The sequence below is a fragment of the Pseudacidovorax sp. DMC4 genome (genome assembly GCF_056314265.1).
Window position 1 is genome coordinate 1 of record NZ_JBQUYR010000019.1, and the last position, 55,549, is coordinate 55,549.

The 55,549-nt window shown below is 71.0% G+C and carries 52 protein-coding genes (1 of these 52 cut by a window edge); 37 read left to right on the forward strand and 15 right to left on the reverse strand.

Annotation, left to right across the window (positions count from 1 at the left end; genetic code table 11):
• Positions 1-353 precede the first annotated feature (353 nt).
• The 7 genes from ACT54X_RS26400 to ACT54X_RS26430 all read right to left on the reverse strand — a co-directional run bounded on the left by ACT54X_RS26400 (position 354) and on the right by ACT54X_RS26430 (position 8,078).
• A complete protein-coding gene (locus ACT54X_RS26400) occupies positions 354-1,523 on the reverse strand; it encodes an ABC transporter substrate-binding protein (protein WP_294377995.1) in 1,170 nt (389 codons plus the stop codon).
• A gap of 33 nt (positions 1,524-1,556) precedes the next feature.
• Complete coding sequence (locus ACT54X_RS26405; protein WP_294378005.1) at positions 1,557-3,389, reverse strand: AMP-dependent synthetase/ligase; 1,833 nt, start codon at positions 3,387-3,389, stop codon at positions 1,557-1,559.
• Positions 3,390-3,548: 159 nt separating this feature from the next.
• On the reverse strand, positions 3,549-4,340 hold the full coding sequence (locus ACT54X_RS26410) for an ABC transporter ATP-binding protein (RefSeq protein WP_294378003.1): 792 nt from the start codon (positions 4,338-4,340) through the stop codon (positions 3,549-3,551).
• 112 nt (positions 4,341-4,452) lie between these two features.
• Positions 4,453-5,271: an ABC transporter ATP-binding protein gene (locus ACT54X_RS26415; protein WP_294377991.1), complete on the reverse strand. Its 819-nt coding sequence runs from the start codon at positions 5,269-5,271 to the stop codon at positions 4,453-4,455.
• Complete coding sequence (locus ACT54X_RS26420) at positions 5,268-6,344, reverse strand: branched-chain amino acid ABC transporter permease (RefSeq protein ID WP_294377988.1); 1,077 nt, start codon at positions 6,342-6,344, stop codon at positions 5,268-5,270. Before ACT54X_RS26420 ends, ACT54X_RS26415 begins: the two co-directional genes overlap by 4 nt.
• Before the next feature lie 3 nt (positions 6,345-6,347).
• Entirely contained in the window at positions 6,348-7,223 is an 876-nt protein-coding gene (locus ACT54X_RS26425) for a branched-chain amino acid ABC transporter permease (protein ID WP_294377985.1), read from the reverse strand.
• A gap of 48 nt (positions 7,224-7,271) precedes the next feature.
• Positions 7,272-8,078 (reverse strand): AraC family transcriptional regulator, encoded by an 807-nt coding sequence (locus tag ACT54X_RS26430; RefSeq protein WP_476349522.1) that lies wholly within the window; start codon positions 8,076-8,078, stop codon positions 7,272-7,274.
• A 399-nt stretch (positions 8,079-8,477) separates the two neighbouring features.
• Between ACT54X_RS26430 and ACT54X_RS26435 the strand changes: the two genes are divergently transcribed.
• Positions 8,478-10,136 (forward strand): Vgb family protein, encoded by a 1,659-nt coding sequence (locus ACT54X_RS26435; RefSeq protein ID WP_294377978.1) that lies wholly within the window; start codon positions 8,478-8,480, stop codon positions 10,134-10,136.
• Positions 10,137-10,283: 147 nt separating this feature from the next.
• On the forward strand, positions 10,284-11,132 hold the full coding sequence (locus ACT54X_RS26440) for a 3-hydroxybutyryl-CoA dehydrogenase (RefSeq protein WP_294377976.1): 849 nt from the start codon (positions 10,284-10,286) through the stop codon (positions 11,130-11,132).
• 62 nt (positions 11,133-11,194) lie between these two features.
• Here the strand turns inward: ACT54X_RS26440 and arfB are convergent, their stop codons facing one another.
• Entirely contained in the window at positions 11,195-11,608 is a 414-nt protein-coding gene (gene arfB / locus ACT54X_RS26445; RefSeq protein ID WP_294377972.1) for an alternative ribosome rescue aminoacyl-tRNA hydrolase ArfB, read from the reverse strand.
• 172 nt (positions 11,609-11,780) lie between these two features.
• Here arfB and ACT54X_RS26450 point away from each other — a divergent pair, with 172 nt between their 5' ends.
• The 5 genes from ACT54X_RS26450 (at position 11,781) to ACT54X_RS26470 (ending at position 15,616) form a co-directional block, all read left to right on the forward strand.
• A complete protein-coding gene (locus ACT54X_RS26450; protein ID WP_058640835.1) occupies positions 11,781-12,599 on the forward strand; it encodes a crotonase/enoyl-CoA hydratase family protein in 819 nt (272 codons plus the stop codon).
• A 95-nt stretch (positions 12,600-12,694) separates the two neighbouring features.
• Positions 12,695-13,144, forward strand: coding sequence for a MarR family winged helix-turn-helix transcriptional regulator (locus ACT54X_RS26455; protein ID WP_017757148.1), 450 nt, complete (start codon positions 12,695-12,697; stop codon positions 13,142-13,144).
• 49 nt (positions 13,145-13,193) lie between these two features.
• Positions 13,194-13,619, forward strand: a complete 426-nt coding sequence (locus tag ACT54X_RS26460) for an organic hydroperoxide resistance protein (protein WP_476349523.1) — start codon at positions 13,194-13,196, stop codon at positions 13,617-13,619.
• Between the two features lie 135 nt (positions 13,620-13,754).
• On the forward strand, positions 13,755-14,642 hold the full coding sequence (locus ACT54X_RS26465; RefSeq protein WP_294377957.1) for an AraC family transcriptional regulator: 888 nt from the start codon (positions 13,755-13,757) through the stop codon (positions 14,640-14,642).
• Positions 14,639-15,616, forward strand: a complete 978-nt coding sequence (locus ACT54X_RS26470; RefSeq protein ID WP_476349525.1) for an alpha/beta hydrolase family protein — start codon at positions 14,639-14,641, stop codon at positions 15,614-15,616. Before ACT54X_RS26465 ends, ACT54X_RS26470 begins: the two co-directional genes overlap by 4 nt.
• A 24-nt stretch (positions 15,617-15,640) precedes the next feature.
• On the opposite strand, the gene ACT54X_RS26475 is transcribed toward ACT54X_RS26470, so the two are convergent.
• Positions 15,641-16,525, reverse strand: a complete 885-nt coding sequence (locus ACT54X_RS26475) for a LysR family transcriptional regulator (protein ID WP_476349527.1) — start codon at positions 16,523-16,525, stop codon at positions 15,641-15,643.
• 123 nt (positions 16,526-16,648) lie between these two features.
• On the opposite strand from ACT54X_RS26475, the gene ACT54X_RS26480 reads away from it, so the two are divergent.
• The 6 genes from ACT54X_RS26480 to ACT54X_RS26505 all read left to right on the forward strand — a co-directional run bounded on the left by ACT54X_RS26480 (position 16,649) and on the right by ACT54X_RS26505 (position 23,426).
• Entirely contained in the window at positions 16,649-18,373 is a 1,725-nt protein-coding gene (locus tag ACT54X_RS26480; protein ID WP_476349529.1) for an acyl-CoA dehydrogenase family protein, read from the forward strand.
• 60 nt (positions 18,374-18,433) lie between these two features.
• Positions 18,434-19,423, forward strand: coding sequence for a Bug family tripartite tricarboxylate transporter substrate binding protein (locus ACT54X_RS26485; protein WP_476349531.1), 990 nt, complete (start codon positions 18,434-18,436; stop codon positions 19,421-19,423).
• Positions 19,424-19,439: 16 nt separating this feature from the next.
• Complete coding sequence (locus ACT54X_RS26490) at positions 19,440-20,570, forward strand: CaiB/BaiF CoA transferase family protein (RefSeq protein ID WP_354321673.1); 1,131 nt, start codon at positions 19,440-19,442, stop codon at positions 20,568-20,570.
• Between the two features lie 132 nt (positions 20,571-20,702).
• The gene (locus ACT54X_RS26495; RefSeq protein WP_476349533.1) at positions 20,703-21,818 is read left to right on the forward strand and encodes a DUF2855 family protein; all 1,116 of its coding nucleotides are present in this window, start codon (positions 20,703-20,705) and stop codon (positions 21,816-21,818) included.
• A gap of 145 nt (positions 21,819-21,963) precedes the next feature.
• Positions 21,964-22,983, forward strand: a complete 1,020-nt coding sequence (locus tag ACT54X_RS26500) for a serine/threonine protein kinase (RefSeq protein ID WP_476349535.1) — start codon at positions 21,964-21,966, stop codon at positions 22,981-22,983.
• 197 nt (positions 22,984-23,180) lie between these two features.
• The gene (locus tag ACT54X_RS26505) at positions 23,181-23,426 is read left to right on the forward strand and encodes a cysteine-rich CWC family protein (RefSeq protein ID WP_476349537.1); all 246 of its coding nucleotides are present in this window, start codon (positions 23,181-23,183) and stop codon (positions 23,424-23,426) included.
• Here ACT54X_RS26505 and ACT54X_RS26510 read toward each other — a convergent pair.
• Positions 23,407-24,003, reverse strand: a complete 597-nt coding sequence (locus tag ACT54X_RS26510) for a hypothetical protein (RefSeq protein ID WP_476349539.1) — start codon at positions 24,001-24,003, stop codon at positions 23,407-23,409. The genes ACT54X_RS26505 and ACT54X_RS26510 overlap by 20 nt on opposite strands.
• A gap of 510 nt (positions 24,004-24,513) precedes the next feature.
• Here ACT54X_RS26510 and ACT54X_RS26515 point away from each other — a divergent pair.
• The 9 genes from ACT54X_RS26515 (at position 24,514) to ACT54X_RS26555 (ending at position 32,913) form a co-directional block, all read left to right on the forward strand.
• Positions 24,514-24,882, forward strand: a complete 369-nt coding sequence (locus ACT54X_RS26515) for a hypothetical protein (protein WP_017757875.1) — start codon at positions 24,514-24,516, stop codon at positions 24,880-24,882.
• A 75-nt stretch (positions 24,883-24,957) separates the two neighbouring features.
• On the forward strand, positions 24,958-28,116 hold the full coding sequence (locus tag ACT54X_RS26520) for a beta strand repeat-containing protein (RefSeq protein ID WP_476349541.1): 3,159 nt from the start codon (positions 24,958-24,960) through the stop codon (positions 28,114-28,116).
• A 29-nt stretch (positions 28,117-28,145) separates the two neighbouring features.
• The gene (locus tag ACT54X_RS26525) at positions 28,146-28,580 is read left to right on the forward strand and encodes a hypothetical protein (RefSeq protein ID WP_476349543.1); all 435 of its coding nucleotides are present in this window, start codon (positions 28,146-28,148) and stop codon (positions 28,578-28,580) included.
• A gap of 69 nt (positions 28,581-28,649) precedes the next feature.
• On the forward strand, positions 28,650-29,843 hold the full coding sequence (locus tag ACT54X_RS26530) for a hypothetical protein (RefSeq protein ID WP_294377912.1): 1,194 nt from the start codon (positions 28,650-28,652) through the stop codon (positions 29,841-29,843).
• Between the two features lie 104 nt (positions 29,844-29,947).
• A complete protein-coding gene (locus tag ACT54X_RS26535; protein WP_476349545.1) occupies positions 29,948-30,865 on the forward strand; it encodes a sel1 repeat family protein in 918 nt (305 codons plus the stop codon).
• A 194-nt stretch (positions 30,866-31,059) separates the two neighbouring features.
• Positions 31,060-31,320: a hypothetical protein gene (locus ACT54X_RS26540; RefSeq protein WP_294377907.1), complete on the forward strand. Its 261-nt coding sequence runs from the start codon at positions 31,060-31,062 to the stop codon at positions 31,318-31,320.
• The gene (locus ACT54X_RS26545; RefSeq protein WP_294377905.1) at positions 31,317-31,925 is read left to right on the forward strand and encodes a hypothetical protein; all 609 of its coding nucleotides are present in this window, start codon (positions 31,317-31,319) and stop codon (positions 31,923-31,925) included. Before ACT54X_RS26540 ends, ACT54X_RS26545 begins: the two co-directional genes overlap by 4 nt.
• Positions 31,922-32,677, forward strand: a complete 756-nt coding sequence (locus ACT54X_RS26550; RefSeq protein WP_294377903.1) for an OmpA family protein — start codon at positions 31,922-31,924, stop codon at positions 32,675-32,677. The genes ACT54X_RS26545 and ACT54X_RS26550 overlap by 4 nt, the downstream gene beginning before the upstream one ends.
• Positions 32,668-32,913 (forward strand): zinc ribbon domain-containing protein, encoded by a 246-nt coding sequence (locus ACT54X_RS26555; RefSeq protein ID WP_294377900.1) that lies wholly within the window; start codon positions 32,668-32,670, stop codon positions 32,911-32,913. The genes ACT54X_RS26550 and ACT54X_RS26555 overlap by 10 nt, the downstream gene beginning before the upstream one ends.
• 17 nt (positions 32,914-32,930) lie before the next feature.
• On the opposite strand, the gene ACT54X_RS26560 is transcribed toward ACT54X_RS26555, so the two are convergent.
• A complete protein-coding gene (locus tag ACT54X_RS26560) occupies positions 32,931-34,331 on the reverse strand; it encodes a zinc-binding metallopeptidase family protein (RefSeq protein WP_294377898.1) in 1,401 nt (466 codons plus the stop codon).
• Between the two features lie 214 nt (positions 34,332-34,545).
• Between ACT54X_RS26560 and ACT54X_RS26565 the strand changes: the two genes are divergently transcribed.
• From ACT54X_RS26565 to ACT54X_RS26580, 4 genes are all read left to right on the forward strand, one after another.
• Positions 34,546-36,030 carry a DHA2 family efflux MFS transporter permease subunit gene (locus ACT54X_RS26565; RefSeq protein ID WP_294377896.1) on the forward strand — a complete coding sequence of 495 codons (1,485 nt, stop codon included), beginning with the start codon at positions 34,546-34,548 and terminating at the stop codon, positions 36,028-36,030.
• 105 nt (positions 36,031-36,135) lie between these two features.
• Complete coding sequence (locus tag ACT54X_RS26570) at positions 36,136-36,531, forward strand: VOC family protein (protein WP_294377894.1); 396 nt, start codon at positions 36,136-36,138, stop codon at positions 36,529-36,531.
• Between the two features lie 33 nt (positions 36,532-36,564).
• Positions 36,565-37,329, forward strand: coding sequence for a class II glutamine amidotransferase (locus tag ACT54X_RS26575; RefSeq protein WP_294377890.1), 765 nt, complete (start codon positions 36,565-36,567; stop codon positions 37,327-37,329).
• A 132-nt stretch (positions 37,330-37,461) separates the two neighbouring features.
• The gene (locus ACT54X_RS26580; RefSeq protein WP_294377889.1) at positions 37,462-39,711 is read left to right on the forward strand and encodes a TonB-dependent receptor; all 2,250 of its coding nucleotides are present in this window, start codon (positions 37,462-37,464) and stop codon (positions 39,709-39,711) included.
• Positions 39,712-39,724: 13 nt separating this feature from the next.
• Here ACT54X_RS26580 and ACT54X_RS26585 read toward each other — a convergent pair whose 3' ends face one another.
• Positions 39,725-40,651: a LysR substrate-binding domain-containing protein gene (locus ACT54X_RS26585; protein WP_476349549.1), complete on the reverse strand. Its 927-nt coding sequence runs from the start codon at positions 40,649-40,651 to the stop codon at positions 39,725-39,727.
• Between the two features lie 231 nt (positions 40,652-40,882).
• Here ACT54X_RS26585 and ACT54X_RS26590 point away from each other — a divergent pair, with 231 nt between their 5' ends.
• A complete protein-coding gene (locus ACT54X_RS26590) occupies positions 40,883-41,740 on the forward strand; it encodes an HTD2 family dehydratase (protein ID WP_476349551.1) in 858 nt (285 codons plus the stop codon).
• A gap of 70 nt (positions 41,741-41,810) precedes the next feature.
• Here the strand turns inward: ACT54X_RS26590 and ACT54X_RS26595 are convergent, their stop codons facing one another.
• On the reverse strand, positions 41,811-43,178 hold the full coding sequence (locus ACT54X_RS26595) for an MmgE/PrpD family protein (protein WP_294377881.1): 1,368 nt from the start codon (positions 43,176-43,178) through the stop codon (positions 41,811-41,813).
• 14 nt (positions 43,179-43,192) lie between these two features.
• Positions 43,193-44,359, reverse strand: a complete 1,167-nt coding sequence (locus ACT54X_RS26600; RefSeq protein ID WP_294377876.1) for an acyl-CoA dehydrogenase family protein — start codon at positions 44,357-44,359, stop codon at positions 43,193-43,195.
• A 256-nt stretch (positions 44,360-44,615) separates the two neighbouring features.
• On the opposite strand from ACT54X_RS26600, the gene ACT54X_RS26605 reads away from it, so the two are divergent.
• From ACT54X_RS26605 to ACT54X_RS26650, 10 genes are read left to right on the forward strand one after another with little or no spacing between them, the layout of a single operon-like run.
• Positions 44,616-45,521 carry an SDR family NAD(P)-dependent oxidoreductase gene (locus tag ACT54X_RS26605; RefSeq protein ID WP_294378000.1) on the forward strand — a complete coding sequence of 302 codons (906 nt, stop codon included), beginning with the start codon at positions 44,616-44,618 and terminating at the stop codon, positions 45,519-45,521.
• Between the two features lie 10 nt (positions 45,522-45,531).
• A complete protein-coding gene (locus tag ACT54X_RS26610) occupies positions 45,532-46,332 on the forward strand; it encodes an enoyl-CoA hydratase/isomerase family protein (protein WP_476349554.1) in 801 nt (266 codons plus the stop codon).
• Positions 46,329-47,618, forward strand: a complete 1,290-nt coding sequence (locus ACT54X_RS26615) for an acetyl-CoA hydrolase/transferase family protein (protein WP_476349556.1) — start codon at positions 46,329-46,331, stop codon at positions 47,616-47,618. The genes ACT54X_RS26610 and ACT54X_RS26615 overlap by 4 nt, the downstream gene beginning before the upstream one ends.
• A 32-nt stretch (positions 47,619-47,650) precedes the next feature.
• Positions 47,651-48,859: an acetyl-CoA C-acetyltransferase gene (locus ACT54X_RS26620; protein WP_476349558.1), complete on the forward strand. Its 1,209-nt coding sequence runs from the start codon at positions 47,651-47,653 to the stop codon at positions 48,857-48,859.
• Between the two features lie 52 nt (positions 48,860-48,911).
• Positions 48,912-49,904, forward strand: a complete 993-nt coding sequence (locus tag ACT54X_RS26625; RefSeq protein WP_294377864.1) for a Bug family tripartite tricarboxylate transporter substrate binding protein — start codon at positions 48,912-48,914, stop codon at positions 49,902-49,904.
• A 1-nt stretch (position 49,905) separates the two neighbouring features.
• Positions 49,906-51,429: a class I adenylate-forming enzyme family protein gene (locus ACT54X_RS26630; RefSeq protein WP_294377861.1), complete on the forward strand. Its 1,524-nt coding sequence runs from the start codon at positions 49,906-49,908 to the stop codon at positions 51,427-51,429.
• Between the two features lie 19 nt (positions 51,430-51,448).
• Positions 51,449-52,441 (forward strand): Bug family tripartite tricarboxylate transporter substrate binding protein, encoded by a 993-nt coding sequence (locus ACT54X_RS26635; RefSeq protein ID WP_294377859.1) that lies wholly within the window; start codon positions 51,449-51,451, stop codon positions 52,439-52,441.
• A 27-nt stretch (positions 52,442-52,468) separates the two neighbouring features.
• Complete coding sequence (locus ACT54X_RS26640; RefSeq protein WP_354321722.1) at positions 52,469-52,849, forward strand: Zn-ribbon domain-containing OB-fold protein; 381 nt, start codon at positions 52,469-52,471, stop codon at positions 52,847-52,849.
• Positions 52,846-54,063 (forward strand): thiolase, encoded by a 1,218-nt coding sequence (locus tag ACT54X_RS26645; RefSeq protein ID WP_476349561.1) that lies wholly within the window; start codon positions 52,846-52,848, stop codon positions 54,061-54,063. Before ACT54X_RS26640 ends, ACT54X_RS26645 begins: the two co-directional genes overlap by 4 nt.
• A 9-nt stretch (positions 54,064-54,072) precedes the next feature.
• Positions 54,073-55,230, forward strand: coding sequence for an acyl-CoA dehydrogenase family protein (locus tag ACT54X_RS26650; protein WP_476349563.1), 1,158 nt, complete (start codon positions 54,073-54,075; stop codon positions 55,228-55,230).
• An 18-nt stretch (positions 55,231-55,248) separates the two neighbouring features.
• On the opposite strand, the gene ACT54X_RS26655 is transcribed toward ACT54X_RS26650, so the two are convergent.
• Positions 55,249-55,549 carry the final stretch of a LysR family transcriptional regulator gene (locus tag ACT54X_RS26655; protein WP_354321699.1) on the reverse strand. Its footprint extends 614 nt past the window's final position, so only the last 301 of its 915 coding nucleotides appear in the window; its start codon lies off the right edge, out of view — the gene reads right to left on this strand; its stop codon occupies positions 55,249-55,251.

Below are 55,549 nucleotides of genomic sequence, written 5' to 3' on the forward strand. Positions count from 1 at the left end.
AGCGAATGCTGGCGGTATGTCGATCTTGCGGTCATGAACCTTCTCCTGGTGAAGGCCCAGCCAGCGTATCAGTCTCTACAACTATCGGTGGTCCAGCCGCAGGGGTTCACTCCACGCAGCGCGAAGCGCGTAGCGAGTTCTGCCGCGGCCCGTTCATCCGAGCACCGCAGCGGAGTCGGCCCGCAGGGCCGACCGACCCCGTATGAGTCCGCGCGCCCTGGGCCCGGCGCCGGCGCGCGCCCCGGACCTCGCCCACCCAGACCAAACCCAGCTCAACCCAACCCAACGCGCAGGTCAGGTCAGGTCAGGTCAGGTCAGGTCAGCTTCAAGCCCAGGTCCATGAACCGCAACCCTCACTCCGCCACGTAATCCGACACGACCTTCCACTTGCCATCCACGATCTGCGACAGCCGCGACGCGTTGTTGCCCAGCCGCTTGGTCGCCGTGAACGTCATCTTGGGCGAGCCGAACATGTCCGGCTCGAAGGTGCTCGCGTCCATGATCTTGATGAACGAATCGGTCGTGAGATTGGCCCCGGCCTTCTGCGCCACCTGCGCGAAGTCGTCCACGATGGAGTAGCCGTAGACCGAGAACACCGTCGGATCTTCGTTGAACTTGGTCTTGTACTTGTTGGCCCAGAAACGGATCTTGTCGTTCTGCTCGTCGGTGTACGGGTTCTGCACCGTCATGGTGGCGTACATGCCGTCCATCGCCTTGCCGCCCAGCTTGTGGATCAGGTCGGTGTAGGCCGCGCTGGAGCCCAGGAAGACCGGATTGAAGCCGGTCTTGCGCGACTCGCCGATGGTGCCGATGGTCTCGCGGATGATCGTGCCCAGCACCACCACCTCGCAGCCGGCCGCCTTCATCTTGGCCACCTGGCTGCTGAAATCGGTCGCGCCACGCTTGAAGCTGGTCTTCTCGGCCAGCTCCATGCCCACGGCCTTCAGGCCGGCTTCGGCACCGCGGTTCACCTCCAGGCCGAACTCGTCATCCTGGTAGATGGTGCAGACCTTCTTGGCGTTCTTCTCCTTCACCATCTTCGGCAGCGCCATGCGGATCTGGTCGTAGTACGTCGCGGCGAAGGAATACTTGAGCCGGTTGAGCGGCTCGTACATCTCGCGCGCCGCCGTGATCGGGAAGAAGTTGATGATGTTCTTGTCGAACTGCACCGGCATCGCCGCCATGTTCTGGGCCGTGCCGATGTGGCCGGCCATGATGAAGATCTTGTCCTGGTTGACCAGCTTCTGCGCCGCCAGCACGGCCTTCTTGGGGTCATAGCCCGAGTCCTCGACATAGAGCTTGAGCTTGCGGCCATTGATGCCGCCCTGCTCGTTGATCTCCTCCACGCGCAACTGCATGCCGTTGCGCGCCTGCTTGCCGAAGCCGGCCAGCGGGCCGGACAGGTCCTGGATCGTGCCGATGCGGATCTCGTCCTTGCTCACGCCCTGCTGCTGGGCATGGGCCAGCGGGAGGCCGAGCGCGAGAAGGGCGACCGAGGTCGCGGCGGGTCGGAAGGTCTTCATGGCTGTCTCCTTGGGTGGTCGGGGCGGTCGGTATCACGCCGCATACATCGCATCGATCTGCGCGGCGTACTTGGCCTGCACCAGCTTGCGCTTGAGCTTCATGGTGGGCGTGAGCTCCTCGTCCTCGGCGCTGAGCTGGGTGTCGAGCAGGAAGAACTTCTTGATCTGCTCGACGCGCGCGAACTTCGCGTTGACGCGGTCGATCTCGCCCTGAATCAGGTCCTGCACCTCGCGGGCACGCGTCAGGCTGGCGTAGTTGCTGAAGGGCACGTCGTGGTCCTGCGCGAATTTCTCGACGTTCTCCTGGTCGATCATGATGATCACCGTGAGGTAGGGCTTCGCATCGCCGATCACCACCGCGTCGGTGATGTACGGGCTGAACTTGAGCTCGTTCTCCAGCTCGCTGGGCGTGATGTTCTTGCCGCCCGCGGTGATGATGATGTCCTTCATGCGGTCGGTGATGCGGAAAAACCCGTCCGCGTCCACCGTGCCCACATCGCCCGTGTGCAGCCAGCCCTCGGCATCGATGGTTTCGGCCGTCTTCTCGGGCTGGTTGAGGTAGCCCATGAAGACGTTGGGGCCGCGCACGCGGATCTCGCCCGTGCCTTCGTCGATGCGCACTTCGTTGTAGGCCGTGGCAGGACCGATGGAGCCGGGCTTGATGCGGTCGGCCGGCATGCCGGTGGAGGCGCCACCGGTCTCGGTCATGCCCCAGACCTCCAGCATGGGCACGCCCAGCGCCAGATACCAGCGCACCAGGTCCGGCGAGATGGGCGCTGCGCCCGTCACCAGGAAGCGTGCGCGGTGGATGCCGATGAGCTTGCGCACGTTGTCCAGCGCCAGCACCCGCGCCAGGCGGAACTGCAGCTTGAGCGCGCCATCGACCGGCTGGCCGGCCAGCACACGGTCGGCGATGCGCTCGCCCACGCCGATGGCCCAGGCATAGGCGGCGCGCTGCAGCGGCGTCGCCTCCTTGAGCGCAATCATCACGCCGGAGTAGAACTTCTCCCACACGCGCGGCACCGCGAGGAAGACGGTGGGCGCGATCTCGCGCACGTTCTCGGGCACCGTCTCGGGGTTCTCGACGAAATTGAGCACCGAGCCCGTGTACATGGCGAAGTACTCGCCGCCCATGCGCTCGGCCACATGGCACAGCGGCAGGAAGCACATGCGCTCGTCGCGCTCGTCCTGCGCGATCAGCGTGTTGTAGCCGCGCATGGCATACACCAGCCCACCGTGGCTGTGCATGGCGCCCTTGGGCTTGCCGGTGGTGCCCGAGGTGTAGATCAGGATGGCCAGGTCGGCGGGCGTCAACTGGCCCACGCGCTCATCGATGGCCTGGGGATGCAGCCGCAGGTGCTCGCGGCCCAGGGCCCGCAGGTCCTGCAGCGACATCACGTCGGGGTCGTGAAAGTCGCGCAACCCCTTCATGTCGAAGACCACGACCTTGCGCAGCCTGGGCAGCTGTGCCCGCACGCCCAGCGCCTTGTCCAGCTGCTCGTCGTCCTCGACGAAGAGCACCGTGGTCGACGAGTCCTCGCACAGGTAGTGCACCTGGCTGGCCGCGTCGGTGGGATAGATGCCGTTGGAGACGCCCGCGCAGCTCAGCACCGCCAGGTCGGCCAGCACCCATTCGATCACCGTGTTGGACAGGATCGACGCGCAGTCGCCGGGCGCGAAGTCCAGTGCCATGAGGCCGTGCGCGATCTCGCGCACAGCGTCGGCGGTCTGTTGCCAGGTCCAGGCGCGCCAGATGCCCAATTCCTTCTGCCGCATCCACACGCGGTCTCCGCGCAGGCGCGTGGCGTTCCAGAACACGGCGGGCAGCGTCTCGCCAGGCACCACGATGTCGGTGCACGGGGCCATGTGGGCCGTGTCCCAGAGGCCCGCAGGCACGCGGGCCGGGCCGGGCGTGGAAGCCGCCGCGGCAGCCGGTGCCGAGGCATCCAGCCCGGCGCGCAGGAAGCCGGCTGCGGCACGGGCGAGTGTGAAGGGCGGAGTGCGCATGGTGCGGGCCTTTCGTCGTCAGCGCCAGGTCTTCTTTTTCTTCCAGCGCCGCTCGCCGCGGGCGCCGGTCTCCTGCATGCCGAGGTAGAACTCCTTGATGTCCTCCTTCTCGCGCAGGCGCTCGCAGCTGTCCTCCATGACGATACGGCCGTTCTCCAGCACATAGCCGTAGTCGGCCGCGTTGAGCGCCATGTTGGCGTTCTGCTCCACCACCAGCAGCGTGGTGCCGCGCTCGCGGTTGATGCGCACCACGATCTCGAAGATCTCCTTGGTGAGCTTGGGCGACAGGCCCAGCGAGGGCTCGTCCAGCAGGATCAGCTCGGGCGCGGCCATGAGCGCGCGCGAGATGGCCAGCATCTGCTGCTGGCCACCGGAGAGCAGGCCGGCATCCTGCATTGCGCGCTCGCGCAGGATGGGGAAGTAACCGAACACCGTCTCCAGGTCGCGCGCCACGCCGTCACGGTCGCGGCGGGTGTAGGCGCCCATCAGCAGGTTGTCGCGCACCGACAGCAGCGGGAACACCTCGCGGCCCTCCGGCACATGCGACAGGCCCTGCTGCACGATGAAGGCCGGGTCGCGCGCCGTGATGTCGTTGCCCTTGAAGTGCACCGTGCCCTTGCGCGGATCGATGATGCCGGAGATGGTCTTGAGGATGGTCGTCTTGCCGGCGCCATTGCTGCCCAGCACGGTGGCGATCTCGCCACGCCGTACCTTGAGGCTGACGCCGCGGATGGCCTTGATGGGGCCATAGGCGCTTTCGACGTTGAGCAGTTGCAGCACGTCCTCGGCCGGCTCGGCGCCCGGACCCATGGGCAGGCCGGCATGCAGGGGCAACGTGGTCGATGCGATGGCGATGCCGGTACTCATGGGCGCACTCCTGGGTGACGCGTGGCGCGTCGGGATTGCGATGCGACAGGCCGCGTCATGCCGCCACCTTCGGCCGCCGCAGGCTGCTCACGTCCTCGGCGGTTCCCAGATAGGCCTCGATGACGCGCGCATCGGCCTGCACCTCGCGCGCGCTGCCCAGTGCCAGCACCTCGCCCTGGGCCATGGCCAGCACGCGGTCCGACACCTTGGAGACCAGCGTCATGTCGTGCTCCACCATCAGTACGGAGATGCCCAGCTCGTGCTGGATGTCCTGGATCCAGAAGGCCATGTCCGCGGTCTCCTCCACGTTCAGGCCGGACGAGGGCTCGTCCAGCAGCAGCAGTTGCGGCTCGGTGCACAGGGCGCGGGCCAGCTCGACCACCTTGCGCACGCCGTAGGGCAGGCCGGCCACCAGCGAGTCGCGGTGGTGCTGCAGGTCCAGCAGGTCGATCACCTGCTCGGCCTTCTCGCGCGCGGCCACCTCGGCGGCGCGCGTGGCGGGCGTGAAGAACAGCTCCGACCAGAAGCCGGTGCGCCGGTGCACATGCCGCCCGATCAGCAGGTTGTGCAGCACCGTCGCATGCTCGAAGAGCTCGATGTTCTGGAAGGTGCGCGCGATGCCCAACGCCGCGATGGCATGGGGCGGCTGGTCGGTCAGCGTCAGCGGCGCCGCGCCGCCATGCCAGGTGATGCGGCCCGTCGTGGGTTGGTAGATGCGACTGATGAGGTTGAACACCGTCGTCTTGCCCGCGCCGTTGGGGCCGATCAGCGTAAACACCTCGCCGCGCCGCACGTCGAAGCTCACCTGGTTGACCGCCAGCACGCCGCCGAAGCGCACGCTGAGGTCCTGGGCGGAAAGCAGCACGTCGCTCATTTCAACCTGTCGGACTTGGTGAAGGACTTCTGCCGCTTGAACATGCCGCGGCGGTAGAAGGGAAAAAGCTGCAGCCAGGCGCGCACCTTGAGCCAGCGGCCGTACAGGCCCATGGGCTCGAAGAGCACGAAGGCGATCAGCACCAGGCCGTACACCAGCCCCTGCAGGCCCGGCGCCTGGCCGATGGCCTCGGGCAGCCAGTCCTTGCTCAGCGCGATGAGCTGCGGCATCGAGATCAGGAAGATGGCGCCCAGGAACACGCCGTGCACCGAGCCCAGCCCGCCGATCACCACCAGCAGCAGCAGGTCGATGGACTGCAGGATGCTGAACTGGTCGGGCGAGAGGAAGCTGATCTTGTGCGCGTAGAGCGCCCCGCCCAGCCCCGCGAGCGCCGCCGACAGGGCGAAGGCCAGCGTCTTGTAGCGCGCCAGGTGGATGCCCATGCTCTGCGCCGAGATCTCCGAATCGCGGATGGCCACGAAGGCCCGGCCGGTGGGCGCGCGCAGCAGGTTGAGCACGCCCAGCGTGCACAACACGGTGGTCAGCAGGCAGACGAAGTAGAAGGCCTCCGCACTGCTGAAGTCGAACCCGAAGAGCCTGGGCGACTTGACGTGCAGTCCCGCATTGCCGCCGGTCAGGCTCTCCCAGCGCGCGAACACTTCCTCCACGATGAAACCGAAGGCCAGCGTGGCGATGCCCAGGTAGATGCCCTTGACCCGCAGCGCCGGCATGGCCACCACCACGCCCACCGCCGCGGACAGAAGCGCCGCCGCCACCATCGCCAGCGGAAAGGGCACGCCCAGGTTGACCAGCACGCCCTGTGTGTAGGCGCCCGTGCCCAGAAAGGCCGCATGGCCGATGGAGAACTGCCCGGTGAAGCCCGCCAGCAGCATCAGCCCCAGCCCGACCACCGAATAGATGAGCACGAAGTTGAGTTGCGCCAGCCAGTACTCGTCCAGCAGCCAGGGCGCCGCGAGCAGCACCACGCCCAGCAGCGAATACCAGAAGCGGTGCCCGCCGTGCTTGGCCAGGTCGATGTCCTGCGCATAGGAGGTCTTGAAGATGAAACGCATGGCTCAGACCTTCTTGCGCAGCTTCTCGCCGAACAGACCATTCGGCTTGACCATCAGCATGGCCAGCACCACGATGTAAGGCGCCGTGTCCTTGAAGCCGTCGGGCAGGTAGAAGCCGGCCAGCGACTCCACGACGCCGATCACCAGCCCGCCCACGATGGCGCCGGGCAGGCTGCCGAAGCCGCCCACCACTGCGGCCGGAAAGGCCTTGAGCCCGATGAAGCCCATGTTTGCATGCACGAAGGTGATGGGTGCGAGCAGGATGCCCGCCACCGTCGCCACCGCCGCCGCCAGGCCCCACACCAGGCCGTTGAGCCGCTTGACCGGGATGCCCATGTAGTAGGCCGCCAGCTGGTTCTGCGAGCTGGCCTGCATCGCGATGCCCAGCTTGCTGTAGCGGAACATGGCAAACAGCAGCCCGCACAGCACGGCCGTGGCCGCGATCACCACCGCCTGCTCCACGTTGACCACCAGGCCGCCCAGGTTCCAGACCTGGTCCTTGTAGGGCACGGGCAGCATGTGCGTCTCGGTGCCGATGCCGGGCACCATGGTGATCAGCCCACGCGCCACATAGCCGATGCCGATGGTCAGCATGACGATGGAGAACTGCGGCTGGCCCAGGATGGGCCGGATCACCACCAGCTCCAGCAGTGCGCCGAAGGCCACCAGCGCCGCCACGGCCAGCACCGCGGCCAGCCAGAAGGGCAGGCCCAGCAGCGTCATGGCCGCAAAGGCCGCGAAGGCGCCGAGCATCATCAGGTCGCCCTGGGCAAAGCTGACGGTCTCGGTGGCCTTGTAGATGAGCACGAAGCCCAGGGCGATCAGCCCATAGATGCAGCCCTGGGCGATGCCCGAGAGCAGGAGTTGCAGGACCTGCATGTGCGCGCGGCGTCCTTCGTCGCGGGATGGGGCGGGGGCGGCGCGCGCTCAGGCCGCGGCCGGCCCGTGCGCGTCCATCACGGCCAGGCGGCGCGAGCCCGCGACGATGTCGCTGGGCGTGAGGCCGTAGACCTGCCGGATCGAATGGCTGAAGTGGGTGGAATCGGGATAGCCCGCTTCCAGCGCAATGTCGGTGAGGCTCGTGCCCTGGTGCACATAGCGCAGCAGGCTGCGCGCGCGCTTCCAGGCGCGGAACACGCGAAAGGGCACGCCGACCTGGTCGCGGAACAGGTGCAGGAAGCGCGAGAAGGACAGCCCGACCGACTCCGCGCAGGCCTCGGCGGCCAGGGCTTCGGCCGGATTGGCGCAGATTCGGGCGATCACCTGGGCGATGCGCGCGTCCAGCCGCCGCGGCACGAGCGCCTGGCCGAAGAAGAGCTGGTCGAAATCGGCAGGCGCGGCGGCTTCCCCCTGGCAGGCTGCCAGCAGTTGGGCATGGGCCACCCGCACGCGGCGGAGCATGGCCTCGTCATGCACCGCCCCGCTGCGCTGCAGCAGCGGTGGAAGGGCATCGGCATCGACCGACTCGGCCTCGACCACCACGTTGAAGACCTGGGGCTCAGGGCTTTCGACGCGATGGGGCATGTGCGGCGGCACCACCAGCAGCTCGCCCGACTGCCAGGCGCCGCCATCGATGCTCACGCGATTCGGCAGGCCGCGGGGGGACACGTACACCGCATGGCCACCCAGGCTGCGCGAGCGCGTCGCGCCCAGCAGCCCCGCGTAGAAGACGCGCTGCGCCGTCAGCCACATCACGCGCTCGCCTGCGGCGCGCGCTGCCCTGCTGGTGTGCATTCCCGTGTTTCCTCCTGGTAGAAGGTGCGGCCCCGTGGCGCCTCGGCCAGGGTGCGAAGCGGCTCCCGCCGCGGCCTCACCCGGGAGCCCGTTCGACGGGAAGCGCGCGCCATCGTAGTGGCGTGCCTGGGCGCTTGGAAGCGGGCGGCTCGAGGGACTTACCCTAGGGCGCATGGACATGTCTCCAACAGGTTTGAAGCCGGGGCTCTGAAGGCCCGGTCGTGGATGCGAGGGTAGGCAGCGGCCCGCGCGTGGCGCTTGCGGCAACTGGCTGCCGGCCTCACCCGGACATCGGGACTGACCCGGGGAGCGGACGCTTGTCCCTCGCGTGACTGCGGGCAGCCCGGGCCCATGCACAGACTGCGCGCCGATTCACACAGCAAGACGGAGACACGCACCATGACCTTCTTCCGCATGCGGCGGGGCGCACGCGCGCTCGCATTCGCCACCCTTCTCGGCGCGGGCATCGGCCTGGGGCTGGCGGGCTGCGCTTCGGGGCCCACGCGGCCCGCGGCCTGGTCCGCACCGCAGGCCCTGGTGGCGCCCTCGCCCTTTGCCGGCGTGCATGGGCTGGCCGTGGATGGCAAGGGGCGGCTGCTGGCCGGCTCGGTGGTCGGCAACACGATGTGGGAGGTCGACCGCCGCACCGGCCAGGCGCGCGTCTTCATCGATGCGCCCGAAGGCCAGGCCGACGACATCGCCGTTGGCCCCCGCGGCGAACTGGCCTGGACCAACTACCTGATGGGCATGCTGCGCTACCGCGAGCAGGACGGCGCGCCGCTGCAGGTGCTTGCCAAGGACCTGCCGGGCCTGAACTCGCTGGACTTCGACCGCCGCAGCGGCAAGCTCTATGCCTCGCAGGTCTTCCTGGGCGATGCGCTGTGGGAGATCGACCGCAGCGGCCGCAACCCGCCGCGCCTGATCCGCAAGGACCTGGGCGGCTTCAACGGCTTCGAGGTGGGGCCGGACGGCCTGCTCTACGGCCCGCTGTGGTTCAAGGGCCAGGTGGTGAAGATCGATCCGGCCAGCGGCGCGCTCACCGTCATCGCCGACGGCTTCAAGATCCCGGCCGCGGCCAACCTGGACGGCAAGGGCAACCTGTGGGTGGTGGACACGCGCACCGGCGAGCTGGTGAAGGTGGCGCTGGCGGACGGACGCAAGACCGTCGTGGCGCGGCTCGAGCCTTCTCTGGACAACCTGGCCATCGCGCCGGACGGCACGGTCTACGTCTCCAACATGGCCAACAACGCCATCGACGCCGTGGACCCGGCCACCGGCACACGCCGCAGGCTCACGGGCAGCCCGGTGGCGGTGCCGGCCGGCCTGCGCATCGACGGCCGCACGCTGTGGGTGGCCGACGTGTTCGGCTTCCGCGAGGTCGACACGGCCAGCGGCCAGGTGCGCGACGTCTTCCGCATGCAGCGCGACCCGGCGCTGGAGTACCCCTTCGCGGTGGGCGTCTCGGCCAGCCGCTTCGCGCTGGCCTCGTGGTTCACCGGCACGGTGCAGGTCGTGGACCGCACCGACCGCCGCACGCTGCACACCCTGCACGGCCTCAAGGCACCCTACGACGCCCTGCCCCTGGACGACGGCAGCGTGGTCTACACCGAACTGGGAGCCGGCACGGTGACGCGTGCCAGCGGCCCCGACTTCGCGCAGCGCACGGTACTGGCCAGCGGGCTGCAGGGTCCGCTGCAGCTGGCGCGCGATGGCGCCGGCCAGCTGTACGTGAGCGAGGCGGCCGGCCGCGTACTGCGGCTGGTGCCGGGCGCCGCGCCGGTCACGGTGGCCTCGGGCCTGGCCATGCCCGAGGGCCTGGCCTTCACGCCCTGGGGCAGCCTGGTGGTGGCCGAGACGGCCGCGCGGCGCCTCATCGAGATCGACATGGCGAGCGGCAACCGGCGCACCGTCGCAGAGAACCTGCCCATCGGCATGGCGGGCGGGCCGGGCATGCCACCGCCCTACGTGCCCACCGGCGTGGCCGTGGGCGAGGACGGCAGCATCTACTACGCGGCCGACCGCGACAACGGCATCTACCGCATCCGGCCGGCGCGATGACCGCGCATGGTGCGGCCCTGCCGGGCCGCACCGCGCGTGGGCCTGCGCCTGTGCAACAGCCCGGCCGCCCATGGGCCGTTAGCATTGCCCGTTGATCCTTCCGCCTCTTTTCCTTCCCTTCATTTCCAATCTTCGAGGAGCGAATCAATGGACATCCAGACCGTGGGCATCATCGGCGCCGGCACCATGGGCAACGGCATCGCGCAGGCCTGTGCCGTGTCGGGCGTCAAGGTGGTGATGGTGGACATCAGCCAGGCCGCCGTGGACAAGGGCCTGGCCACCGTCGCGGGCAGCCTCGACCGGCTGATCAAGAAGGAGAAGCTGACCGAGGCGCAGAAGGCCGACGCGCTCAAGCTGATCCAGGGCTCGACCAATTACGACGACCTGAAGGCCGCGCAACTGGTGATCGAGGCCGCCACCGAGAACCACGAGCTCAAGCGCAAGATCCTCAAGCAGGTCGATGCGCTGCTGGCGCCCGAGGTGATCGTCGCGTCCAACACCTCGTCCATCTCGATCACGCAGCTGGCCGCCGACACCTCGCGCGCCGACCGCTTCATCGGCATGCACTTCTTCAACCCGGTGCCGATGATGGCGCTGGTGGAACTGATCCGCGGCTACCTGACCAGCGACGCCACCCATGACGCCGTCAAGGCGCTGGCCCTCAAGCTGGGCAAGCAGCCCATCACCGTGAAGAACGCCCCCGGCTTCGTGGTCAACCGCATCCTGGTGCCGATGATCAACGAGGCCTTCTTCGTGCTCGCCGAGGGTCTGGCCACGCCCGAGGACATCGACGCCGGCATGAAGCTGGGCTGCAACCACCCCATCGGCCCGCTGGCCCTGGCCGACATGATCGGCCTGGACGTGTGCCTGGCGGTGATGGAGGTCTACCTGGAGGAATTCGGCGACTCCAAGTACCGGCCCTGCCCGCTGCTGCGGGAGATGGTCGCGGCCGGCCAGCTGGGGCGCAAGACGGGGCGCGGGGTGTATAGCTACTGAGGCTGCGCGATCGGCGCGCGGCGCGGTCTGCCAGCCTCTCGCGCGCGCCTACGAAACCGAGCTCAGGAGGCATCGAGGCGCGAAGCGCCTTTGCCGCGGCCCGACTTGATCGTGGCGCGCAGGGCCTTCGAGGCGAGCCGGCGCTGGGTGGACGCGAAGGTCGGCTTGGTCGCCCGGCGCGACCTGCGCTCGATGGCAGCGGCGGCGACGATCTCTTCCAGCCGGCCCAGGGCCTCGGCCTTGTTCTGGTCCCGGCTGCGCGAGGACTGGGCCTTGATGACGATCACCCCATCCTTGCTGATGCGCTGGTCCTGACGTTGGAGCAGCCGCTCCTTGACCGCCTCGGGCAGAGAAGAGCGGCGGATGTCGAAACGCAGGTGGACCGCACTGGACACCTTGTTGACGTTCTGCCCGCCCGGCCCCTGGGCGCGGACGGCGGTGAACTCGATGTCGCGGGGGTCGATGGTGAGAGGCATGGCGTGCGGCCAGTCTAGGGGAAGCGATTCAGGCGTGCGGCGGCCGTGGACCTCGGCGGCTACGGGCGGTGCGCGTGGTGGCAGCGGCCGTCGTCTGCGCGACCCCGATGCGCGCGCCGATGCCCTATGTTTCGCGGCTGGAGACAGACAACCCCCCCGAAACGCGCCCACCATGGACATCCAGACCCCCGCCCCCCCGCCCGAAGGCTGCATCAGCTGCGAAGTCGTCGACACGCACATCCTGCTCATCGGCATCAACCGTCCGGCCAAGCGCAACGGCTGGACGCCGCGCATGTTCCGAGAGCTGGCCGAGGCCTACACCCGGCTCGACGACGAGCCCGAACTGCGCGTGGGCGTGCTGCATGCCTTCGGCGACCACTTCACCGCCGGGCTGGACCTGCCGCAGGTGGTGGAGCACCTGCGCCGCGGCGAGAAGCTCGCGCCCATGGGCCTGGTCGAGCCGCACGACTTCGGCCTGCCCGGCTACCGCCGCCGCACCAAGCCCATGGTCGCGGCCGTCAAGGGCATCTGCTACACGGTGGGCATCGAACTGATGCTGGGCGCCGACATCACCGTGGCGGCCGACGACTGCCGCTTCTCGCAGATGGAGGTGCAGCGCTGCATCCTGCCCACCGGCGGCGCCACGCTGCGCATGCCCGAGCGCGCAGGCGTGGGCAATGCGCTGCTGCACCTGCTCACCGCCGACGAGTTCGATGCGGCCGAGGCCTACCGCTGCAATTTCGTACAGAAGGTGGTGCCGGCGGCCGAGGTGCTGGACGCCGCTGTCGGCATCGCTCGCCGCATCGCCGCGCAGGCGCCGCAGGCGGTGGTCGCCACGCGCCTGAACGTGCTCAAGGCCATCGAACTGGGCCAGGCCGCGGCCGTGGCCGACTTCGGCCCGGTGCAGCAACGCCTGCAGACGACGGAGGACGCCGCCGAGGGCGTGCGCGCCTTCGTCGAAAGGCGGCCGGCGCGCTTCACCGGCCGCTGAGGGCGCGCCAGGGACAGGGACGACTCCCCTGTCCGCGGCATGGTCTTGCGCGCAATTGTTTTGCGTGCAATTTAATTGCGCGCACAATCCGATCCATGCCCAAGACGCCCACCACCGCCGAACTGCTCAGCCTGGACAACCAGCTGTGCTTCGCGCTGTATTCGGCGTCGCTGTCCATGACGCGGCTGTACAAGCCGCTGCTCGACGAGTTGGCGTTGACCTACCCGCAGTACCTCGTGATGCTGGCACTGTGGGAGGCGGATGGCGTCACCGTGTCGGACCTCGGCACCCGGCTGTCACTGGACTCCGGCACGCTCACCCCCTTGCTCAAGCGCCTCGAAGCGACCGGCTACCTCAGCCGCATGCGCGACGTGGCCGACGAGCGGCGCGTGCTGATCCGCCTGACGGCCGAGGGCCGGGCGCTGCGGGCCCGGGCCGTGCAGGTGCCGCAGTGCCTGCTGGCTGCCAGTCAGTGTTCGCTGGAGGAGCTCTCGCAGCTCACCCGGCAATTGCAGGCGCTGCGCGACCGCGTGTCCGCCGCCTGATCGTTCCTTGCCTCCCTTTCGTTTTCCCACCCAACCCAGGAGAAAGACCATGACCCACAAGCTCGAAAAAGTGCTCTACACCGCCCAAGCCCACACCACCGGTGGCCGCGACGGTGCCAGCAAGACCAGCGACGGCGCCCTGGACGTGACGCTGAGCTCCCCCGGCTCCGGCAAGCCGGGCACCAACCCCGAGCAGCTGTTCGCCGCCGGCTATTCCGCCTGCTTCATCGGCGCCTTGAAGGCCGTCGGCCCCAAGGTCGGCGTGAAGGTGCCCGATGACGTGAGCATCGACGCCAGCGTCTCCCTGGGCCCGATCAAGGGCGGCGCCGCCTACGGCATCGCGGCCAAGCTGGCCATCACCCTGCCGGGCCTGGACGCCGAGCAGAAGAAGAAGCTGGTCGATGCCGCCCACGAGGTGTGCCCGTACTCCAACGCCACCCGCGGCAACGTCGAGGTCGAGCTGTCGATCGCCTGATCGACGCACTCGCCTTGCGATGAAAGACGCCACCTTCGGGTGGCGTCTTTTTTTCGCCCGGCATGCGCCGCCAAAGCCCGCATTTGCGCAAACCCGGCTAAGCAGCGCCGTCGCCGGGCCGGCACACTGGCTGGCATGACAACCAGCCGCGCAGAGACGCGATACAGGGAGCGGGTCGCACGGGTGGTGGCCCACATCGTGGCGCATCCGATGGCAGAGCATCGCCTGGACGAACTGGCGGCCATGGCGCACTTCTCGCCCTGGCACTTCCACCGCATCTATGCCAGCGTCACCGGCGAGAGCGTGGCCGCGACCGTGCGGCGGCTGCGGCTGGCGCAGGCGGCCCGCCTGCTGCAGGAAGGCACTCAGAGCGTCACCGACATCGCGCTCGCCACGGGCTACGACAGCCCGCAGGCTTTTTCCCGCGCCTTCAGCCAGTTCACCGGCCAGCCGCCCAGCGCCTTCCAGCAGGCGATGCAGCGCCTGGCGCGCGGCGCAAACACAGCGGCGGCACCGTCCGACGGTCCGGCAGAAGCGAAGGATGCCCCCGCGCCATCGGGCATCGTCCAGATCGTCGAGTGGCCGGCCCAGCAGGTCCTGGCGTTGCGCCACCAAGGGCCCATCGCCATGATTCCGCACACCCAGCGGCGGCTGCACCTGCTGCTGGGCGAGGCCGCCGACACCGTCTGGCTGGGCATGGTTTGCGACGACCCGGCTGGTCCGCAGGCGGGGCTGATCTACCACGCTGCCGCAGCACCGGGAATGCACGGCACGTCCTGCCACGCCGAACTGCAAGCACTCACCATTCCCGCCGGCCTCTACGCGCGCCACCGACTGGCGGGGCCCTACACCCGCATCAGCGCCGCCTTCGACGCCCTGTATGCCCGCTGGCTGCCCGCCAGCGGCTACGAGCCGGACGACCGGCCCGCGCTCGAGCATTACCTGAATTCGCCGCGCAACGCCCTTCCGGCCCAACTGCGCACCGACCTGCTCATTCCAATCCGCCCCGCCGACGACCGATGAAGCCCCTTCGCCCCGCGCTATTCGCCCTCCTCTTTGCCCTGGCCGGCGCCGGCAGCCAAGCGGCCGGCCTCGCGTTCATCAATGTGCCTGCCGATGCCGACGGACCCGCCTTGCAGGGCACGGTCTGGTCGCCGTGCGCCACACCCGCGGCGGACATCGTGCTCGACCCGCTCGTGGTGAAAGGCGTGCGCGACTGCCCGGTGGCCGGCGACCGGCTGCCGCTGGTCGTGGTGTCGCACGGCACGGGCGGCTCAGCCATGGGCCACCACGACACGGCTGCCGCACTGGCCGATGCGGGCTTCGTCGTGGCCGCCATCGCGCACCCGGGCGACAACTTCCGCGACCTGAGCCGGCAGGCGCGGCTGTCCATCTTTGCCACGCGTCCCGTGGACATGCGGCGGCTCGTCGACCACATGGTCGGGCGCTGGCCCGGGCATGCGGCGCTGGACCCGCAGCGCATCGGCATCTTCGGCTTCTCGCGCGGCGGCTACACCGCCCTGGCGCTCATCGGCGCACAGCCGGACTGGACGCTGCGGCGCGACCTGTGCCCGGCCGGATCGACGGTGCCGCTGTGCCAGGAGGCGGCCCGCGGCGACGTGCCGCCGCCGCCCTTGCCGGACGCCCGCATCCGGGCCGCCGTGGTGGTCGATCCGCTGAGCGTGTTCGCTGCCGCGGGGCTGAAGAACGTGCGCGTGCCGGTGCAGCTGTGGGCCTCGCAATTCGGCGGCGACGGTGTGACGCCCGAGAGCGTGACCGCCGTGCGCGACGGCCTGCCCACGCCGCCGCAATGGCAGGTGGCCGAGGGCGCGGCGCACTTTGCCTTTCTGGCGCCATGCTCGGCCGCGTTCACGCGCATGGCGCCCGAGATCTGCAAGGACGGCCCCGGCTTCGACCGCGCGGCCTTCCACCAGCGCTTCAACGCGGCGGTCGTGGCCTTCTTCCGCCAGCAGCTGGCCACACCCGCGTCGCGCTGATCGTCTCGGCGGTCCAGCAACCCTTCAACCCGGCGCTCCGTCCTCCATCAGCGCCAGCAGGCGCTGCGCATGCACATGCGGCGGGCCGCGGCGCCAGATGGCGTGGGCCTCGGACTGGCCTGAGGCCTCGGTCAGCGGGCGGAAGACCACGCCGCGCAACCCGGCGCGCTGCATGGCGGCCGGCACCAGCCCCACGCCCAGGCCTTCGGCCACCAGCGCCAGCACGGCCAGCCAGTGGCGCACCTCGTGCCGCACCTGGGGCACAAAGCCGGCGGCCACGCACAGGTCCAGGATGCGCCCGTGGTAGTCGGGCGAGGCTTCGCGCGAGAAGAGCACCAGCGTCTGCTCGCGCAGCGCCGACAGCGCCACCTCGCGCCGGCGTGCCAGCGCATGGCCGCTGGGCAGGCAGCAGACGAAGGGCTCGCGCACCAGGAGCCGCTGCGCCAGCTCGTCGGGAATGCGACTGGTGTGGATGAAGCCCAGGTCCAGCTGGTCGTGCTGCAGGCGCGCCGTCTGCTCGGCCGAGTTGAGTTCGGTCAGGCTGAGCTTCACGCGCGGATGCGCCGCCTGGAAGCGCCGCAGCGCCTGCGGCAGGCCGCGGTAGAGCATGGCGCCGACGAAGCCCACCCGCAGCCGGCCCGCCGAGCCCTCGGCCACGTCGCGCACCTCCTGCGCGGCCTCGGCGGCCTGGGCCAGCAGCCGGGCGGCCGAGGCCTGCAGCGCCAGGCCGGCCGGCGTGAGGCGCACGGCCTTGCTGGTGCGCTCGAAGAGGCGCGCGCCCAGGCGTGCCTCCAACTGGCGGATGGCAACGGACAGCGGGGGCTGCGAGATGGCCAGCCGCTGCGCAGCGCGGCCGAAGTGCAGTTCCTCGGCCAGCACGGCGAAGTAGCGCAGTTGCCGCAGGTCCATCGATAGCTCCTTCGAATGGAACATGTGTCAAACGATATTAGACCTGCATGGATCGGCTCCGAACAATGTGGGGAAAGGCTGGTCGCGGTCGCCCCGCGACGGCCCCCTCAGGAGACACGCGCCATGCCCGACACCCGCCCACCCGCGGCCGCCGCCGCCATTCCCGACCGCCACGGCCAGAACCTCTACACCGCCGATGTCGAGCTGCAGCGCCTGCTGGCGCTGTACCTGCCCGCGCCCTTGCTCGCGCACCTGCAGCCGCACCTTCACCGGCTGGGCGCCCTGGCCGGTGGCCCGCTGGACACCCTGGCCGCCACCGCCGACCAGAACCCGCCCACGCTGAGCCTGCGCAGCCGCACCGGCCAGGACGAGCAGCGCATCGTCAAGCATCCGGCCTATGTGGAGATGGAACGCCTGGCGCTGGCCGAATTCGGCCTGGGCGCCATGTCGCACCGTGAGGAGACGCTGGGCTGGCGCGGCAAGATGCCGCCCGCGGTCAAGTACGCGCTGACCTTCCTCTTCGTGCAGGCCGAGTTCGGGCTTTGCTGCCCGGTCTCGATGACCGACTCGCTCACCCGCACGCTGCGCAAGTTCGGCAGCCCCGAGCTGGTGGCGCGCTTCCTGCCGCGGCTCACCTCGCTGGACTTCGACGAACTGGCCCAGGGCGCCATGTTCATGACCGAACAGGCCGCCGGCTCCGACATCGCCGCCACCGAAACGCGCGCCTGGCAGGACGAGGCCGGCCAATGGCGCTTGTCGGGCGACAAGTGGTTCTGCTCCAACCCCGACGCCGACTTCGCCATGGTGCTGGCCCGCGCCGACGGCGCGCCCGCGGGCATGAAGGGCGTCTCGCTCTTTCTGCTGCCGCGGCGGCTGCCGGACGGCGCGCTCAACCACTACCGCATCGTGCGGCTCAAGAACAAGCTGGGCACGCGCTCCATGGCCAGCGGCGAGATCCGGCTCGACGGCGCCGTCGCGCACCTGGTGGGCGAGGCCGGCCGCGGCTTCGTGCAGATGGCCGACATGGTCAACAACTCGCGCCTGTCCAACGGCGTGCGCGCCGCCGGCCTGATGCGCCGCGCGGTGGCCGAGGCCGAGTTCATCGCCCGCGAGCGCCGCGCCTTCGGCCGCACGCTGGCGCAGATGCCGCTGATGCAGCGCCAGCTCGACAAGCTGCGCGTGCCGGCCGAGCAGGCCCGCACGATGGTCTTCCAGACGGCGCGCACGCTGGAGCGCTCCGACGGCGGCGATGCGCAGGCCTATGCGCTGCTGCGCATCCTCACGCCGCTCATCAAGTTCCGCGCCTGCCGCGATGCACGGAAGGTGACCGGCGACGCCATGGAGGTGCGCGGCGGCTGCGGCTACATCGAGGAATGGAGCGATCCGCGCCTGGTGCGCGACGCGCACCTGGGCTCGATCTGGGAAGGCACCAGCAACATCGTGGCGCTGGACGTGCTGCGCGCCATCCGCCGCGAAGGCTCGCTGCCGGTGCTGCGCGCCCATGTCGCCGGATTGCTGGCCGAGGCCGGGCACGCGCTGGCGCCCGCCTTCGTGCAGGCGCTGCGCCATGCCATGGACCGGGCCTGCGCGCTCGCCGAGACCGCCACGCAGGACGGTGGCGACGTGCTGGCACGGCAGGCGGCCTCGGCCCTCTACCACTGCACCAGTGCCACCGCCATGGCCTGGGAGTCGGTGCGCACCGGCTCGGCAGACCGGCTGCGCTGGGCGCAGCTGGCGCTGCTGCACCGCGTGCTGCCGCGCGACCCGCTGACACCCGATGCGCTGCCCGCGGGCTGGCAGGCGATGCCGGCCGCGGCGCCTGCGCCCGCCGTGCAGACGCCCGCCTGACGCGGGCTGCACCGAACCTCTTTCCCGACCCCGATGACCGACAACAAAACGGAGACACGCATGCCCCATCAAGCCCTTCTTCGCCGCCGCCAGTTCGCCCTGGCCGCCACCGCCGCCGCGCTCATGCCCGCGGCCTTCGCACAGGCGCCCTTCCCGTCCAAGCCCGTGATGTTGGTGGTGCCGTTCCCGCCCGGCGGCCCGACCGACGCCATGGCCCGCACGCTGGCTGCCGAGATGAGCACCCGCCTGGGCCAGCCCATGGTGGTCGAGAACCGCGCCGGCGCCGGCGGCAACATCGGCGCCGAGTACGTGGCGCGGGCCGAGGCCGACGGTCACACGCTGATGTTCGGCACCTCGGGCCCGCTGGCCATCAACGTGAGCCTGTACCGGAAAATCGGCTACGACCCCACCAAGAGCTTCGCGCCCGTCATCCAAGTGGGGCACCTGCCCAACATCCTGGTGGTCAACCCCGCACTGCCCGCCAAGGACGTGAAGGAGCTGGTCGCCTATGCCAAGGCCAACCCCAACAAGCTGAGCTATGCCTCGTCGGGCAACGGCGCCTCGTCGCACCTGGCGGGCGTGCTGTTCAACAGCATGGCGGGCACCGAGATCCTGCATGTGCCCTACAAGGGCACCGGTCCGGCCCTCAACGACCTGCTGGGCGGGCAGGTGAGCATGACCTTCACCGACATCCTCACCGCCCTGCCCTACATCAAGGCCGGCAAGCTGCGCGCGCTGGGTGTGGCCACGGCCAGCCGCTCGCGGGCGCTGCCCGAGGTGCCGACCATCGCCGAGCAGGGCTACAAGGGCTACGACGTCAGCGTGTTCTTCGGCATCGTGGCGCCGGCCGGCACGCCGACCGATCGCATCGCGCTGCTCAACCGGCAGTTCGCGGAGGTGCTGGCCTCGCCCAAGGTCAAGCAGTCCTTCGACACGCAGGGCCTGGAGCCCGCGCCCGATACCTCGCCGCAGCAACTGGCCCGCTTCATCGCCACGGAGACGGCCAAGTGGAAGGGCGTGGTCGCGCAGTCCGGCGCGCAACTCGACTGAGGCATCGCGCGCTCCTATGCATCTGCCTTCCCAAGCCGGCGCGCTGGCCGGCATCCGCGTGCTCGACCTGTCGCGCATCCTGGGCGGCCCCTACTGCGGCCAGATCCTGGGCGACCATGGCGCCGATGTGCTCAAGGTCGAGCCGCCCGGCGGCGACGACACCCGCACCTGGGGCCCGCCCTTTCGCGACGGCGTGGCCTCGTACTACCACGGCCTCAACCGCAACAAGCGCATCCAGCACCTGGACCTGACCACGGCCGAGGATCGGGAGCGGATGCTGGCCCTGGTCGCCGAGGCCGACGTGCTGATCGAGAACTTCAAGACCGGCACCATGGAGCGCTGGGGCATCGGCCAGGCCGAACTGTCTCAGCGCTTTCCACGCCTGGTGTGGTGCCGCGTCACCGGCTTCGGCAGCGACGGCCCGCTGGGCGCGCTGCCCGGCTACGACGCCGCGGTGCAGGCCATGACCGGCATCATGAGCATCAACGGCGAGGCCGACGGCGGCCCGCTGCGCGTGGGCCTGCCGGTGGTGGACATGGTGACCGGCATGAATGCCGCGCTGGGCGTGCTGATGGCCTTGCAGGAGCGCGAACGCAGCGGCCGCGGCCAGTTGGTGGAGGCGGCGCTGTACGACAGCGGCCTGGCACTGCTGCACCCGCATGCGGCCAACTGGTTCATGGACGGGCGCGCGCCCAAACGCACCGGCAATGCGCATCCCAACATCTACCCCTACGACGCGCTGCGCACGGGCACCGACCCGGTGTTCGTGGCCGTGGGCAACGACCGGCAGTTCGCCGCCTTCTGCCGCGTGATCGGGATGCCCGACCTTGCCACCCACGCCGACTACGCCACCGCCGGCGCCCGCTCGGCGAACCGCGATGCGCTCAAGGCGGCGCTGGAGGCGCAGATGGCCGCCCTGGACGGCCGTGCGTTGGTCGAGGACCTGATGGCCGCCGGCGTGCCCGCCGCCCCGGTGCTGGATGTCGAAGCCGCACTTCGGCATCCGCACACGGCGCACCGCGGCATGGTGGTGGAGATGGAAGGCGGCTGGCGCGGGCTGGGCTCGCCCATCAAGCTGGACCGCACACCGGCGAGCTACCGGCATGTGCCGCTGACACCGGGCGACCGGTTCGCACCGCGGGACTGAACCCATCGCGCCGCCACCGGCGGCGCGCACCCGCTCACCGCCGTCACCCAGGCGACGGCCTTCGCGCTAGCCCGGTCGCGGGCCGGTCGCACAGCCGCTAAGGTGCGCAGTTCATCGCCACGGACCTGCCCCATGCCCACCACCGACTTCCTCGTCCATCCCATCGAGCTCGGCCAGACGCACCTGCGCGAGCGCGAGGACACCCCGCTCGAACCCGGCCAGGTGCGCCTGGGCATCGACCGCTTCGCGCTGACGGCCAACAACGTCACCTATGCCGCCTTCGGCGACGGGATGGGCTACTGGCGCTTCTTTCCCACCGGCGACGAGGCCTGGCGCTTCGTGCCGGTCTGGGGCTTTGCGCGGGTGCTGCAGTCCACGCATCCCGGCGTGGCGGTGGGCGAGCGGGTGTACGGCTTCTTTCCCACCTCATCCAAGGTCGTGCTGACGCCCGGACGGCTGTCGCCGGAGCGCTTCACCGACACGGCGGCGCACCGGGCCGAGCTGCCGGCGGTCTACAACCAGTACTTCCGCTGCGCCAGCGATCCGCTCTACACCGCCGACACGGAGGACATCCAGGCCCTGCTGCGGCCGCTGTTCATCACCTCGTGGCTGATCGACGACTTCCTGGGAGACAACGCCTTCTTCGGCGCCGCCGAGGGCGGGCGGGCCACGGTGCTGCTCTCGAGCGCATCAAGCAAGACCGCCTACGGCACCGCCTTCCAGCTCGCGCAACGGCCCGACGTGCGCGTGGTCGGCCTCACCTCCGAGGGCAACCGCGCCTTCTGCGAGGGCCTGGGCTGCTACGACGAGGTGCTGGCCTACGGCGAGCTGGACCGCATCGCCGCCGACGTGCCCTGCGTCTACGTGGACTTTGCCGGCAACGGCGAGCTGCGTCGTGCCATCCACGAACGCTTCGGCCGGCTGCGCTACAGCATGGTGATCGGCAACACGCATGTGGACCAGCGCGCGCCCGAGGGCAGTGCCAAGACGCTGCCCGGGCCCCGCGCCACCTTCTTCTTCGCACCGACACAGATCAAGAAGCGCACCGGCGAGTGGGGGGCCGAGGCCTTCGGTCAGAAGCTGGCGCAGGGCTGGCAGGCCTTCACCGCCCGCGCCACGCGGGCCGATGCGCCCTGGCTCCAGGTCGAGCAGCACCGCGGCGGCGCGGCGCTCCAGGCGCTGTGGCCCACGGTGATGCACGGCCGGGGTGATCCGCGCGCGGCGCATGTGGTGTCGCTCGCATCCTGAGCATCACCGAACGAAGCGGGCCGCAGCCGGCAATACGCGGAGTTCGCGCCGCAAGGGCCTGGGCGAGGCGTCGACGCTGCCTGCTTCGAGGTTCGGCCGGAACAAGTCCGACGCAGCCGCCTCCCCCGACGCCGACAATGCCCGGATGTCTGACACCCCGGCCGCGGCCCATCCCTACGAATCCCTCACGCCCGACGCGGTGCTCGATGCGCTGGCCAGCGTCGGCCTGTATGGCGACGGCCGGCTGCTGACGCTCAACTCCTACGAGAACCGCGTCTACCAGGTGGGCCTGGAAGACCGCTCGAACGTGGTCGTCAAGTTCTACCGGCCCGGCCGCTGGAGCGATGCGCAGATCCAGGAGGAGCACGACTTCGCCACCGAGCTGGCCGCGGACGACATCCCCGTCGTCGCGCCGCTGGCGCTGGAAGGCCACACGCTGCACCACCACGGCGGCTTCGCCTTCGCGGTCAGCCCCTCTCGCGGCGGACGCGCGCCCGAGCTGGACGACTTCGAGGTGCTGGAATGGGTGGGCCGCTTCCTGGCGCGCATCCACGCTGTCGGCCGCAAGAAGCCCTTTGCCGAGCGTCCGGCACTCGACCTGGCGAGCTTCGGCACCGCCTCGCGCGACTGGCTGCTGGCGCACGACATGGTTCCGCTGGACGTGCAGAAGGAATGGGAAGCCGCCTGCAACGAGGCGCTGGCGATGATCGGCGCCACCGCCCTGGACACGACCCAGCCCGCCGGCGACCTGCGCTGGCTGCGGGTTCACGGCGACTGCCACCCCGGCAACATCCTCTGGACGCCCACGGACCGGCCCGGCGGCGGCCCGCACTTCGTCGACCTGGACGATGCCCGCACCGGCCTGGCCGTGCAGGACCTGTGGATGCTGCTCTCGGGCGACCGCGCGCAGCGCACGGCGCAGCTGTCGGGCCTGCTCGACGGCTACGAGCAGATGCGCGAATTTGATCGCCGCGAGCTGGCGCTGATCGAGCCGCTGCGCACGCTGCGCCTGCTGCACTACAGCGCCTGGCTGGCCCGCCGCTGGCAGGACCCGATCTTTCCGATCAACTTCCCCTGGTTCGGCAGCAGCGACTACTGGAAGGGCCAGATCCAGATGCTGCAGGACCAGTGCGAGGCCATGGCCGAGGAGCCCCTCTATGCGTGAAGTGAAGAAGCACCCCCCATGCCGCTTCGCGGCTCCCCCCTCACTTGCGCCTTCGGCTTGGAGAGGGGCGCACCCAGCGGCCTGGCCGAGCCAGTTCCGCGGGTGCCCTGGCGTGGCCTGCTCCGCGGCCCTTCGATCTTTGCTGTCGCGCCTATGTCATCCGATGCGGGCGGCGCGCAGCGTGGTCGAGAGCTGACGTGCCGCACGCCGCGACGCCCCCCGACCTCTGCCCCTTGTGCGGCCAGCCCAATGCCTGCGGTGCCGAGGCGGCCCGTTGCAACGGCGAGCCATGCACCGACTGCTGGTGCATGACGGTGGCCATCCCGGCTGCGCTGCGGGCCCAGGTGCCGGCCGAGGCGCAGGGGCTGGCCTGCATCTGCAGGAACTGCGTGGCTCAGGCCTGCCCCGCGCCAGCGTCGACGGTCAAAGCGGCAGGCACTTGAGCTGCACGCCGGGCGCCTGCAGGCGTTCCGCATACAGGCCTTCGCGCGCGGGCGACAGCAACGCATGCAGGCCTTCCATCAGCGGCACGGTGTCACCCGCCTTGGCCTGGCGGTAACAGCGGCCCAGGTTCTCCAGGCTGGCCTTGAGCGCCTGGCCTTGGGCGGCATCGCTGCGCGCCAGCGCGTCGGCCTGGGCGTTGAGCCAGTCCTGCTGCGCCTTGAGGCTCTGGTCGGGCAGCCTGGCGGCTTCCTCCTTGGGGATCATGGTGGCGTACAGGCGCTGCAGGCTCTGCTCACCACCCTGGGCCATGCGCAGGCTGGCGTCGTAATGCACCTCGAAGCTGCCCTGGCGCCAGATCACGCGACGTACCTTGTAGTCGAGCTGGCCTTCTGCACCGCCCAGGGTCTGGATCAGTTCGCGGGCCTTGGCGTTGTCCGGGTCCTCGCCGAAGTTCTGGCGCAGAGCCTGGGCGATGGCGGCGTCGTCGGGGTAGCGGATGTCGCCGCCGGCCGCATTGCGCTCGCATCCCTGGAGCAGGGCCGCACCGGCCAACACGGCGGCCAACGCGACAGGCATGCGCCGCGGCATCGTTCTTCTCAAAAACATGGTCTGAAGGTCAATGGAACACGGCCGCAGTGTGCGGGCCGGATGGACTGACACACGCCAGAGAAGGCCGACGGACGGTTACGGCCATGCCGGGTTTGTGAACGCCTGTTTCCAAACTGTGTCCAGCCTGACCTCGAATTCGTTTCAGCGGCACGACTTCGGGTTTGACAACACCCTTCAGCTTCCGTTAAGGCTCGCCACCCCTTCGCCGGCCCCGAAAACTGACCACTTTGGTGCACAACCTGACCCGGAGGGAGCTGAGGACGACGCCTCCCATGCGTCTTGGCCTACGGGGTCCAGACCGCGAAATTCTTCACACTCCGGCGCGGGAATTGGAAGCAAACGCAAAAAAATGTGAGCAACACAGCGACTTACATCTATGTCAAAGCGACATCCGGGACGCCGATAGATTGCGGTCCGTGGTCCCGAGCGGACCGCGCTTCAACCCATCTCTCATCGCATCCAACAGGAGTCCTTTCCATGAAGAAATTCGTTGCAGCCGGTGCCGTCGCCCTCATGGCCGGTCTGTGCGCCCCCGCCTTTGCGCAGAGCGGCGCCGTCACCATCCCGGGCGTGGGCAAGGCCAGCGGATCGACCGGTTCCGAGATCACCAACAGCCGCATCACCGTCAGCGGCAACAAGGCCCGCGACGTGCTGGCCGGCGGCGGCGAGGCCGGCGTGATGAAGGTCGGTGCCAACGTCAGCATGACCGGCATGGCGAACGTCAACTCCGTCAACATCACCGGCTCCAAGGTGCGCAACAGCGAGATCACCGTGAGCGGCAACGAGGCCGACACCATCAAGGCCATCGGCGGCACCGCCAACGTCAACTCCGTCAACATCAACTGAGCGGACGCCCCCGCTCGGTGTGCCGGGACGGCCGCCGGGCAGGAGGGCTGACCACCCCGCCGTCCCGGACACCGGATGGAGACCGTGCCCGTGCCCCTGGCCGCCAGACAGAAGAACACCGCCCTCGTCCATGCCCTCGCCCTCGTGTGCGGGGGGCTGGCCGGCTTGGCGACGACTGCCGCGCAGGCGCAGGAAAGCGTGCTGCATGGCCTCGGCTGGATCACCGAGCGCCCCGGCTCCACGCTGGAGAGTGGCAGCAGCGCCCGCAACACGGGCAACCGCGCCAGCGGCGAGGTGATGGCCGGCGGCGGCAAGGCGACCGCGGGCGCCGGCATCGCCGGCTCGGCCGAACTCATCGCCACCTCGCAGGCCAACATGATCGGCCTGTCGGCGCTCGACACACGCAATACGCAGGTGTCGGTGCTGCAGAACCAGGTCAGCGGCTTTGTGCGTGCCATCGGCGGCGCGGCCTCGGCCAACAGCGTGCTGCTCTCGGGCGGCCAGGGCCGCCGACCGCTGGCCGACAGCCGCATCCAGATCCAGAACAACCAGGCGAGCCGCATCGAGGCCCACGGCGCCAAGGCGTCGGTGGCGCTCGGTGCGGGCTCGCTGCAATTGCCCGGGCGCGCCACCGCCAACGGCCTGCTGGCCGACGAAAGCGACCTGCACCGCCTGCGCGCAGACATGACGGGCAACCGCGCCGAAGGCGTGGCCTCGCTCGGCGGCGCGGCCATTGCCAACGGCAGCACGCTGGCGCGCACGCCGGTGGACGACCTGCAGATCACCCAGACGGACAACCGCGCCCGCGACGTGCGCGCCGGTGGCGGCAGCGCCAGCGTGGGCTGGGGCGCGATCGCCTCGGCGCAACTCAGCGGCGTGGCCGCGGCCAACGCGCTGACGGCCGCCAACAGCCGCCTCGAAGGCGCGCGCGTGCTGCAGCAAGGCAACCAGGCCGAATCGATCACGGCCACCGGCGGCAGCGCCCTGGCCAACAGCCTGAACCTGGCCGACTACCAGGGCGCCGCGCTGCGTCAGTACAGCGCGCAGATCGCCAACAACCGAGCGAGCCGCGTCGATGCCGACGGGGGCAGCGGCTCGGTGCTGGGCGGCGCGCTGGCCGATGTGCAGATGGCGGCCGTGGCGCTGGCCAACAGCATCTCGGTGCAGGGCGGCAGCGTCGAGGGCAGCACCCGGCACACGGTGAGCGGCAACGTGGCCGACGGCGTGCGCGCCAACGGCGGTGCGGCCGTGGCCAACAGCGTGTGGCTGAGCAAAGCCACCACGCGCTCGACCAGCGTGGTCATCCAGGACAACAAGGCCGACAGCGTGGCCACCACCGGCTTCCAGGGCAGCGCGGCCGGCGGCCTGATCGCCTCGGGCGAGCAGAACGCCATGGCGCTGGTCAACAGCCTGGGCGTGCTGGGCTCCGAGGTGGACGCGGGCCGGGTGGACATCCTCGGCAATCAGGCCTCGGGCCTCTCGTCGCGCGGCGGCAAGCTGGTGGCCAATGCCGTGAGCGTGGAAAAGGGCGAGGGCGGCGCATCGCGCCTGTCGGCCCGCACCACGGTGCAGGACAACAGTGCCCGCCAGATCGCCACCGGCGCCGCCTCGGGCGGCGTTGCGGGCGGGCTGGCCTCGACCGACCAGAACGCACGCGCGGCCGTCAACGCTGTGGTGCTGCACCAGAACGCGCGCGCCGACGGCGGCTCCACCCTGCAGGTGACGGGCAACCGCGCGTCCAACGTGAGGGCGCCGGGCGGCACGGCGCTGGTCAACGCCCTGGGCGTGTACCGGGACTCGCAGCTCTCGGGCAGCCCGGTGACGCTGGCCGACAACCAGGCCAGCGACGTGACGGCGGGCGGCGGCTCGGGCCAGGCCATGGGCGCCGGCTCGGCGAAGAACGGCATCCTGGTCGCCAACGGCCTGTACCTCGAAGGCGAGGGCGGCGCACGGCTGGCCTCGTCGCCGCTGACGGTGCGCGGCAACACGGCCCGCCAATTGCAGGCCGATGGCGGCCGGGTGAATGCCAACGCGCTGGCCGTCAACGGCCAGGGCGACGTGCAGGCCAGCCCGGTCACGCTGACCGGCAACCAGGCCAGCGACGTGCGCAGCAGCGGCGAGCAAGGCACGCTGTTCGGCAAGGCCGTCAGCGGCGGCGTGGGCCAGGCTTATGCCAACGCGGTGCAGGTGCTGGGCCAGTTGCGCGGCAGCAGCCTGGCGTTGGCCGACAACCTGGCCGGCCAGGTGCGCGGCGACCAGGCCGTGGCGCTGGCCAACAGCGTGCTGCTGGACGGGAACTCGACACTGCAAGGCAGCAGCGTCAGCCTACGGGGCAACCAGGCGCAGGGCGTGCAGGCCAAGGATGGCCATGTGGCCGCCGCCAACAGCCTGGTCAACGAAGGCCGCATCAGCGGTGCGCAGATCGGCATCGACGGCAACCGCGCGACGGTGCAGGCCGACGGGGGCGACGCCATCGCCAACACGGTGCGCAACCGCGGCAGCATGGCCGGCAGCCGCGTGACGATCAGCGGCAACCAGGGCCAGGTGGCGCGCAAGGGCACGGCCAACAGCGTGGACAACAGCGGCACGCTGGCCGGCGGACAGATCACCATCCTGGGCAACCAGGGCAGCGCGCAGGACGGCGGCACCGTCAATTCCTTCGTCAACAGCGGCCGGGCCACGGGCAATGTGCACATCGCCGGCAACACGGGCAGCGCGCGCGGCAACGGCAGCCTGGCCAACAGCGTGCGCAACACCGGCAACCTGGCCGCCAACATCACCATCCTCGGCAACCAGGGCACGGCCAGTGGCGGCGGCGTGGTCAACAGCGTGGTCAACCGCGGCAACCTGAGTGGCGCAGTGGCCATCGTGGGCAACCGCGGCACGGCGTCCAACGGCGGCACGGTCAACTCGCTGGTCAACACGGGCACCATGTCCGGCAAGGTGACCATCGCGGGCAACCAGGGCTCGGCGGGCATGGGCGGCACGGCCAACTCGGTCATCAACCGCGGCAGCATCACCGGCAGCGTGACCATCGTGGGCAACAACGCCCGCGCCGGCATGGGCACCACCACCGCCAGCGTGCGCAACTACGGCGCGCTGGCGGGCGCGGCCGGCGTGACCGGCGGCGCGCCCTGGGCCGCCAGCGTCGGCAAGACCATCACCCTGCCCTCCACCGGCGTGGTCAACCGCAGCGTGACCGTCGGCCCCGCGGTGACGGTGCTCAACATGTGATTCAACCCACTCTGGAGACCTTCTTCATCATGCACACACGCACACCACAGTGGTCCCTTGTCGCCGCCGCCGCCACCGCCCTTCTGCTGGCCGGCGCAGCACAGGCCCAGCTCGTCAACTACAGCGAGCAACTGGGCAACTACAGGGACAACAAGGACGCGGGCGTGAAGCTGATCGACGGCGTCACGCCCGGCGTCACGGCCCGCGCCCGGGTGGCCCGGGCGCTGGAGCAGAACAAGGTGGTGGACCAGCAGGCGCTGGTGCAGCCCGACGGCACGCTCAAGCTGCCGGCCAACCAGAGCAACCTGGTGATCCGCACCGACTACAGCAACGTCCAGCAAGGGGCCGACGGCCAGCTGCGCATCGCGAGCCCGACGATCCAGGGCAACGTGAGCGGCAACGTGACGCTGTTCGTCGACGGCAAGGGGGTGGAGAACATCACCGTGCTCAACAACGGCCGCTGACGCAGCACCACCGCCCCGGCCCGCGCGGGCCGTACACCGCGTACCGATAACAACAACGCCTCTGCTCACATGACCTTCGCACTCGCCCGCGGCGCCCGGATCAGCGCCCGCCTAGCCACCCTCGCCGCCGCCGCTGCCCTGGTAGCCGGCTGCGCCACCACGGAGAACGCCCTCAAGGACGCCGACCAGCTGCTCGCCGAGCGCGAGGCCGCCAAGTCCCTGCCTACCGCCAACCTGAGCCAGTACGCCGCCGCGCTCACGCGCTTCGGCACCATGCTCGACGTCTACAAGGACGGCGACCCGGTCGTCTACATGCAGACGCGCAACATCCTCGATGCGACCAACCTCTCCAACCCGCTGGTGGGCTCGGAGATCCCGGGCGACATCACCGAGATGGTCCGCACCGCCGTCAACCGCATCGGCGCGCGCATCGTCTACGTGCCCTACCACCCCGACTACCTGATCTCGCAGGCCCAGCTGGGCGCGCGCTTCGGCGTGACCATGCCGGACTTCCTGATCACCGGCGCCCTGACCGAATTCGACCGCGCGCTCTCGGGCGCCGGCCGCTCCAACTCGGCCAGCGTGGACTTCGGCAAGGGCAAGGGCGAGACCAACATCGGCGCCGACTTCAAGCGCACCGCCATCCTCTCGGCCCTGGCGCTGGACCTGAACCTGGTGAGCTTCAGCACCCAGCAGATGGTGCCGCGCGTGCAGGCGTCCAACGTGATCAAGGTGCTGAACTTCAGCTCGGAGGACAACGCCAGCCTGGGCTTCTACGGCGATGCCTTCGGCTTCAAGCTCGAGGGCAAGTACCTGCAGGGCCGGCACTCGGCCATCCGCACGCTGGTCGACCTGAGCGTGCTGGAGCTGATGGGCAAGGCCACCAACACGCCCTACTGGCGCTGCATTCCCGGCGGCACGCCCGACCCGGTGGTGGTGGACAACATGCGCAAGTCTTTCGAGGCGCTCACGCCGCAAGTCAAGATCGGCCTGATTCAGGTGACGCTGCGCAAGTACGGCGAGAACGTGGCCATCAACCAGCAGCTGGACGCGCCCACGCAGGAGGCGCTGCGGCGCGTGTATTCGAGCCGCTATCCACAGCTGGGCGACACGGTGGACGTGCTGAGCTGGCAGGGCTTCGAGCCGCTGTTCTTCGGCGTGCCCATGCCGTGGGACGGCCAGCTGGCCGCGCCCGCCACGGCGGTGCCGGCCGCCGGCACGGTGCCGCCCGCGGCGGCCGCGCCGGCGAGGACGGGCGCATGAGGCTGCGCCGGGCTTCTTCTTGCGGCGTTGGCCGCGGTGCCACCCCGGCGCCGGCGCCATCTGCCAGGGCGAGTGCGCTGGCGGCCCCACTGCTGCTGGCGGCCATGGCCACGACGGCCGCGCTCGGCGCGCCTGCCGTGCGCGCGCAGACCGTGATCGGCAACCCGGGCGCCAACGTGAGCAATGGCGCAGCCGTGAGCAGCGGTGCCGCAGGCGCGGTCGTCAGCGGCTCGGCGGCGGCCACGCCAGTCACGCCCGCAGGCGCCAATACGACGCCCTCTGCCGCCGCCGAGGCAGGCGCGCGTTTCGTCGAATCGTGCCAGCAGGCCATCGAGCGCGGCATGGTCAACCCTGGCTGTCAGGGCCCGCTCTACGGCAGCGAGATCTCGCGCCTCAAGGAAGACGCGCTGCGCACCCAGAACCCTGCCCTGCTCACCCTGCTGGGCGATGCCTACCAGAGCAACCGCAGCGGCATCTCCGACATCGGCCAGGCCTACCGCTGGTACCTGCTGGGCGCGGTGCGCGGCGACCCGCGGGCCATGCAGCGACTGTCCGACCTCTACCGCAACGGCCAGGGTGTGCCCAAGGACAACATCAAGGCCCTGGGTTATGCCCGCCTGGCGCAGCGTCTGGCGCTGCCCGGCAGCCAGAACGCCCAGGGCGCCGCCGAGACCATCAACAGCCTGGGCCAGGAGATGGCGGCGGAGGAGACGGCGCTGGCCGACCGCTTCGCCAGTGAACTGGAAGCGCAGATGCGGCAGGCGCCTGGCGCGGCTGCATCCGGCGCGCCTGCCGTGCCGGGCATGGCAGCGCCGCCGACGGCGGCGGCCCTGGGGCCGGCGGGGCCCAAGCTCTCCGGCCCGCCCGGCCTGGGCGCCCTGCGGGCCGCCGAGGCCACCGCGCAGCCGCCGTCGCCCGCGCCAGCGCCCGCCCCTGCACGTTCGCCGCTCGGCGGCTTTCCTGGACAGGAGGCGCTGCAGGCGACGCCATCGCCATCGCCATCGCCATCGCCATCGCGCTGAGCGTCGGGCCCCGGCCGCCCCTCCGCATCCACCGTGACGAGACCTTCGCCATGACCCAGAGACCTTCCACCCCTCCCGCAGCGCCAGCCCGCAGCCCCTTGCGAGCGCCCCGTGTCGCGGCCGCGCTCGCCGCCGGCCTGGTGGCAGGCGCCGGCTGGGCCGCTGGCCTTTCTCCCGACCGAAGCACGACCACCATGATCGAACGTCCCGGCACCGGCACCAACCGCATCGAAGTCACTGGCAACAGCGCCAGCAACGTGCAGGTGCGCTGCGCCGACGGCACCGCCACCACGGCCGGCGCCAACGTCAACAGCGTCGACATCGACAGCCGCGCCCTGCAGGGCCGCACCGTCGTCGTCACCGGCCGCAACACGCGCGACGTGAAGGCTGGCGTCGACTGCGCCCAAGGGGGTGCCGGGGCCGCAGCCAACGTCAACAGCGTCAACATCCGATGAAGCCCACGCACGCCTTCCCAATCGCCACCCTCGCGCTGGCAGCGGGGCTGCTGGCCGCCTGCTCCGACCGCGACAGCACACCGGCGGCATCCACCCCCACGCCGGCACCGGCCGCGGCGCCGATGGCAAGCCCAGCGCCCGCAGTGGCACCGACGGCGGCGCCCGCCGAGGGCAGCGCTTCCGCGCCCGCTCCGGCGCCGACCGCCGCCACCCCCACCAGCGCACGCCAGTTGCCCCTGTCCGTGCAGGGCGTGGCCAGCGCCGGCCTCACCGTTCGCGTGAAGGGCGTGGAGCTGGGGCCCGATGCGACCGTGCTGGACGTCAGCGCCTCCTTCGCCAGCCCGCTCACCAACTGGACGCAGATGGCGTCCGGCGACACCTACCTGCAGGATGAGGCCGGCAACAAGCTCATGCTCAAGCGGCCCGAGGACAACCGCTACCTCAAGATCAAGACCGGCGACACCATGGAGGGCCGACTCGTCTTCCTGGGCGCCGTGCCGGCCGATGCGCGGCAGGTCAAGCTCGTCATCAACGAAGGCAGTCCGCCGGACGACACCAACAGCCCCGGCCTGGAGATGGTGCTGCCGCTCAAGGCCGGCGGATGAAGCGCGCGGCAGCCGTGGTCGGCGCGGCCGGGCTGCTCGTCGCCTGCGCCGCGATGGCACAAGCGACCCCGGCGTCGGCCGCAGGGGGTGGCGGCTATCAGGTGCGGCGCAGCGCCCAGTCGCTGGCCGGAGAGCCCACGCGCTGGCAGCCGGCGGTGGGCGCACCCGTCAGCGAATGGCGCCCGGCCGGCACCGGCAGCAGCTGGCAGCGCGCCGCGGCCGAATCCACCTTCGGCAAGGCCGCCGCGCCCGACACCACGCTGCGTCTGGCGGAGGTGCCGCCCGCACGCCTGGCCCGCACCCGCACCTTGCTGACCGAGCTGAACGCCCGGCCGACACCGCAAAAGGCCATCGTGGTCGACCTGCCGGCGGACGTGCTCTTCGACTTCGACAAGGCCGACTTGCGGCCGGATGCCGAGCCCGCGCTGGCCCGCGCGGCCGAGCTGCTGCAGGGCTATCCCGATGCACCCGTGCGCGTGCGCGGCCACACCGATGCGCGCGGCAGCGACGCCTACAACGACGCGCTGTCGCTGCGTCGCGCGCAGCGCGTGGCCGAGCGGCTGGCCGCCGCGACGGGCACGCGAAAGCTGGAGACCGAAGGCCTGGGCCGGCGCGAGCCCATCGCCGCCAACACCCGGCCCGATGGCCGGGACGACCCCGAAGGCCGCCAGAAGAACCGGCGTGTGGAGATCGTGATCGGCCCGCGCGCGTCGAGCGGATGGACGCAGAGCAAGGAGATGCCATGGCGCTGATCGACTGCCCCGACTGCGGACGCCGCGTGTCGCCACGCGCGCCGAGCTGCCCCAACTGCGGCGCGCCGATCACCGCCAAGGGTCGTCCGGCCGATCAGCGCCTGGTGACGCCCGGCCTGCTCGGCCGCCTGGCCGCGGTGCTGGGCGCCTGGCTGGTGTTTCCGTGGGTGGCGCGGCTGCTCGCCTTTCTGGCGGGCATCGCCCTGCTGATCGTGATGTTCACGACGGCGCGCTGAGCGCACCGCCGGTTCGATCAGGCAGCGAGCGGCTGCTGCGGCAACGGCTCGTCCGCGTTCGCGGCAGGGGCTTCCGTGACCAGCGGTGCGGTGCCCTCGACCGGGACGGGCGCCTGGTCCTGCTGCGACACGGCGGGCTCGGGCGACGGATCCTGGACCGGCACCGGATCGCCGGCCGGCGGCGGCTCCTGCACCGGCGCCGGTTCGCCACTCTCGGCGCGCACCGGCGCCGGCTGGCCGCGCTGCGCGGTCACCAGCTGATGGATGAACTGCAGCTTGCCCACCCCCGCATGCGGCAGCACGAAGGGATAGAAGTCCGGCTGGCCCATGCTGCGCGACAGCTCGTTGAGCACGTTCGTCAGCCGCACCCAGCCGTTGAGGAAGTCCAGGAAGCGGTCGGCGTCCTCGTGCTCGGGCTGCCAGAGGTCCTCGCGGGTGAAGAGGTCGCTGGTGAGTTCGACGTTCACGGCGTTGACGCCGAAGCTCAGGGCGGTGTCCACCGTGTCGGCCATGTGCAGGTAGTGCGCCCAGGTCTCGGCCCAGTCCTCCCAGGGATGGGTGCTGGCGTAGCTGGTGACGTAGCGCAGCGCCCAGTCGGCCGGTGGGCCGTTCTCGTAGTGGCGCTGCAGGGCCTGGCCGTAGTCTTGCGTCTCGTCGCCGAACAGCGCGCGGAAGCCGTCCAACCAGGGCGTGGGCGCGACCAGCACGTCCCAGTAGTAGTGGCCGATCTCGTGGCGGAAGTGGCCCACCAGCGTGCGGTAGGGCTCACGCATCTCGGCGCGCGTCTTCTCGCGCTGGGCGTCGTCGCCTTCCTCGATGTTGAGGGTGATCACGCCGTCCTGATGCCCGGTGAGCACGCGCGGTGCGCCCGGCAGGTTGGAGAGGAAGTCGAAGGCCAGGCCATGGGCCGGATCGGCCAGCCGGGTGCTGATCGGCAGGCCCAGCGCCAGCAGCTGCGACATCAGGCGTCGCTTGGCCGTCTCCATCTTCAGCCACAGCTCGGGGTTCTCCGGCACCGACAGGTCGGGGATGGTGCGCGTGGCGCTGCAGGCCAGGCACAGGCCCGGCGCGAGGCCGTGGGTGTGGGCCAGGCCATGGTCACTCTCGGGATCCTCCGGCACCAGCCAGTTGCAGGCAGCGGCGGTGCTGAAGTTGGCGCAGCGGCGGTAGCGGGGGCCGTCCGGTTCGCCGAAGACGGTGAACAGCTCCGGATCGTCGGTGGGCGCGAGCGGCAGCACGCCGACCCGCGAGGTCACGTAGCCCAGCGGCGTGCCGCAGGCCAGGCACTGGCTGTTGCGCAGATAGACCGGCCGGCCGCACTGGCAGACGTAGGCGCGGCTGACGGCCGGTGCGGCCAGTTCGTCGGCCAGCGCGCCGCCGCTGTGCACCTGGGCGGAAGAACTGTCGGATATGAGCATGGGCACTCCCCTGTTGTGCATCGATAACGGGACGCGGGGACGCACGGCTTTGGGCACGTGCGCCAACGATGCGCGTGTGCTCCGCTCCGCCCCCGGATCGCGGGATTGTTCAGACGCCCCCTGGCCCCGCTCGGCGGGCGAAGCCCCGTATGCTTGTAGGACCGGACGGCCCACCCGATCCGGCGGGGGCGCCGCTCCCGACGGCCCCTGCTCCATGACCGCCCCCACGCCCTCTCCCGCCTCCGCCCCGCCCGCCCATTCGCCGCTGCGCCAGCGCTACGGGCCGCGCTACCGCTGGCTGCTGCTGCTGTCGGTGATGGTGGGGACGATGGCATCGATCATGTCCTCCACCGTGGTCAACGTGGCCATCCCGGACCTGAGCCGGCACTTCGGCCTGGGGCAGGAGCGGGCGCAATGGGTCAGCTCCGGCTTCATGGTGGCGATGACCGCCTCCATGCTGACCACGCCGTGGCTGCTGGCGCGCTTCGGCTACCGGCGCACCTATGTCGGCACCATGGTGCTGCTGCTGGCCGGCGGGCTGCTGGGCGGGCTGGCGGACCTGTTCCCGCTGGTGCTGGCCGCGCGCGTCATGGAAGGCCTGGCGGCCGGCGTGGTGCAGCCCATCCCGGCCATCATCATCCTGCGCGCCTTCGAGCCGCACGAGCAGGGCCGCGCCAGCGGCTTCTTCGGCATGGGCGTGGTGCTGGCGCCGGCCGTGGGCCCCAGCATCGGTGGTGTGCTGGTGGATCTGGCGGGCTGGCGCTCGATCTTCTTCATGGTGGTGCCCTTCTGCCTGGCGGCCTTCTGGCTGGCCTGGAAGTTCGTGCCGCCCACCGCGCCCGGCGGCGCCCAGGCCGGCCGCAGCCATGCGCTGGACTGGCGCGGCCTGCTGATCGGCACCGCGGGCACGCTGTGCCTGCTCAACGGCCTGGTCGAACTGCGCGGCGATGCGCCCGGCCAGGCCGCGCTGCTGCTGGCGCTGGCCGCCGCCGCCCTGGCCACCTTCGTGTGGTGGGAGCGGCGCCTGGCCGCGCGCGGCGACGAGCCGCTGATGGACATGCGCCTCTTCACCCACCGCCAGTTCGCCATGGGCACGGTGGTCGCCTTCATCTACGGCACGGCGCTGTTCGGCTCGACCTACCTGCTGCCGGTGTTCATGCAGGTGGCGCTGCACCTGTCGGCCTCGCACGTGGGCACCATCATGCTGCCGGCCGGCATCGTGCTGGCCTTCACCATCGCCGGCGTGGGCCGGCTGGCCGATCGGCACCCCACCTGGCTGCTGGTGAGCACCGGCCTCTTGCTGCTGACCGTCAGCTTCGCGCTGATGCCCACGCTGTCGCTGGCCGGGCCGCTGTGGCTGCTGACGCTGTATGCCGTGATCGGGCGCATCGGGCTGGGCTTCATCCTGCCCTCGCTCAACATCGGCTCGATGCGGCCGCTGCCCAAGGCCATGATCCCGCAGGGTGCGAGTGCCATCAGCTTCCTGCGGCAGCTGGGCGGCTCGGCGGGCGTGAGCCTGTGCGCCGTGGTGCTCGAATGGCGGCTGGCGGTGCATGGCGATTCGCTGGCGCAGTTGCAGAGCAGCCCGGCGCGGCTGGCGGCCTTCGACGAGGTGTTCCTCATCCTGGCCGGGCTGTGCGGCCTGGCGCTGCTGGCGGCGCTGCAGCTGCGGGAGCGGCACCACCGCGGCTCGCTCTGACCGCAGTGTGCGCGACAGCCGCGACGCGACGGCTCGGGTCTAATCGGGGCCGCTTTTTTCAACCCGGGCCCCAGCCGCCCGACAACAACGAAGGAGATCCCGCAGATGCTCAACCATGTGATGGTCGGTAGCCAGGACATCGAACGCGCCAAGCGCTTCTACGACGCCGTGCTCGGCGTGCTGGGCGCGCCCGAAGGCATGCGCAACACCGGCCCGGGCGGCCACCAGCGCGTGTTCTGGCGCCACGACGGCAACACCTTCGGCATCACCGAGCCGATCAACGGCGAGGCACCCACCGTCTCCAACGGCGCGACCATCGGCTTCAAGTGCACGTCGCCCGAGCAGTTGCAGCAGTTCCACGACGTGGCCGTGGCGCATGGCGGCACCGCCATCGAGGACGCCCCGGGCCCCCGCGGCGACGGCACCATGCACCTCGCCTATGTGCGCGACCCGGACGGCCACAAGCTCTGCGGGCTGTACCGCGCCAGCCGCAAGGCCTGAATCTCCCTTTGCAACGACCGCCCCGCCGCCGCCATGTGCCAGCTCCTCGGAATGAACTGCAACGTGCCCACCGACGTGCAGTTCAGCTTCACCGGCTTCGCCCAGCGCGGCGGCCGCACCGACCACCATGCGGACGGCTGGGGCATCGCCTTCTTCGAGGACCGCGGGCTGCGCCACTTCGTGGACCACCTGCCGGCCTGCGACTCGCCGGTGGCGGAGCTGATCCGCCGCTACCCCATCAAGAGCCGCAACGTCATCGCGCACATCCGCAAGGCGACGCAGGGCGCGGTCAACCTGCAGAACTGCCATCCCTTCGTGCGCGAGCTGTGGGGCCGCTACTGGGTGTTCGCCCACAACGGCGACCTGAAGGACTTCCGCCCGCGGCTGCACGGCAACTTCCATCCCGTGGGCGGCACCGACAGCGAGCATGCCTTCTGCTGGCTGATGCAGGAGCTGGCCAAGTCGCATGCAGACGTACCGAGCGTGGACGAGCTGACGCTCACGCTGCGCGAACTGGCGCCGCGCATCGCGAAGCACGGCACCTTCAACTTCCTGCTCTCCAACGGGCAGGCGCTGTGGGCACATGCGTCCACCAATCTCTGGTCCATCGAGCGGCAGCATCCCTTCACCCTCGCGCAGCTGGCCGACGAGGACTTGTCGATGGACTTCGCCCAGCACACCACGCCGGACGACCGCGTGGCCGTGGTGGTGACGGCGCCGCTGACGACCAACGAAGCCTGGATCCCGTTCGCCCCCGGGGAGCTGCGCGTTTTCGAGAACGGCAGACGCAGGGGCTGACACCCCCGAGCCCCTTCGCGGCTCCCCCGGAGAGATGGCCACGCTGCAACGGCGGGCTTGCGCCCGCACCGCCTTGCGTTGACGATGCGTTAACTAATAATAACAATTCGCATTCTCTCAAGACCCATCTCCATGACCCGACTCTTCACGCCGGGGCCGTTGGCCCTGGCCGCCGGCCTGACCCTGCAGGCGCTGGCCGCCTCGGCCCAGACCGCGCCCGCCGCGACGACCGCACCGACCACAGCCGGCACGCTGTCCACCGTCACCGTCGAGGCCAGCGCCGACGCCTCGGCCGAAGGATTGACCAAGCCCTATGCCGGCGGCCAGGTCGCCCGCGGCGGACGCGTGGGCCTGCTCGGCAACGTCGACCTGATGGCCACGCCTTTCGCCACCACCGCCTACACGCAGGAACTGATCCAGAACCAGCAGGCCCGCAGCGTGGCGGACGTGCTGCAGAACGACCCCTCGGTGCGGGTGGCGCGCGGCTTCGGCAACTTCCAGGAGTCGTACTTCATGCGCGGCTTCATCGTGAACTCGGACGACATCGCCTACAACGGCCTGTACGGCCTGCTGCCGCGGCAGTACATCGCCTCGGAGCTGTTCGAGCGCGTGGAGGTGCTGCGCGGCGCCAGCGCCTTCCTCAACGGCGCCACGCCCTCGGGCGGCGGCATCGGCGGCAACATCAACCTGCTGCCCAAGCGCGCCGGCAACGAGCCGCTGACGCAGCTGACCGTGGGCGGCGCCAGCGGCTCGCAGGGCTATGCCGCGGCCGACATCGCGCGGCGCTTCGGGCCGGACCAGAGCCTGGGCGTGCGCGTGAACGCCGCCCACCGCGACGGCGGCACCGGCGTCGACGGCGAGTCGGTCAAGCTGAGTGCACTGTCGGTGGGCCTGGACTGGCGCGGCCGCGATGCCCGCGTGTCGGCCGACATCGGCCACCAGGAGCACCGGCTCGACGCGGCCCGGCCCAACGTGACGCTGGGCAGCGCGGTCACCGTGGTGCCGCGCGCCCCCGACGGCCGCAGCAACTACGCGCAGCCCTGGACCTATTCGATGGAGCGCGACACCTTCGGCTCCCTGCGCGGCGAGTACGACATCACGCCCGACATCACCGCCTGGGCCGCCGCCGGCGCCCGCCGCAGCGCCGAAAGCAACGCGCTGGCCAATCCGACGGTCAACAACGCCTTCACCGGCGCCAGCACGGCCACGCGCTTCGACAACACCCGCGAGGACGACGTGAAGACCGCCGAGCTGGGCCTGCGCGGCAAGCTGCGCACGGGCAGCGTGGGCCATGAATGGGTGCTGGGCTACTCCTGGTACGACCTGCAGAAGAAGAACGCCTATGCCATGGGCCTGGCGGCGGGCTCCTCGGTCGCCAGCAGCATCTACACGCCGGTCGCCCGCTTTGCGCCGGGCCTGAGCTACCTGGGCAACGACCTCACCAGCCCCGCGCTCAACGGCACCACCACGCTCAGGAGCTGGGCGCTGGGCGACACGCTGTCCTTCCTGGACGACCGCCTGCGCGTGACGCTGGGCGCGCGCTACCAGACCCTCGAATCGACCAGCATCCCTTACGTGGTCGCCAATGCCGGCCGCTTCGTGGCGGGCAGCACCAGCATCAGCAGCTACGACCAGAGCCGCACCAGCCCGGTGGCGGGCGTCGTCTTCCGGCTGCAGGACAACCTGTCGATCTACGCCAACTACATCGAAGGCCTGGCGCAGGGCGACACGGCGCCGACCGCCACCAACGGCGTGCTGGTGGTCAACGGCGGCCAGGCGCTGGCCCCGTATGTCTCCAAGCAGAAGGAAGTGGGCCTCAAGTACGACGGTGGCCGCATCGGCGCCACCGTGGCCGTCTTCAGCACCGAGAAGCCGCGCGCCTACCTGGACACGGCGACCGGCATCTTCTCGGCCCGCGGCGAGGACCGCCACCAGGGCGTGGAGCTCAACACCTTCGGCGAGATCACCCGCGGCCTGCGCGTGCTGGGCGGCGTGACCTGGCTGGACGCCGAGCAGAAGAACACCGGCAGCGCCGCCACCGACGGCAAGCGCGTGATCGGCGTGGCGCGCGCCCAGGGCAGCCTCGGCCTGGAATGGGACGTGCCCGGCGTGCCGGGCCTGGCCCTCACCGGCCGCGTCGTGCGCAACGGCAGCAGCTATGCCGACGCCGCCAACACCCTGCGCGTACCCGGCTGGACGCGCCTGGACGTCGGCGCACGCTACCTCACCGAAGTGGCGGGCAAGCCCGTCACCTTCCGCGCCCGCATCGACAACGCCACGGACCGCAACTACTGGGCCTCAGTGGGCGGCTATCCAGGCTACGGCTACCTGGTGCAGGGCGCACCGCGCACCTTCAACGTGAGCGCCACGGTGGACTTCTGAGCAGCGCGCGGGTTCAGGGCCCGATCCAAGTCGCTGGCCAGGCTGAAGAGCGCGCCATGTCCCGCAGCACGTCCACCACCAGCGCATCGACCGCGGCGCAGGCCACGGTCTGCGGGCGCGCCGTGCCCAGGACGCGCACCACGCGGCGGCGCATGGCGGGGCTGTCGATGGCGATGGTGCGCAGGCGGCCCGCCGCCACCTCTTCGGCCACGGCGCCGGCCGCCAGGATGGTGCTGCCGATGCCCTCCTCCACCGCGCGCTTGACGCTGCCCAGCGACTCGATCTCGGCCACCACGTCCAGCTGCACGCCTGCGGGCGCGCAGGCCTCGTCGATCAGCCGGCGCAGGCCATGCTCGCGGCCCGGCAGCACCAGCGGCCAGCGCGCCAAAGAGGCCAGGCCGATGCGCCGGGGCACCCGGCCCTGCACGGCACTGGTCACCAGCACCAGGCGGTCGTCCAGCAGGGGCTGCTTGGCCAGGCCGGGCTCCGGGGCATCGCCGTAGAGCAGCGCCAGGTCCAGCCGGCCCGACAGCAGCCATTCGCGCACGAAGCCGCTGTAGCCCTCCACCAGCTTGAGCCGCACCTGCGGCAGGCGCTCGCGGCAGGCGCGCAGGAGGGGCAGCGTGGCCACCAGCGCGACGGTGGTGGGCAGCCCGATGGCCACCTCGCCCTGCGGCGCGTCCAGCGCCTCGCGCACCGCCAGGCGCGCCCGCTCGGCATCGGCCAGCACCACCTTGGCGTGTTCGAGGAACACGCTGCCCGCGGGCGTGAGCGCCATGCCGCGGCTGGAGCGCACGAAGAGCGGCGCCGCCAGCTCGGCCTCCAGGGCCGCAATCTGCTGGCCCAGCGCAGGCTGCGCCAGATGCACCTGGGCCGAGGCCTTGAGCAGGCTGCCTGCCTCGCTCACGGCAACGAACAGGCGCAGTTGGCGAAGCTCCATGTGGGGAAGTCCTGGGGTTCAGGGAGGAAGAGGCCGGCCTGCATGGCCACTGCCGGCACGATGGGAAGGCCCTGGGGGCCTGCATGGGCAGATGCTCCGCACGGCACAGCCTATCGCTAGCCGGATGGCATCTAGCCGATAGCCGGAATCAGTATTTCACAGCTAGCCCGCGGCTGACCAGAATCTGGCGTTTCGCCAGCGCCTCGACGCCGGCCCCACGGAGACACCGGCATGCCCCAGCCCCTCGACATCGACCACCTGCGCCAATGGATCGGCCGCACCGAGCAGCTGCACGACCAGGTCACGGCCGCGCCGCTGCGCGCGCTCACCGCCACGCTGGACCGCGACGACGCGCCCCAGGCGCCCGGCGCGCCGATCCCGCCGGTGTGGCACTGGCTGTACTTCCTGCCCGCGGCGCCGCAGTCCGAGCTGGGCCCCGACGGCCATCCGCAGCGGGGGGGCTTCCTGCCGCCGGTGCCGCTGCCGCGGCGCATGTGGGCGGGCAGCCAGCTCAGCTTCCACCGGCCGCTGCGCGTGGGGCAGGCCCTCATGCGCAGCTCGCGCATCGCCGACGTGCGCCTGAAGGAGGGCCGCACCGGACCGCTGGTGTTCGTCAACGTCGACCACCGCGTCGAGGTCGATGGCGAACTTGCCATCGAGGAGCGCCACGACATCGTCTACCGCGACATGCCGGCACCGGGCGAAGTCCCGCCGCCTCCCGTGGCGGCCACGGCCGAGGCCGCCTGGGTGCGCCGCATCGCGCCGGACGACGTGCTGCTGTTCCGCTACTCGGCCCTGACCTTCAACGGCCACCGCATCCACTACGACCGGCGCTACGTCACCGAGGTGGAGGGCTATCCCGGCCTGGTGGTACATGGCCCGTTGATCGCCACGCTGCTGCTGGACCTGCTGCGCCGCCACCGGCCCGAGGCCACGGTGCGGCAGTTCAGCTTCCGTGCGATGAAGCCCACCTTCGACATCGCCAGCTTCGAGGTCTGCGGTGCGCCGCAGGCGGACGGCACGGTGCACCTGTGGGCGCGCGACGCCGAGGGCCACCTGACGATGGACGCCCACGCCACCCTGGGCTGACGCGAGGCGCGGGCGATCGCGCCCGCGCCGCGGGCCGGCGCCTAGCGCCCCCGACAGGCGCAAGCCAGGCTCAGCCCAGCAGCCAGCCCACGCGCGGCTGCTGTTCGATGCCCCACAGGCGCTCGACCGCCGCGGCCGCCGCATCCGCCGGCAGGGCCGGGCTGCCATAGGCGGCCAGGCGCAGGGCCTTGGCCGTGATCTCCGAGCGCGACAGGGTGTTGCCCGGATCGCCCTTGGGCTCGTCCACGCGGCCCTGCAGCACGCGGCCGTCGGTGGTGTGCAGCGTCACCTTGCCGATCCAGCGGCGCGGGTAGGCGGCGTCCACCTCCGCGTCCAGCACCATCGTCACGCGCTCGCGCAGGGCCACCGTCGCGGGGGCCAGGAACTCAGCGTCGAACTCGCCCAGGCCCGCATGGCCGAAGCGCGCCACCAGGGCCAGCACGGTGCCCATGGAGAACTTGCTCTGGTGCACCGTGACGGGCGACACCACCGGCCCCAGTACGTCCAGCGCGCCCTGGTGCACATGGCAGGTCACCTCAGCGATGTCCTGCGCCTGCAGGTTGTGCGCCTGCATCAGCTGCAGCAGCGCATCGGCGGCGGGATGCGTGTGGCGGCAGGAGGCATGCCACTTGAACGAGGTCTCGGCCGTGGCCCAGCGCGTGCTCAGGCCATCGACCAGCCGCGCCGGATCGGCGTCGGTGGACATGCCGGCCGCCAGGCCGCGCGCGCCGGTGAAGATGTCCGCGGCACCGGTGAAGCCGTCCTGCGCCAGGCAGGCCGCCATCAACCCCGCCGCGGCGGCATGGGCCGTGTGCAACTGCTTGCTGTCGGCGCCCGTGGCCAGGAACTCCCAGAGCCCCGCCGACTGCGTGCCGGCCGAGCCGAAGGCATGCTGCATCTGCAGCGGCGTGAGCCGCAGCAGCCGCCCCAATGCCGCGGCGGCGGCCAGCGTGCCGGCCGTGGCCGTGGTGTGGAACACGCGGTAGTGGCTGCGGCCCAGGAACTCGCCCACGCGGATGCCCACCTCGTAGCCGGCCACGCAGGCGGCCAGGAAATCGCTGCCGCTCGCGCCGCGCTGCTGCGCCACGGCCAGTGCGGGCGCGAAGACCACCGCCGCCGGATGGAACACGGAGCCGTTGTGCACATCGTCCTGCTCGGCCACATGCGAGGCCGCCGCGTTGGCCATCGCGGCGGCCATGGGTGCGCTGCCGCGGCCGTGGCCCAGCACCTCGCAGGGGCCGGCTTCCGGCCCCTGCGCCAGTGCGAAGCCGGCGATGCTGCGCACCGGCCGCGCCCCCTGGCCGGCCAGCACCGAGCCGAACCAGTCCACCAGCAGATCCTCGGTGCGGCGGCGCACCGGCACGGGCACGTCCTGCCAGTCGAGCGTGGCGGCGAAGACGGCCAGCGGGTGGGCGGCGGCGGGGGTTTCGTTCTTCATGGCGGGGGGTGGTCTCAAAACGACCGAGGCAGGCCGAGCACATGCTCGGCCACATACGAATAGATCAGGTTGGTGGAAATGGGTGCCACTTGGTAGAGCCGCGTCTCGCGGAACTTGCGCTCCACGTCGTATTCGCAGGCGAAGCCGAAGCCGCCGTGGAACTGCAGGCAGGCATTGGCGGCCTCCCAGCTGGCCTTGGCCGCCAGGTACTTGGCCATGTTGGCCTGCGCGCCCATGGGCTGATGCGCGTCGAACAGCTCGCAGGCCTTCCAGCGCATCAGGTTGGCGGCCTCGACCTCGATGAAGGCATCGGCGATGGGGAACTGCACGCCCTGGTTCTGGCCGATGGGCCGGCCGAAGACCTGCCGCTCGCGCACGTAGTGCGTCACGCGGTCGATGAACCAGTAGCCGTCGCCGATGCATTCGGCGGCGATCAGCGTGCGTTCGGCGTTCAGCCCGTCGAGGATGTACTTGAAGCCCAGGCCTTCCTGGCCGATGAGGTTCTCCTCGGGGATCTCCAGGTTCTCGAAGAACAGCTCGTTGGTCTCGTGGTTGACCATGTTGGCGATGGGCCGCACGGTCAGGCCGCGCTGCTGCGCCTCCTTCAGGTCGACCATGAAGATCGACATGCCCTCGGACTTCTTCGTCACCTCGGCCAGCGGCGTGGTGCGCGCGAGCAGGATCATCCAGTCGGAATGCTGGACGCGGCTGATCCACACCTTCTGGCCGTTGACCACGTAGCGGCCGTCCTTCTTGACGGCGGTGGTCTTGATCTTCGTGGTGTCGGTGCCGGTGGTGGGCTCGGTCACGCCCATCGACTGCAAGCGCCATTCGCCGCTGGCGATGCGCGGCAGGAAGCGCTGCTTCTGGGCCTCGGAGCCGTGGCGCAGCAGCGTGCCCATGTTGTACATCTGGCCGTGGCAGGCGCCGGCGTTGCCGCCGCAGCGGTTGATCTCCTCCATCACCACGCTGGCCTCGGTGAGGCCGAGGCCCGAGCCACCGTATTCCTGCGGGATCAGCGCCGCCAGCCAGCCGGCGCGGGTGAGCGCATCGACGAAGGCCTCGGGGTAGGCGCGCTGCGCGTCCACCTCGCGGAAGTAGGCGTCGGGGAATCCGGCGCACAGCGCGCGCACGGCATCGCGGATGTCGTGGTGGTTGTCGGACAGCGTCTTGTCGATCATGGCGTGGCGGCGGCCGGGGCCGCGAAGAGGCTCTTCTTCATGGCCGCGATGGTCGGCGGGCACAGCCACCGCGGCAAGCCGGCTTTGTGGAAGCGGGGCTTTCGCATCGATGAAGACGCCCCTTCCACGCACACGAAGGCGTGCCCTTCCATGCAGCCGAAGCCCGGCCTTCGCAATGGCGAATGGTGCGGCGCCCCCGATGCGGCGAAGCTCCTGCCATCAGAACCGACAAGGACGAGACATGGCCGGACAGAAGATGGTGCAGGACAAGGTGGTGGTGGTCACGGGCGCAGGCGGCGGCATCGGCCGCGACATGGCCCTGGCGCTGGCGGCCGAGGGGGCGCGCGTGGTGGTCAACGACATCGGCACCTCCACCACCGGCGAAGGCACCGACGCCGGCCCGGCCCAGCGCGTGGTGGACGAGATCCGCGCCGCCGGCGGCCAGGCCGCGGCCAGCACCGACAGCGTGTCGGAGGCGGCCAGTGCGGGCCGCATCGTGCAGTGCGCGCTGGACCACTTCGGGCGCATCGACGGCGTGGTCAACAACGCGGGCATCCTGCGCGACCGCTTCTTCCACAAGATGAGCGTGGACGAATGGGACGCGGTGATCCGCGTGCACCTGTACGGCAGCTTCCACATGAGCCGCGCCGCGGCCAACCACTTCAAGGAGCAGGAGAGCGGCGCCTTCGTGCACATGACCTCCACCTCCGGCCTCATCGGCAACTTCGGCCAGGCCAACTACAGCGCGGCCAAGCTGGGGCTGGTGGCGCTGTCGAAGAGCATTGCGCTGGACATGCAGAAGTTCAACGTGCGCTCCAACTGCATCTCGCCCTTCGCCTGGAGCCGCATGATCGGCTCCATTCCCACCGACACGCCGGAGCAGCAGGCCCGCGTCGAGAAGCTGCGCCAGATGACGCCCGGAAAGATCGCGCCGCTGGCCGTCTACCTGCTGTCGGACGCGGCGGCCGGGGTCAATGCGCAGGTCTTCGCGGTGCGCAACAACGAGATCTTCGTCATGAGCCAGCCGCGGCCGCTGCGCTCCGTGCACCGCAGCGAGGGCTGGTCGCCGCAGTTCATCGCCGAGCACGCCATGCCCGCGCTCAAGGCCGCCTTCGTGCCGATGGACCGCTCGGCCGACGTGTTCAGCTGGGACCCGGTCTGACGCGCCCGCCATGTCCGACGACAGCCCCATCCTCGCCGACGTGCAGGACGGCGTGGGCACGCTCACGCTCAACCGTCCCGAGACGCGCAACGCCCTGAGCCAGGCCATGCGCCCGGCGCTGGCCGCAGCCATCGCCCGCATGCGCGACGACGCGCAGGTGCACACCGTGATCCTGCAGGGCGCTGGCGGCGCCTTCTGCTCCGGTGGCGACATCGGCCAGATGCTGGACCCGGCCCAGGCCGGCCTGCCCTGGCGCGAGCGCATGCGCCAGCTGCACCAGTGGTTCCCGGCGCTGGAGAACCTGGAGAAGCCGGTCATCGCCGCGGTGGACGGCCCGGCCTTCGGCGCCGGCCTGAGCCTGGCGCTGGCGGCCGACTTCGTGCTGGCCACGCGCCGTGCCAGCTTCTGCGCCGTGTTCGGCCGCATCGGCCTGGTGCCCGACCTGGGCGCCATGCACCTGCTGCCGCGCATCGTGGGCCGGCAGAAGGCGAAGGAGCTGGTCTTCACCGCCCGCAGCTTCGGTGCCGAGGAAGCGCAGTCGCTGGGCATCGTCTACCAGGTGGTGGAGGACGCCGAGGCGCTGCAGGCGGCGGCCCTGGGCCTGGCCCGGCGCTTCGGCCAGGCCTCCACCGCTGCCATCGGCATGGCCAAGACCATCATGAACCGCGCCTTCGAGCAGGACGCCGCCGCCCTGGCCGAGATGGAGGCCTATGCACAGACGATGTGCCGCAGCTCGGCCTACCACCAGGACGCGGTGCAGCGCTTCCGCGACAAGCAGCCGCTGCGCTTCGACTGGAACCGCGACGCATGACGGCCACGCAGGCAGCGCTCGCGCAGCGGTTGCAGTCGCTGGTGCGCCCCGGCGACACGCTCTGGTGGGGCCAGGCCACCGCCGAGCCGCTGACGCTGACCCGCGCGCTGGTGGCGCATCGCCATGCGATGGCGGCCGGCGGGCGGCTGCGGGTGTTCGTGGGCATCGCCGCGTCGGACACGCTGCAGCCTGCGCAGGCCGACGTGCTGGACTTCTTCGGCTATGCGGCCGGCGGCGCCCACCGCGCCCTGGCCCAGGCCGGCGTGCTGGACATCCTGCCCTGCCATTACTCGCAGCTGCCGGCGCTGCTCGCGGACGGCCGGCTGGCCGCGGACGTGGTGCTGCTGCAGTTGCCGCCGCCCGACGCCCAGGGCCGCTTCAGCCTGGGCCTGGCCTGCGAATACCTGCCGGCCGCCATCGCCCGCGCCCGCGTGCTGATCGGCGAGGTGAACGCCGACGTGCCCTGGACGGCCGGCGGCCCGCTGCTGCAGCGGGCGGATTTCGACCTGCTCGTGGGGGCCACCGAGCCGCCGCCCGACCTGCAGCGCAGCGCGCCCGGCCCGGCCGAGCAGGCCATCGCCACGCACATCGCCGGCCTGGTGGAGGACGGTGCCACGCTGCAGCTGGGCGTGGGCAACCTGCCCGAGGCGGTGCTGGCCGCGCTGCACGGCCACCGCGACCTGGGCCTGCACAGCGGCGTGGCCGGCGACGGCGTGGCCGCGCTGGCCGAGGCCGGCGTGCTCACGCATGCCCGCAAGACACGCGATGCCGGCACGGGCATCGCCGGCGTCCTCATGGGCACGGCCGCGCTGCGGCGCTGGGCCCATCGCAACCCGGCCCTGCAGTTGCGCGACACCGGCTACACGCACGATGCGCAGGTGCTGGCGGACAGCCATCGCCTGGCCGCCATCAACAGCGCCATCGAGGTCGACCTCACCGGCCAGGTCAATGCCGAGGTCGCCGGCGGCGTGTACGTGGGCGCGGTGGGCGGCGCGGCCGACTTCCTGCGCGGCGCCGCACGCAGCCGCGGCGGGCTGCCCATCGTGGCGCTGCCTGCCACGCACCAGGGCCGCAGCCGCATCGTGGCCCGCCTGTCCGGACCCGTGAGCACGGCCCGCAGCGATGCCGGCCTCATCGTCACCGAGCACGGCGTGGCCGACCTGCGCGGCCAGCCGCTGTCGCGCCGCGTGCAGCGCCTGATCGACATCGCCGCGCCCGCGCATCGCGACGCCCTGGCCGACGAGGCGCATGCGCTGCTGCGCCAGTGCGGCGCGGCCTTCCATTGACCGTCTTTCCCTTCATCGCCCCAGGAGTCCCCATGCGCCGAGCCGCCATCGTCACCCCCCTGCGTACGCCCGTCGGCGCCTTCGGCGGCAGCCTGCGGCCCGTGCCCGTCGAGGAACTCGCCGCCACCGTGGTGCGTGCCGTCGTCGACCGCAGCGGCGTCGACCCGGCCCGCATCGACGACGTGGTGTTCGCCCAGTCCTATGCCAACAGCGAGGTGCCCTGCGTGGGCCGCTGGGCCGCGCTGCAGGCCGGCCTGCCGGTGGAGGTGCCCGGCATGCAGCTGGACCGGCGCTGCGGCGGCGGCCTGCAGGCCGTGGTGACGGCCGCCATGATGGTGCAGAGCGGCGCGGCCGACGTGGTGCTGGCGGGTGGCGTGGAGAGCATGAGCAACATCGAGTACTACAGCACCGACATGCGCTGGGGTGCGCGCGCGGGCAACGTGCGCTTCTACGACCGGCTGGAACGCGGGCGCGAGCGCTCGCAGCCGGTCGAGCGCTTCGGCCGCATCTCCGGAATGATCGAGACGGCCGAGAACCTGGCGCGCGACTACGGCATCGCCCGCGAAGCCGCCGATGCCTTCGCCGCGCGCAGCCATGCCCGCGCCGCCGCCGCATGGGAAGCCGGCCGCTTCGACGCCGAGGTGGTGCCGGTGACGGTGCCGCAGCGCAAGGGCGAGGCCCTGCGCTTCGCGCGCGACGAAGGCATCCGCCCCGACACCACCGCCCAGAGCCTCGCGCGGCTGCGGCCGCTGATGGCCGAGGGCAGCGTCACCGCCGGCAACGCCAGCCAGCAGAACGATGCCGCCGCGGCCTGCCTGGTGGTGGCCGAGGACAAGCTGGCCGCGCTGGGCCTCACGCCCATGGGCACGCTCGTGGGCTGGGCCGCGGCCGGCTGCGAGCCCTCGCACATGGGCATCGGCCCGGTGCCCGCCACCAAGAAGCTGCTCCAGCGCCTGGGCCTCACGCTGGACCAGATGGACCTGGTCGAACTCAACGAGGCCTTCGCCTGCCAGGTGCTGGCCGTGCTGCAGGGCTGGGACTGGCAGGACCGGGACGCCATCGACCACAAGCTCAACGTCAACGGCTCGGGCATCTCGCTGGGCCATCCCATCGGCGCGACGGGCGTGCGCATCCTGGCCACGCTGATGCACGAGCTGCAGCGCCGCCAGGGCCGCTATGCGCTGGAGACGATGTGCATCGGCGGCGGCCAGGGCATCGCGGCCGTGTTCGAGCGCGCCTGAGCACCGGCCTGCCGCCGGCCACCCGTTCATTCGACAACAAGGAGACAACCCCATGGCCCGCCCCCGCCCCCCTCTTGCCCGGCGCCCGCTGCTGCAGGCCGCTCTGGCCCTTGCGGCCGCCCTCGCGCTGCCGCCTGCCCTGGCGCAGGACAACCAGACGGTGCGCCTCGTCGTCGGCTACGCGGCCGGCGGCCCGGTGGACCAGGGCGCGCGCCTGGTGGCCGTCGCGCTCTCGCGCGAGCTGGGCGCGCCGGTGGTGGTGGAGAACAAGCCCGGCGCCAATGCCACCCTGGCCGGCGGCGAGGTGGTGCGTGCCAAGCCCGACGGCCTGACGCTCTTCTTCGCGGCCAGCCCCACCATCACCATCAGCCCCAACGTGATGGCGCGCATGCCCTTCGATCCGGCCCGCGACCTGACGCCGGTGGCGCCGGTGCTGAGCTACTACAACGTGCTGGTGGCCAACAACGACGAGCCCTTCAGGGCCACGCGCGACCTGGTGACCCATGCCAAGGCGCACCCGGGCAAGCTGAGCTACGGATCGGCCGGCGTGGGCGGCTCCAACCACCTGGGCGTGCTGCTGTTCGCCAGGCGCAGCGGCATCGCGCTCAATCACATTCCCTACAAGGGCAATGCGCCGGCCATGACCGACCTGATCGGCGGCCAGATCGACATGATGATGGACATCATCAGCACCGCCGGCACCTACATCGCGGCGGGCAAGGTGCGGCCCATCGCCGTGACCTCGCCGCAGCGCAATGCCACGCTGCCGGACGTGCCCACGCTGGCCGAGTCGGGCATCGCCGGGCTGGAGGGCTTCGACGTGGGCGGCTGGTACGGCATCTACGGCCCGAAGGACCTGCCCGCGGCCAAGGTGGACAGCCTCAACCGCGCCATCACCGCCACGCTGGCGCAGCCGGCCCTGGCCCGGCGCCTGAAGGAGCTGGGCTACGACGAATGGACCGGCTCGCCGCAGAAGCTGGCCGAACGCGCCGCGCAGGAGCGGGCGATGTGGTCCACCGTGACCCAGGGCATCGTGGTGGATTGACATGCCCACACGCCTGCACCATACCCTGGACCGCTGGCTGGCCGATGCGCCGCAGCGGCCCTTCATCCACCTGCCCGATGGGCGCAGCCTGAGCTTTGCCGAGCTGGGCGCGCTGACCGACGTGGCCGAGGCCGAGCTGCGCGCGCTGGACGTGCGGCCCGGCGACCGCGTGATGGTCGTGGCCGAGAACTGCCCCGAGCATGCGGCGCTGATCCTGGCCTGCAGCCGGGTCGGTGCCTGGTCCTGCGGCGTCAACGCCCGCATGGCACCGGCCGAGGTGGAAGGCTTCGACGCCACCGCGGATGCCCGGGTGGTGTACTTCACGAGCCAGGCCAGCGACAGCGCCGCCGCCCATGCCACGCGGATGGGCGCCGTGCCGTCGGCGCTGCCCGGCCTGCATCGCAGTGCCGTGCGCCCCGCCGCCCGGCCGCAGCCCGACCCGACGCCGGGCGAGCGCGGCGCGGTGGCCGCGCTGATCTTCACCTCGGGCACCACCGGCCGGCCCAAGGCCGTGATGCTCACCCACGACGCCCTGCTGCACTTCGCGCGCGTGTCGGGTGCCTCGCGCCGGCTCGGGCCAGAGGACCGCAGCTACGCCTTCGTGCCGATGACGCACATCTTCGGGCTGGGCACGGTGCTGATCAGTTCGTTGCTGGCCGGCGCGCAGCTGGTGATGCGGCCGCAGTTCGAGCCGCAGGACCTGCTGCATGCGCTGGCCCATGAAGGCGTCTCGCAGCTGCAGGGCCCGCCGGCGCTGTTCTCGCGCCTGCTGGCCCACTTGGAGCACGAGGGCATCGCCCGGCCCGCGGCGCCGCAGCTTCGCTACCTCTACACCGGCGCCGGCCCGCTGGACCTGGCGCTCAAGCGGCGCGTGGAAGCCGCCTTCGGCCAGGTGCTGCACCACGGCTACGGCCTGTCCGAATACGCGGGCTCGGTGCACATCACCCGGCTGGGCGAGCCGCGCGACGACACCAGCGCCGGCTACCGCGTGGCCGAGGCCGAGCTGCAGGTGGTGGAGCCCGCGACGGGCCGGCCGCTGCCCGCGGGCGAGCGCGGCGAACTGTGGATCCGCGGCCGCGGCCTGATGCCCGGCTACTTCCGCGACGTCGAGGCCACCGCGGCCGCCATGCGCCCGGGCGGCTGGTATGCCAGCGGCGACCTGGGCGAGCTGGCGGCGGACGGCGCGCTCTTCGTGGTCGGCCGGCTGAAGGAAATGATCATCCGCTCGGGCTTCAACGTGTACCCGGCGGAGGTGGAGCTGGCGCTGAACACCCATCCCGCCGTGCAGCGCTCGGCCGTGGTCGGCTGCCCCGAGGACGACGGCAACGAGGCCATCGTGGCCTATGTCGAGTTGCGCCGCGGCGCGCTGCTCGACGCCGCGGCGCTGCAGGCCCACCTGCGCCCGCTGCTGGCGCCCTACAAGCGCCCGGCGCGCATCGTGGCGCTGGACGAGCTGCCCACCAACACCAACGGCAAGGTCCTGCGGCGCGTGCTGCGCGAATGGGCCGAAGCGCCGACGCCCTGAACAGGAAGGAGACACCGCCATGCCCATCGCCCCCGTCGATTCCACCCGCCGCCGCCTGTTGGCCGGTGGCCTGCTCAGCGCCGCCGCCTGGCCGCTCGGTGCCCTGGCGGCCGAGCCCTGGCCCAGCCGCCCGGTGCGCTTCATCGTGCCCTTTCCGCCCGGCGGGCCGGTGGACACCACGGCGCGCATCGCCAGCCAGCGGCTGTCGGAGATCTGGAAGACGCCCACCCTCATCGACAACCGCGCCGGTGCCGGCGGCACCGTGGGCGCCGCGGTGGCGGCCAAGGAGGCGCCCGACGGCTACAGCCTGTTCGTGGGCGCCATCCACCATTCGGTCAATCCTTCGCTCATGGGCAAGCTGCCCTACGACATCGAGAAGGACTTCGCGCCGGTGAGCTTCGCGGCGGTGTTCCCGGTGTTCGTGGTCGCGAATGCCGCGGTGCCCGCCAACACCATCGCCGAGCTGATCGCGCTGGCGAAGAAGCCGGGCAGCCAGCTGAGCTTCGGCTCCTCCGGCAACGGCGGCGGCACGCACCTGGCGGGCGAGCTGTTCAACATGGAGGCCGGCACCAAGCTGCTGCATGTGCCCTACAAGGGCAGCGCGCCGGCCATGAACGACCTGCTGGGCGGGCAGGTGCAGCTGATGTTCAGCGACGCACCCACGGCGCTGCCGCACATCCGCTCCGGCCGCATCAAGGTGCTGGGGGTGGCCAGCCCGCAGCGCTCGGCCATGCTGCCGTCGGTGCCCACGGTGGCCGAGTCCGGGCTGCCGGGCTACGAGGCCTATTCCTGGGCGGCGCTGTTCGCGCCGGCGCGCACGCCGCAGCCGGTGCTGGAGCGCATCAACGCCGACTTCAACACCGCCTTCAACGACCCGGCCGTGCGCCAGCGGCTGCTGGAGGCCGGCGCCGAGGCCGACCCCGGCACGCAGGAGGCGCTGCGCCAGCGGCTGCACAGCGAGATGGCCAAGTGGGCCAAGGTCATCAAGACGGCCGGCATCACGGTGTCCTGACCCATGTCCAGCACACCCTCTCCCACCATGCACGTCGGCGCGGGCGCCCACTACCAGGCAGAGCTGGATGCCGGCCGCTTCTGCCTGCAGCATTGCCCGCAGTGCGGCCGCCATGTCTTCACGCCGCGCGAACTCTGCCCCCACTGCGGCGCCGCCCCGCTGCGCTGGGTGCGGGCGCGCGGCACCGGCCAGGTCCATTCGGCCAGCACGGTCCACCGCAAGGCCGAGGACGGCGGCCCCTACAACGTGTCGCTGATCGACCTCGACGAGGGCGTGCGCATGATGAGCCGCGTGGAAGGCGTCGCGCCCGAGGCCGTTCGCATCGGCCAGCGCGTGAAGGCGCGCGTCGTCCAGCGCGAGGGCCGCGGGCTGGTGCTCTTCCATCCCGAGGAAGGCGGTGCGGCATGACCACGGCCGGACAGATTCCCCGCTCGACGCTGGATGCCGGCGCCGTCAACCGCGGTCTGCGGGGCCGCGTCGCCATCGCCGGTGCCGCCACCTACGGCTGCGGCGAATCGCCGGGCATGGACGACATGACGCTGCTGGTGCGCGCCGCCCATGCGGCGGTGGCCGATGCGGGCCTGACGATGCAGGACATCGACGGCATCGCCACCTGCAGCGTGTCGGCCAGCATGTGGGCCATGCCGGTGGTCGAGCACCTGGGCCTCAACCCCAGCTACGTGGACGGCACCATGCTGGGCGGCAGCAGCTTCATCGCCCACCTGCTGCCGGCCATCCGTGCGCTGGAGGCGGGCCAGTGCAAGGCGGTGCTGGTGTGCTACGGCAGCGCGCAACGGTCGGCCAGCTTCGGCCGGCGGGAGATGCAGGCCGCACGGCGCTTCCTCGATCCGCAGCCCTTCGAGTTTCCCTACGAGCCGGTGCTGCCCGTGACCGCCTATGCGCTGGCCGCGGCACGCCATATGCACGAGTTCGGCACCACGCGGACCCAGCTGGCCGAGGTGGCCGTGGCCGCACGCGCCTGGGCCCAGCGCAATCCCGAGGCCTTCAGGCGCGATCCGCTCACGGTGGACGATGTGCTCGCGGCCCGGCCCATCGCCAGCCCGCTGGGCGTGCTCGACTGCTGCCTGGTGACCGACGGGGCCGGTGCCCTGGTGCTGGTGCGTGCCGACCGGGCGCGCGACCTGCCGCAGCCACCGGTGCATGTGCTGGGCACGGCCACAGCGATGTGGCACCGCCAGATCTCGTGCATGCCGGTGCTCACCACCACCGCGGCCGCCCAGTCCGGTGCGCAGGCCTTCGCCATGGCGGGCCTGCGCCCGGCCGACATGGACATGGCCCAGCTCTACGACGCCTTCACCATCAACACGCTGCTGTTCCTGGAGGACCTGGGCTTCTGCGCCAAGGGCGAGGGCGGCCCCTTCGTGGAAGGCGGCGCCATCGCCCCGGGCGGGCGGCTGGCCGTCAACACCAACGGCGGCGGACTGTCCTGCGTGCACCCGGGCATGTACGGCATCTTCGCCCTGATCGAGGCCGTGCGGCAGTTGCGCGGCCAAGCCGGCCAGCGCCAGCTGGCGACGCACCGCACCGCCGTGGTCCACGGCAACGGCGGCACGCTGTCCAGCCAATCCACCGCCGTGCTGGGCACGGCCGACGCCCTTTAAGGAAGACCCATGATCCGCGATCCCCAGATCCTCGATGCGCTGCTCGACAGCGTGAACCGCTTCGTGCGCGAGCGCCTCGTGCCCGCAGAAGACGCCGTGGAGCGCACCGACCAGGTGCCCGCCGACATCGTGCAGGACATGCGCGCGCTGGGCCTGTTCGGCCTGTCGATCCCCGAGCAGCATGGCGGCCTGGGCCTGACCATGGAAGAAGAGGCACGTGTGCTGTTCGCGCTGTGCCAGACCTCGCCCGCCTTCCGCTCGGTGATCGGCACCAACGTGGGCATCGGCTCGCAGGGCATCCTGATCGACGGCACGCCCGAGCAGCAGCGCGACTGGCTGCCCCGGTTGGCCAGCGGCGAGCTGATCGCGTCCTTCGCGCTGACCGAACCCGAGGCCGGCTCGGACGCCGCCTCGCTGCGCACCACGGCCATCCGCGACGGCGACCACTACGTGGTCAACGGCAGCAAGCGCTACATCACCAATGCGCCGCATGCGGGCATGTTCACGCTCATGGCGCGCACCGATCCGCAGGACAAGGGCGCGGGCGGCATCTCGGCCTTCATCGTCGACGCGCGCACCCCGGGCATCCGCTTCGGCAAGCCCGACCGCAAGATGGGCCAGCGCGGCGCCCATACCTGCGACGTGATCTTCGACGACGTGCGGGTGCCGGCCGCCAACCTCATCGGCGGCCGCGAGGGCCAGGGCTTCCGCACCGCGATGAAGGTGCTGGAGAAGGGCCGCATCCACATCGCGGCCGTCGCGGTGGGCCTGGCGCGGCGCATCCTGCGCGACGCGCTGGCCTATGCGATGGACCGCCGCCAGTTCGGCCAGCCGGTGGCCGACTTCCAGCTGGTGCAGGCCATGCTGGCCGACAGCCAGGCCGAGCTGTTCGCCGCCGAATCGATGACGCTGGAGGCCGCCCGCCGTCGCGACGACGGCCTGTCGGTGGCCATCGAGGCCTCGAGCGCCAAGATGTTCGCCACCGAGGCCTGCGGCCGCATCGCGGACCGCGCGGTGCAGATCCTGGGCGGCGCGGGCTACATGGCCGAGTACGGCATCGAACGCTTCTACCGCGACGTGCGGCTGCTTCGCCTGTACGAGGGCACGACGCAGATCCAGCAGATCATCATCGCGCGGGCCATGGCGCGCGACGGGCGCGTGGCCTGAGTCTGCAGGCGGGTGGGGTCAGTCCGGGTCGAGCCGGCCCTGCGCGTCGGCCACCAGCAGCGCCACCAGCTCCTGCGCGAAGGCCGGCAGCGTCTCGCGCCGGCGCATGCAGATCTGCATCTCGCGCACCGACCACGCGTCCGACAGCGGCACGATGCCGATGGCCATGGCCTGCGCATGGCGGCTGGCCGCCGATTCGGGCAGCACGCCCACGCCCACGCCAGAGGCGATCATGCGGCAGGCGGTCTCGAAGTTGCCCACCTGGATGCGTTGCTTGATGGGCTTGTGCAGTTGGTCGCTGGCCTGGCGCAGGAAGGCA

Coding starts and splice junctions, on each gene's coding strand:
- ACT54X_RS26400 (WP_294377995.1), bottom strand. CDS start 1,523: ATGAAGACCTTCCGACCCGCCGCGACCTCGGTCGCCCTTCTCGCGCTC.
- ACT54X_RS26405 (WP_294378005.1), bottom strand. CDS start 3,389: ATGGCCCCGTGCACCGACATCGTGGTGCCTGGCGAGACGCTGCCCGCC.
- ACT54X_RS26410 (WP_294378003.1), bottom strand. CDS start 4,340: ATGGGTCCGGGCGCCGAGCCGGCCGAGGACGTGCTGCAACTGCTCAAC.
- ACT54X_RS26415 (WP_294377991.1), bottom strand. CDS start 5,271: ATGAGCGACGTGCTGCTTTCCGCCCAGGACCTCAGCGTGCGCTTCGGC.
- ACT54X_RS26420 (WP_294377988.1), bottom strand. CDS start 6,344: ATGCGTTTCATCTTCAAGACCTCCTATGCGCAGGACATCGACCTGGCC.
- ACT54X_RS26425 (WP_294377985.1), bottom strand. CDS start 7,223: ATGCAGGTCCTGCAACTCCTGCTCTCGGGCATCGCCCAGGGCTGCATC.
- ACT54X_RS26430 (WP_476349522.1), bottom strand. CDS start 8,078: ATGCACACCAGCAGGGCAGCGCGCGCCGCAGGCGAGCGCGTGATGTGG.
- ACT54X_RS26435 (WP_294377978.1), top strand. CDS start 8,478: ATGACCTTCTTCCGCATGCGGCGGGGCGCACGCGCGCTCGCATTCGCC.
- ACT54X_RS26440 (WP_294377976.1), top strand. CDS start 10,284: ATGGACATCCAGACCGTGGGCATCATCGGCGCCGGCACCATGGGCAAC.
- arfB (WP_294377972.1), bottom strand. CDS start 11,608: ATGCCTCTCACCATCGACCCCCGCGACATCGAGTTCACCGCCGTCCGC.
- ACT54X_RS26450 (WP_058640835.1), top strand. CDS start 11,781: ATGGACATCCAGACCCCCGCCCCCCCGCCCGAAGGCTGCATCAGCTGC.
- ACT54X_RS26455 (WP_017757148.1), top strand. CDS start 12,695: ATGCCCAAGACGCCCACCACCGCCGAACTGCTCAGCCTGGACAACCAG.
- ACT54X_RS26460 (WP_476349523.1), top strand. CDS start 13,194: ATGACCCACAAGCTCGAAAAAGTGCTCTACACCGCCCAAGCCCACACC.
- ACT54X_RS26465 (WP_294377957.1), top strand. CDS start 13,755: ATGACAACCAGCCGCGCAGAGACGCGATACAGGGAGCGGGTCGCACGG.
- ACT54X_RS26470 (WP_476349525.1), top strand. CDS start 14,639: ATGAAGCCCCTTCGCCCCGCGCTATTCGCCCTCCTCTTTGCCCTGGCC.
- ACT54X_RS26475 (WP_476349527.1), bottom strand. CDS start 16,525: ATGGACCTGCGGCAACTGCGCTACTTCGCCGTGCTGGCCGAGGAACTG.
- ACT54X_RS26480 (WP_476349529.1), top strand. CDS start 16,649: ATGCCCGACACCCGCCCACCCGCGGCCGCCGCCGCCATTCCCGACCGC.
- ACT54X_RS26485 (WP_476349531.1), top strand. CDS start 18,434: ATGCCCCATCAAGCCCTTCTTCGCCGCCGCCAGTTCGCCCTGGCCGCC.
- ACT54X_RS26490 (WP_354321673.1), top strand. CDS start 19,440: ATGCATCTGCCTTCCCAAGCCGGCGCGCTGGCCGGCATCCGCGTGCTC.
- ACT54X_RS26495 (WP_476349533.1), top strand. CDS start 20,703: ATGCCCACCACCGACTTCCTCGTCCATCCCATCGAGCTCGGCCAGACG.
- ACT54X_RS26500 (WP_476349535.1), top strand. CDS start 21,964: ATGTCTGACACCCCGGCCGCGGCCCATCCCTACGAATCCCTCACGCCC.
- ACT54X_RS26510 (WP_476349539.1), bottom strand. CDS start 24,003: ATGCCTGTCGCGTTGGCCGCCGTGTTGGCCGGTGCGGCCCTGCTCCAG.
- ACT54X_RS26515 (WP_017757875.1), top strand. CDS start 24,514: ATGAAGAAATTCGTTGCAGCCGGTGCCGTCGCCCTCATGGCCGGTCTG.
- ACT54X_RS26520 (WP_476349541.1), top strand. CDS start 24,958: ATGGAGACCGTGCCCGTGCCCCTGGCCGCCAGACAGAAGAACACCGCC.
- ACT54X_RS26525 (WP_476349543.1), top strand. CDS start 28,146: ATGCACACACGCACACCACAGTGGTCCCTTGTCGCCGCCGCCGCCACC.
- ACT54X_RS26530 (WP_294377912.1), top strand. CDS start 28,650: ATGACCTTCGCACTCGCCCGCGGCGCCCGGATCAGCGCCCGCCTAGCC.
- ACT54X_RS26535 (WP_476349545.1), top strand. CDS start 29,948: ATGGCCACGACGGCCGCGCTCGGCGCGCCTGCCGTGCGCGCGCAGACC.
- ACT54X_RS26540 (WP_294377907.1), top strand. CDS start 31,060: ATGATCGAACGTCCCGGCACCGGCACCAACCGCATCGAAGTCACTGGC.
- ACT54X_RS26545 (WP_294377905.1), top strand. CDS start 31,317: ATGAAGCCCACGCACGCCTTCCCAATCGCCACCCTCGCGCTGGCAGCG.
- ACT54X_RS26550 (WP_294377903.1), top strand. CDS start 31,922: ATGAAGCGCGCGGCAGCCGTGGTCGGCGCGGCCGGGCTGCTCGTCGCC.
- ACT54X_RS26555 (WP_294377900.1), top strand. CDS start 32,668: ATGGCGCTGATCGACTGCCCCGACTGCGGACGCCGCGTGTCGCCACGC.
- ACT54X_RS26560 (WP_294377898.1), bottom strand. CDS start 34,331: ATGCTCATATCCGACAGTTCTTCCGCCCAGGTGCACAGCGGCGGCGCG.
- ACT54X_RS26565 (WP_294377896.1), top strand. CDS start 34,546: ATGACCGCCCCCACGCCCTCTCCCGCCTCCGCCCCGCCCGCCCATTCG.
- ACT54X_RS26570 (WP_294377894.1), top strand. CDS start 36,136: ATGCTCAACCATGTGATGGTCGGTAGCCAGGACATCGAACGCGCCAAG.
- ACT54X_RS26575 (WP_294377890.1), top strand. CDS start 36,565: ATGTGCCAGCTCCTCGGAATGAACTGCAACGTGCCCACCGACGTGCAG.
- ACT54X_RS26580 (WP_294377889.1), top strand. CDS start 37,462: ATGACCCGACTCTTCACGCCGGGGCCGTTGGCCCTGGCCGCCGGCCTG.
- ACT54X_RS26585 (WP_476349549.1), bottom strand. CDS start 40,651: ATGGAGCTTCGCCAACTGCGCCTGTTCGTTGCCGTGAGCGAGGCAGGC.
- ACT54X_RS26590 (WP_476349551.1), top strand. CDS start 40,883: ATGCCCCAGCCCCTCGACATCGACCACCTGCGCCAATGGATCGGCCGC.
- ACT54X_RS26595 (WP_294377881.1), bottom strand. CDS start 43,178: ATGAAGAACGAAACCCCCGCCGCCGCCCACCCGCTGGCCGTCTTCGCC.
- ACT54X_RS26600 (WP_294377876.1), bottom strand. CDS start 44,359: ATGATCGACAAGACGCTGTCCGACAACCACCACGACATCCGCGATGCC.
- ACT54X_RS26605 (WP_294378000.1), top strand. CDS start 44,616: ATGGTGCAGGACAAGGTGGTGGTGGTCACGGGCGCAGGCGGCGGCATC.
- ACT54X_RS26610 (WP_476349554.1), top strand. CDS start 45,532: ATGTCCGACGACAGCCCCATCCTCGCCGACGTGCAGGACGGCGTGGGC.
- ACT54X_RS26615 (WP_476349556.1), top strand. CDS start 46,329: ATGACGGCCACGCAGGCAGCGCTCGCGCAGCGGTTGCAGTCGCTGGTG.
- ACT54X_RS26620 (WP_476349558.1), top strand. CDS start 47,651: ATGCGCCGAGCCGCCATCGTCACCCCCCTGCGTACGCCCGTCGGCGCC.
- ACT54X_RS26625 (WP_294377864.1), top strand. CDS start 48,912: ATGGCCCGCCCCCGCCCCCCTCTTGCCCGGCGCCCGCTGCTGCAGGCC.
- ACT54X_RS26630 (WP_294377861.1), top strand. CDS start 49,906: ATGCCCACACGCCTGCACCATACCCTGGACCGCTGGCTGGCCGATGCG.
- ACT54X_RS26635 (WP_294377859.1), top strand. CDS start 51,449: ATGCCCATCGCCCCCGTCGATTCCACCCGCCGCCGCCTGTTGGCCGGT.
- ACT54X_RS26640 (WP_354321722.1), top strand. CDS start 52,469: ATGCACGTCGGCGCGGGCGCCCACTACCAGGCAGAGCTGGATGCCGGC.
- ACT54X_RS26645 (WP_476349561.1), top strand. CDS start 52,846: ATGACCACGGCCGGACAGATTCCCCGCTCGACGCTGGATGCCGGCGCC.
- ACT54X_RS26650 (WP_476349563.1), top strand. CDS start 54,073: ATGATCCGCGATCCCCAGATCCTCGATGCGCTGCTCGACAGCGTGAAC.